The organism is Streptomonospora wellingtoniae, assembly GCF_031845375.1.
Lineage (GTDB): Bacteria > Actinomycetota > Actinomycetes > Streptosporangiales > Streptosporangiaceae > Streptomonospora > Streptomonospora wellingtoniae.
On the sequence record NZ_JAVREK010000007.1, the window covers coordinates 115,344 to 170,852 of the forward strand.

A 55,509-nucleotide genomic window follows, 5' to 3' on the forward strand; every position below is an offset into this window, starting at 1 on the left:
CGGTGCGCTCGGGCTCCAGTTCGTCGGCGGCGGCCAGGACATGGCCGAGCATGCTGCGGCCGCAGATCTCGTGCAGGACCTTGGGAAGCCTGGACTTCATACGGGTGCCCTCGCCCGCCGCAAGGACGATGACGGCAGCCGGACGGCTCACGCTCACTGGCGGAGACTCCTCATGTCGCTGGCGGATGCGGATGGTCCCCGCGCCGGCGCGGGCGGGGTGTCGCGGACGCGGCGCGACGCGGCTCCCCGCGGCGAGCGCGGGGCCGACACGACGTATCCGTTCGGTTGACGGCGCTCGACGGGGTGCCTGGCAGGCGAATCACGGACAGGCCAGACCGCGGCGGGGCCGACATGGGCAGGATACATGTGGCCTTTGGACGGCGCGGTTGCGGCCGCCGGGCCCGCCGCGCGTGCATCGGGGACTGCGGCGGCGCTGAAACGCGGGGCCGGAGCGGCCATCCGGGGGAAACGGCGGGGAATCAGCGGGCAGCGCCTGTGAAATTCGCGACGCGCCGCGGCCGCGGCCGCGGGCGACGCGGACGCAAGCGGCGAGACGGGCCGCGGGCGCCCATCGCACCGGCGCGCGCCGCTGCACCGGCGGAGTCCGCGCCCGCTCGGCTCCCGGGGAAGGATTCGAACCCTCACCTCAAGGCACCAAAAGCCTGTGTCCTGCCATTAGACCACCCGGGAAGGGGGATTCCGCCGCCCGCCGGGCGGCGCGATCCGCATGCCAACGATAGCGGCTCCGCCCGGACGTCGGCACATCCGTGGTCCCCGCTCCGCCTCCCCCGCTTCCCGCGGTGCGCCCACCGCCGCACTGTCGGCGGCCGGCCCGCCGCCAACAGTGCGGAGAGCGGGGCGGACGAAGCGCGTCCCGCCGTGGATCACACGCGCGGCGCTGCGACTTTCACCGCCGCCCTTTCGAACCTACGAGGGCGTAGGTTACGGTTACGTAGGTATAGGTTCCGGCGGCCGGCGCGATCGGCGACCGGAGCAGGAAGACTCCGCGCCGACTTCAGCAGTCAGGCCCGCGAACGAGGTGGACACATGACCGCAGCACCCGAGCTCTCGCCCGACCAGGCGACCCGGCGGACGCCCGAACCCGAACTCGACCCCGAGGGCCGGGGCAGGGTGGAGCGCTACACCGTCTTCGCCTTCGTCTTCGTCCCGCTCCTGGCTCTGGTGGCCGCGGTGCCCTTCGCCTGGGGCTGGGGCCTCACGCTGACCGACATCGTCATCGGCGCGGTCTTCTACGTCGTCAGCGGGCTGGGGATCACGGTGGGCTTCCACCGGCACTTCACCCACGGCTCGTTCAAGGCCAACCGCCCACTGCGCATCGCGCTGGCAGTGGCCGGCAGCGTGGCCATCCAGGGCTCCGTGATCAAGTGGGTGGCCGACCACCGGCGCCACCACAAGTACGCCGACGCCGAGGGCGACCCGCACTCGCCGTGGCGCTTCGGCGACGACTGGCGCTCGGTAGCCAAGGGCCTGTACTACGCGCACATGGCCTGGCTCTACCTGGACGAGGAGAAGACCTCGCCCAAGCGCTTCGCCCCCGACCTGCTCAAGGACGACGACATCCGCCGCGTCGACCGCCTGTTCGGCCCGATCGTGCTGTTCTCGCTGCTGGGCCCGGCGCTGATCGGCGGCCTGGCCACGATGTCCTTGTGGGGCGCGGTGACCGCGTTCTTCTGGGCCGGCCTCGTGCGCGTCGCACTGCTGCACCACGTGACCTGGTCGATCAACTCCATCTGCCACACCATCGGCGAGGAGAACTTCGAGGTCCGCGACCGCTCGCGCAACGTCTGGTGGCTGGCCATCCCCTCCTTCGGGGAGTCCTGGCACAACCTGCACCACGCCGACCCCACGTGCGCCCGCCACGGGGTGCTCAAGGGCCAGATCGACATTTCCGCCCGCGTCATCTGGATGTTTGAGAAACTCGGATGGGCGAGCAAGGTCCGGTGGCCCAACACCCAGCGCCTTGCCGCCAAGCGCGTCGGCGCCGAGAGCTGAAGTGAGTCCACCATGGCAGCGGTCAGCGGGAGCGAGAAAGGCACACGGTCGCGCCGCAAGCGCATGACCGGCAGGCAGCGCCGGGAGCAACTCCTGGACATCGGGCGCGAGCTCTTCGCTGAACGGGGCTTCGACGCCACCTCGGTCGAGGAGATCGCGGCGCGGGCTGGAGTGTCCAAGCCGGTCGTCTACGAGCACTTCGGCGGCAAGGAGGGCGTCTACGCGGTCGTCGTCGACCGCGAGATGCAGATCCTGCTGGGCATGGTCGGCGACTCGCTGAACGCCGACACCCCCCGGGGCAAGATCGAGAACGCGGCGCTGGCGCTGCTGCGCTACGTCGAGGAGTGCAGTCAGGGCTTCCGCATCCTGGCCCGCGACTCCCACGCCGCCTCGGGCACCGGCAGCTTCGCCAGCCTGATCAGCGACATCGCCACGCAGGTCGAGCACATCCTGGCCGAGGAGTTCAGCAGCCGGGGCTACGACCCCAAGCTCGCCCCGATGTACGCGCAGTCGCTGGTGGGCATGGTGGCCCTGACGGGCCAGTGGTGGCTGGAGGTCCGCAAGCCCAAGCGCGAGGTCGTGGCGGCCCACCTGGTGAACCTGGCCTGGAACGGGCTGTCGAACCTGGAACCCAAGCCGCGGCTGGACCACATCCAGCACAAGCGAGGCGACGCCTAGCGTCGGCGCCGCGCGTGCGGGGCCGCCGGACCGCGTACCGCGGCGACTATCTTGATATCAAGAGATATGCTGACCGCATGCGTGATGAGGTCGACGGTCTGATCGAGGCGTGGCGCGCCGAGCGCCCCGATCTCGACATCGAGCCCCTCCAGGTGCTGAGCCGGGTGTCCCGGCTGGCCAGGCACCTGGACCGTGCGCGGCGCGCGGTATTCACCGAGCACGATCTGGAGCCCTGGGAGTTCGACGTCCTGGCCGAGCTGCGCCGCTCCGGGCCGCCCTACGAGCTCAGCCCCGGCAGGCTGCTGCGGGCCACGCTGGTCACCTCCGGCACCATGACCAACCGCATCGACCGGCTCGCCGACGCCGGCCTGGTGCGGCGCGGCCCCGACCCGGCCGACAAGCGCGGCGTGCTGGTGCGGCTCACCCCCGAGGGGCGCGAACGCGTCGACGGCGCGCTGGCCGCGCTGCTCAGCTACGAGGAGTCCCTGCTGGCCGGGGTCTCGCGCAGGGACCGCCAGAGCCTCGCCGCACTGCTGAGGTCGGTGCTGTCCCCTCTCGACGAGTAGCCGCCGCGTCGGCCACTCTTATGACCCGGCGGCGTCCGTCCCCGCTCGCATCGGGACGCCGCACCGGCGCGCCACCGGTCCCGCGTGCAAGAGACGGAGTCGACGACATGGACAACCGCTGGTGTTCCGCCGCCGCAGCGGCGGCGGCCCTGGTGCTGGCCGGATCGCTGGCGGCCTGCTCGGCCGAGGGCGGGCAGGAGGCGCCGCGCAAGAGCTACTACCTCTCGCTCGGCGACTCGCTGGCCGTGGGCGTGCAGCCGCAGCCCGACGGGACGCGCGAGGAGACCTCCCAGGGGTACGCCGACGCGCTCTACCGCACCCTCTACGACCGCGACTCCACGCTCGAACACGAGCGCATGGGGTGCGGCGGCGAGGACAGCACCACCTTCGTCGACGGCGGCCTTCAGAACTGCGCCCAGCGCTACGAGGAGGGTTCGCAGCTGGCTCAGGCCGAGCGGTTCCTCAAGGAGCACCGCGACCGCACTGCGCTGGTGACGGTGGGCATCGGGGCCAACAACTTCACCGGCTGCGTTATGGAGGCCGCTCAGGGGTCGCAGGCGGAGGAGCCGGGCGAGTCGGGAGCCGCCGGCTCGGGGACGGGCTCAGGCGGGGCCGACGGCGGCGGGAGCGGATCGGGGCTGTCCGGGCTGGGGAGCATCGACCGCGGATGCGTGGACGACGGCCTGGAGCGCCTCCGCGAGGAACTGCCGCTCATCGCGTCCCGCCTGCGCGACGCCGCGGGCCCCGACACGCGGATCGTCGGCATGACCTACTACAACCCCTTCCTGGCCGCCCTGCTCCTGGAAGGCGGTGACGCGGGGGCCCGGGACGGCGAGAGCGGCGGAGAGCCCCGCAATGGGACCGTGGAGTACGCCATCGGCGTCTTCGAGGAGATGAACACGGTCATCACCGAGTCCTACGAAGACGCCGGGATCGGGGTCGCCGACGTGGCCGGGGCCTTCCACTCCTCCGACTTCGACGTGCCCGCCGGCAGCGAGACCGGCATGCCCGCCAACGTGCAGCGCGTCTGCGACTACACCTGGATGTGCAACACGGCCCGCGGCCCCGACATCCACACCAACCGGGCCGGGGCCGCAGCGATCGCCCGGGCCTTCGCCTCGCGCATCGAGATGTAGCCGGAACCGCCCGGCCGGCGGTCGGCGGCCGCTCCGGCGGAACGGCCCCACCGACCGTGAAGCCGGAACCGTACGCGCGGCGGCGCAGGGGTCCGACCGGCGCCGGGGTCGCGTCGGGAACTGTTCCTGCTGCTCAGCACGGCGAAGCACGTCACTCGCCCAGCTTCTCGGCCTCCACGAGCCACTGTTCCTCCAGTTCGTCCTTCTCGGCCTGGAGCGTCTTCAGCTCGGAGTCGAGTTCGGCCAGCCGCGCGTAGTCGTCGGCCGCCTGGGCCATCTGCTCGTGGAGCTCGGACTCGCGGGTGCCGATGCGGTCGAGGCGGCGCTCGATGCGCTGGGCGTCCTTCTGCACGGTGCGGCGTTCGGCGGCCGAGAGCGCCGGAGCGGACCCGGGTTCAGCCGCGGTGCCGGGCTCGGCACGGCGGCCGGGGACCGCAGCGCCGGCGTCGGTCTGGCGCGCGCGACGCTGGAGGTACTCCTCGATGCCGCCCGGCAGGAACAGCAGGTCACCGTCGCCCAGCAGCGCCAGGACGCGGTCGGACACCCGCTCCAGGAAGTAGCGGTCGTGGCTGACCACCACCAGCGAGCCCGGCCACCCGTCGAGCAGGTCCTCCAGCTCGGTGAGGGTCTCGATGTCGAGGTCGTTGGTGGGCTCGTCCATCAGCAGCACATTGGGCTCGTTCATCAGCAGCCGCAGCAGCTGAAGGCGCCGCCGCTCGCCGCCCGAAAGGTCGCCGATGGGGGTCCACTGCCGCTCGCCGCGGAAACCGAACCGCTCCAGCATCTGGCTGGCGGTGAACTCCCGCCCGCCGATGGCGATGTTCCGGCGGATCTCCTCGACCGCCTGCAGCGGACGCAGGTCGGGCGCCAGCTCGACGAGGCTCTGCGAGAGATGGGCCAGGTTGACGGTCTTGCCGTGGCGGACGCGCCCGCCGTCGGGGTCGCGCTCGCCGGCCAGTGCGCGCAGCAGCGTGGTCTTGCCCGAGCCGTTCACGCCGACCAGGCCGATGCGGTCGCCCGGCCCGAGCTGCCAGGTCAGGCGGTCCAGCAGGGCGGTGTCGTCGGCGGTGAGGGTGAGGTCCTCGGTGTCGATGACCGACTTGCCCAGCCGGGTGCTGGCGAAGCGCACGAGCTCGACGGTGTTGCGCGGCGGCGGTTCGCCCGCGATCAGCTCGTTGGCGGCGTCGATGCGGAACTTCGGCTTGGAGGTGCGGGCGGGCGGACCGCGGCGCAGCCAGGCCAGCTCCTTGCGCATCAGGTTCTGCCGCCGCTCCTCAGCGGCGGCCGCCAGCCGCTCGCGCTCGGCCTTGGCCAGCACGTAGGCGGCGTAGCCGCCCTCGTACCGTTCGACGCGCCCGTCGACGACCTCCCAGGTGCGGTTGGTGACGGCGTCGAGGAACCACCGGTCGTGGGTGACGACGGTGAGCGCCTCGCGGCGGCCTCGCAGGTGCTCGGCCAGCCACGCGATGGCCTCGATGTCGAGGTGGTTGGTGGGCTCGTCGAGCACGACGAGGTCGTGGCTGTCGATCAGCAGCCGCGCCAGGGTGGCGCGGCGACGCTCGCCGCCGGAGAGCGTGGCCATCGGCGCGTCGAGGTCCCACCCGGACAGCAGGCCGCGCAGCACGTCGCGCACACGGGCGTCGCCGGCCCACTCGTGTTCGGCGAGGTCGCCCAGGACGAAACCGCCGACCGTGGCCTCGGGAAAGGTGTCGCGCTGCTGCAGGAACCCGATGCGCAGGCCGCGGGTGTGCACGACGCGGCCGGTGTCGGGCGGGGTTCGGCCGGACAGCACGGAGACCAGGGTGGACTTGCCGCCGCCGTTGCGCCCGACCACGCCGATGCGGTCTCCCTCGTCGATACCGAGGGAGACGTCGTCGAGCAGTACGAGCGGCCCGTAGGCCAGGGACACGTCTTGCAGGTTCACGAGATTCGTCATCGTGCTTTCCATTGTGGTGGCCTGCGCGGGCGCCTGCGACCACGGTCCACAGGCGCCGCCGCGCCGCCTGCCCCTGCCCCTGCCCCTGCCCCTGCCCCTGCCCCTGCCCCTGCCCCTGCCCCTGCCCCTGCCCCTGCATGATCCGACACCCCGGCCTGCAGCACAGCCGGGCGGTCAGAGGCAGAGGCAGAGGGCAGGCCGTCAGGGCAGGAAGAACGCGCGGGCCCGCTCGGCGATCCCCGCGGTGTCCAGCCCGTGCGCCCTGTCGTGGTCGGCCGGGGTGCCGTAACCGCGGACCTCGCCGTCCCTGCGCACACCCAGCGAGCGCTGCCGGTGGCGACGGTCCTCCAGCGCCGCGGCGACCTCGTGCGCAGAGGTGCCCTCCAGGTACGGCTCGACCACGAGCACGTCGGCCTGCCCGGCCCGCGCCGCCAGCCCGTTCAGCCCTTCGCGGTCGAAGGGGCGCACGGTGGCGGCGTAGGCGACCGTGACGTCGAGGCCCTCGGTGGCGGCCAGGACGCGGTCCAGCATCGGGCCGACCGCGACGACCACGCCGCCGGAGCGCCCCGAACCGGCGCGCACGGTCTGCAGTCCCGGCCCGATCGGGCGGGCGGCGGCGTTGCCGCGCTCGCTCAGCCGCACGTAGACGTTGCCGTCCTGGCGCAGCGCCTCCTCCAGCAGCGGGGCGACCTCGGCCGCGTGGCCGGGAACGTGCACGGTCCAGCCCGGCAGCGAGTCCAGTAGGGCGACGTCGCCGGGCGCCATGTGGGTGCGGCCGTAGTGCGCGCCGTCGTAGGAGGCGCCGGAGCTGACCAGCACCGCGCCCGCCCCTTGATGGACCAGATCCAGTTTGACCTGCTCGAAGGGTCGCTCGACGAGGAAAGGCGCGAACGTGTGGGCGACGGGCCGCATTCCGGTCAGCGCCAGACCGCCGGCCACGCCGATCATCAGCTGCTCGCGGATGCCCAGGTTGAGGACGCGGTCGGGGTGGCGCCGCGCGGCCTCGGTGAAGCGGTCGGCGGAGATGTCGGCGAGCACGACGGCCAGCCGCGGGTCGGTCTCCAGCGCGGCGGTGACGGTGTCGGTGAAGGCGTCGCGCATCGGCTGCGCGACGACGGCCGCGGCCTCGGGCGGTGCGGTGGTCATGGACCTCATCCCTTCGGTCGGACGCGGGCGACCACGGCGAGCGGCCGACCGCTGTGCGGTGCGGTGAGTGCGTCGTACAGGGCCGACTGGTCCCGGCCGGGCGCCGAGCGCGCCTGCCAGCCCTCGCCGGCGAAGCGCGTCTCGATCCCGCCGGGCCAGCCGTGGGTGGCAGAGGCGTTGTCGACGACGACGGCCGTGAGGTTGTCCAGCCCGAGGCGACCCGCGGCGGCGATCGCCTCGTGGTTGCTTCCCTCGTCCAGCTCGCCGTCGCCCATGAGCACGAACACGCGCGGCCGGGTGCGCCCTTGGGCGCGCAGCCCCAGCGCCGTGCCCACGCCCAGGCCGAGGCCGTGGCCGAGCGAGCCGCTGCTGATCTCGGCTCCGGGGACCAGGACGCGGTCGGGGTGGTGGCCCAGGGGCGAGTCGAAGCCGGCCCAGCGGCGCAGTGTGGCCAGGTCCAGGAAGCCCTTGGCGGCGAGCACCGCGTAGTAGGGCATGGGGCCGTGCCCCTTCGACAGCAGGAACCGATCGCGGTCGGGGTCGCCGGCGGTTTCGGGTGAGACGTCGAGCACGCGGTCGTAGAGCACCCACAGCACTTCGCGGGTGGACTCGGCCGCGATCTGGTGCTTCTCGTCGCCGGTCATGAGCCCGATCAAGGCGGGCAGATCGGCGTATCTGGTGAGCGGCGGTGCGGTTGTCATGGCGCCAGTCTCAGACTTCAATCAAGCTTGAGGTCAAGACCGGCGGGGGCGCCCGCACAATACTCGTGTTGTGATGCGGGACACATTCCCCGCACGGGTAGCGGGGGTGGCGGGCGATGCCCTCCCGCACGGGCGGGGATCACCTTGACGTGCGGGTCCAGAGCGGACCTTGCCCCACCACCTCCCGGCCCCGTCCCTCGACCGCTCAGACCACGCTCGCCCCCGGCACGTCCCCATACGAGGTGACGGCGTGCGCGCAGTCGGGTGCGGCGCGGACCGCCTCGGCGACCGCGTCGGCGTGGGCGGCGGACTCGGCCAGGAACGCGCACGTCGGACCGGAACCGGAAACGAACGCCCCCAGCGCCCCCGCCGCCCTGCCGGCCTGCAGCGTCTCGGCCAGCGCGGGACGGAGCGCGAGCGCGGCAGGCTGCAGGTCGTTGCCCAGCGCGGCGCCGACCGCCCGGGCGTCGCCCTCTGCCAGCGCCGCCATCAGCACCGGGTCGCCCTGGGGCGCCGGAGCGCCGGGGCGCAGGCGGTCGTAGGCGCCGAACACCTCGGGGGTGGACAGCCCGCCCTCCGACAGCGCGAAGACCCAGTGCAGGCGTCCGGCGCAGCGCGCAGGCGTGAGGACCTCGCCGCGCCCGGTCCCCACGGCGGTGCCGCCGACGAGCGGGAACGCGACGTCGCTGCCCAGCCGGGCCGCCAGGTCACGCAGCCGGTCGCGGTCCAGGCCGGTCCCCCAGAAGGCGTTGCAGGCCACGAGCGCGGCCGCGGCGTCGGCGCTGCCGCCCGCCATCCCGCCGGCGACCGGGATGGCCTTGCGCAGGTGCAGGTGCACCGGCTTCCGCGCTCGACTTCCGGGTGCTTCGCGCGTTTCGCTCGCGAGCAGCTCGGCGGCGCGCCAGGCGAGGTTCGACGCATCCAGCGGAACGCGGTCGATGTGGGAGGCCGGACCGGGGCCGGCGTCCTCCGCCGAGATCCCCGCAGGGCCCCCGGTTGCGCGCGTTCGCGCACCGGTGACGGTAACCTCGTCGAACAGCGCTACTGCGTGGAAGACATTGACCAGATCGTGGTATCCATCTTCGCGCGCCGGCCCCACCGCCAACTGAAGGTTCACCTTCGCGGGGACCCGAACGGTTACGGCGGTCGTAGTGGTCACGAGTCCTAGATCGTAAAGGAACACCCACCCCCGTGAATCCCCCTTCCGCGAACCCGGGCGCCCGCGCGCGCCCTGCGGTCGGCTGACGGCGGTGGGCGGCCCTTCGGCGGTCACATGCCCGCCCCGGGGTCACGGCTGTCCGGATGCGGGCGCCGTGGCCTGCCCGGGTGGGTATCCGGACACGATCACCGCTACCTTGGGGCCAGGCGGAGTTTGGACACCGTCGGGGAGGGTCGCTTGCCGTCGGATGGGCTCCCGAAGAACCTGGAACCGTTGGCTGCCGGAGATCCGGCGACCATCGGTCCCTATGTGCTGGCCGGTCGCCTGGGCAGCGGAGGAATGGGGACGGTCTACCTCGGCCGTACCCCCGAGAAGGGCGCCCAAGTCGCGATCAAGGTGATCCGGCCAGAGCTCGCCTTCGACGAGGCCACACGCGCGCGCTTCCGCGACGAGATGGAGAACGCCCGCAGGGTCGCCTCGTTCTGCACGGCCAAGGTCCTCGACCACGGCACCTTCGAGGGCCGCCCCTACATGGTGACCGAGTACATCGCGGGCACCGCTCTGGCCGAGCACATCGCCGAACACGGCGCTCTGGACTCCAGCACCCTGCACGGCTTCGCGCTGGGCGTGGCGGCCGCGCTGGCGGCCATCCACCGCACCGGGCTGGTGCACCGCGACCTCAAGCCGGCCAACGTGCTGCTGTCGCTGTCGGGGCCGCGCGTGATCGACTTCGGCATCGCGCGGGCGATGAACACGGCCACCAACCACACCCAGACCGGCATCGTCATGGGCAGCCCCGGGTGGATGGCGCCCGAGCAGCTGCTGGAGGAGAAGGTCACCACCTCCGCCGACATCTTCGCGTGGGGCTGTTTGGTCGCCTTCGCCGGCAGCGGCGTGCACCCCTTCGGCAACGGCGACGCCATGACGCTGGGCAAGCGCGTGCTGTTCGCCGAGCCGCAGATCGGCGACCTCGACAGCCCGCTGGACCGGCTGGTCGCCCAGGCGCTGGCCAAGGAGCCCGAGCGCCGCCCCAAGGCACAGGACCTGCTGCTCGAACTGACCGGCGGGGAGGGCGAGTCCTCCAGCGGCGGCGGGGACGCCAACGAGATGGTCAGCCATGCGCTGCACAACTCGTGGCGGCCCAACCTGCCGCCCATGGCGCCGATGCCGCAGCCCGGCCCGCCGCCCAACCCGCACCACACCGCCACCGGCATGCCGCATCCGCCGCCGGCCCCTCACGGCCCGCCCCCGGGCGCTCCCCCCGGTCAGCACTACCCGGGTCCGCCGATGCCCGCGCAGCCGGCCCACCACAGCCAGCCCATGCCGCGCCCGGCCGGCATGGGGCCCCAGGGCGCCCAGGCGCAGGCGGCCCCCGGCGCTCCGGCGCCGCAGGCGCCCCCGGGCCCGCCGCAGGGGCCCGGCGGCCCGCAGCCTCCGGGCCAGGGGGGCGGCCCGCAGGGGCCCGGCCCCCAAGGCCCGCAGGGCCGACAGACCGGTCAGTTCTCCGCGGTGTCGCCGAACCAGACCGGCCCGATCCCGCAGGTGCCGCCGGCGCCCGACCCGGGCCAGGGCTCCCGCCCGCACGCCCAGCCCTACGTCCCGCCCGCGTCTCTGCCGCCGCACCGGCCCATGCAGCCGGGCAGCCGCAAGCGGTGGGTGGCCATCACCGCGATCGCCGCAGCGATCCTCGTGCTGCTGCTGTTCACCACGCTCACCCTGCTGGGCATGCAGAACCTGATCTGGCCGGGTTCGGCCGAGGGTTCCGAGGAAGGCAACCAGTCCAACAGCGGCGGCTCCGACGGCGAAGGCGACGCCGATGCGGCTCCCGGCGGCGCCGAGGGCCAGCAGTCCGACGAGACAGCGGCGGCCAACACCGCCAGCGACAGCCGCATGGTCTTCGAGGTGCGCGAATACGAGTGCTCGCCGCGCATCGAGGGCCGGTCCACCGTCCACCGCGGCACCTACTGCGTCTTCGCGCTGAACGTGCAGAACACCAGTTCCGAGCGCATCACGCTGGAGCACGACCAGCAGCGGCTGGCAGTGGGCGAGCAGGAGTTCCAGTCGGCGTCGGAGCCCTCGATCAGCGAGAGCCAGGCCCCGCTGTGGCGGTCCATCCCCGCGGGCGCCGACGCCGAGGGCAAGCTGGTGTTCCTCGTGCTGGAGGAGTCGGAGGTCGACTCCGGCGCGCTGCACCTCAGCAGCGGCGACGGCGGCTCCCCCGCCGTCGTCGACGTCACCGCCGTCACCAAGGCGGGCTGAGGGCGGAGCCACCACCACCGTTGATCTTGTAGCTATCGTGATGGCAATCGATTTCCATTTGCGATAGCTACAAGATCAACGGGCTTCGGCCCCAGGCTCCGCCGCATGGCCGGCGCAGGCGGCGATCCTGGTGAACGCGGAGATGTCGAGCGACTCGCCGCGGGCGCGCGGGTCCACCCCGGCGGCCCGCAGCACCCGCTCCGCGGCCGGCGCCGACCCCGCCCACCCGGCCAGGGCGGCGCGCAGGGTCTTGCGCCGCTGGGCGAACGCGGCGTCGACGACGGCGAACACCGCGCGGCGGTCCGGGGCCGCGTCCTCACCACCCGCGGCGCCGTCGCCGGCCCCGGGAGGCGCGCTCCTACGGGTCAGCGCCACGAGCCCGGAGTCGACGTTGGGGACCGGCCAGAACACGCCGCGGCCGACGGACCCGGCCCGGCGCACCTCGGCGTACCAGGCGGCCTTGGCGGAGGGCGACCCGTAGGTCCGGCCGCCCGGTCCCGCGGCGAGCCGGTCGGCAACCTCGGCCTGCACCATGACCAGCGCACGGCGCAGGCTCGGCAGCAGTTCCAGCAGGTGCAGCAGCACCGGGACGGCGACGTTGTAGGGAAGGTTGGCCACCAGCGCCGTCGGGGCCGGGCCGGGGATCTCGGCGACGCGCATCGCGTCGGCGGTGAGCACCCGCAGCCGGTCGGCGTAAGCGGGGGCGAACTCGGCCGCGGTCCGCGGCAGCACCTCGGCCAGGCGGGGGTCGATCTCGACGGCGGTCACCGAGCGGACGTGCGGCAGCAGCGCCAGCGTCAGCGACCCGAGTCCGGGACCGACCTCCAGCACCGTGTCCTCGGCTCCGACCCCGGCGGTGCGCACGATCCGCCGCACGGTTCCGGCGTCGATCACGAAGTTCTGCCCGAGTGTCTTGGTCGGCCGGACGCCCGTGCGCTCGGCCAGGCGCCGTACGTCGGCCGGCGTGAGAAGCCGCGCGCCGCCGGTGGAGTCGGATTCGTTCACCGCAACATTGTGGCAGCACACGCAGTCGTCGGCGGGCGGGAGGCGGGAGCCGGGCGCCCGGCGGGGCGGCGCGCGCCGCCCCGCCGGGTAGCCTCACCCTCGGGAGGATCCCTGGATGACGAACACGGCCAAGCGGGCGGGATCGCAGGCGGGTGCGACATCCCCTGCCGCACAGTCCACCGCGGGACCAACGTATCGGGCCCGTCGGCTGACCGTTCTCGACGCGCCATCGAGTCTCGGCTTGCGTCCGAACGCTCACGGCGGAGTCCCGGGAACCTACAAGGCGCCGGGCATTCTTCGCGGCACCGGACTCGTCCGGGATCTCCGCGCCGAGGACGCGGGAGCCGTGGTTCCCGCCCCCTACAACGCCGCTCGGACTTTCGGCACAGTACGCAACGAGGCGGCGATCGCCGACTTCTCGCTGCGTCTCGCCGACCGGCTCGGAGGGATTGCCGACCGCCGGGGCACGGCCGTCGTGCTCGGAGGCGACTGCAGCATCCTCGTGGGTGTGGGTGTGGCGTTGCGCCGCCGAGGCCGATTCGGGCTCGTGTCATTCGACGGCTTGGATTATCGGCATCCGGGAAACAGTGATGCCGTGGGATCCGCCGGCGGTGAGAGCCTGGCTCTTGTGACCGGGCTAGGCGGATCGCTCGCGGACCTGGATGGCCTGCGTTCCTATGTCCGATCCGGAGACGTCGTGTCGATCGGCCCCCGCCCGGACGACGAATTCGCGACCGAGGCCGCCCGCAACGGCATACGCGTCATCGACAGTCGCGTTGCCGCGCGCGCCCCGGCAGAAGCGGCGCAGGAAGCGCTGGACACGGTCACTCGTCCCGAGCTCGACGGGTTCTGGGTACACCTGGACGCCGACGTCATCGACCCCGGCGAGATGCCTGCCGTCGACAGTCCCGAGCCCGAAGGGCTCTCGTTCGATCATCTCACCGCTGCGCTTGCACCGTTGCTGGCCGACCCCCGGCTGGCCGGACTCGATGCGACGATCTACGATCCCGACCTCGACCCGCATCTGCGCTGCGGCCGCAGGCTGTCGGATCTGCTCGTATCCGCATTCGCCCAGGGTCCCGAAACACCGCTTTCCGCGTAGCACGGCCCCGGAGGCGCATCCAGGCGACCCGCGTCGGTCGACTTCGACCGTCCGGCGGCGCCTTCCGGATCCGCAGTCATCCGATCCGGGCCGCCGCCGGGCGCGTGCGCGGTGGGGGGCCGCTGCGGGCGGAGGCGGGCCTACAGCGCCTCGGGCCGACCCGTGTGCCGCGGCAGCGCCCCGCCGTCCCAGCGGGCCCGGGACATGTCGACGCGGTCGCCGCCGGAACGCATGGGGGTGGCCTCCGCCGCGTAGTGGGACAGGGCCTCGACCTCGTGTCCCTGTGGAGGGGAGCCGTCGGCGCGGATGACCCGCCACCAGCAGACACCGCCTCCCCACGCCGACATCACGGCGCCCACCTGGCGGGGACCTCCCTCGCCCAGGTATTCGGCGATGTCGCCGTAGCTCATCACGCTGCCGGGCGGTATCGCCTCGACGACGTCGAGTACCCGGTCCACGTACTCGGTGGGGCGGCTGAAGGCGTGCGACATGGGCCGATCGTAGTAGCGGCGCGGCGCCGGGACCGAGCCGCGGCCCCTCGGGGGCTCGGGCGCCAGAGGACGGGGCAGCTCAGCTCGTCAGGCGCCGGCTCGACGGCTGCGGCGGGACGATGCGGCGGTACAGGGCCATGGCGTCGGGCAGGTTGGCCGCTCCGACGACGACGGCGATCGTGCCGCATATCCAGGCCGTCCAGGACGCGGGCGCGTTGCCGGTGAAGGAGAGCAGCCACGGCGTGGCGATCAGGAGCAGCCCGGTCACGGCCAACGCGATCTCGGTGACGAACAGCTCGGGGTGGATGATCGACAGGCAGGCCAGGAACACCGTGAGGATGCCGACCAGGAACAGCGCGGCCATGCCAACGCCCAGCATCCCGTGCCAGGCGTAGCTGACGACCACGGCACAGCCCGCGATCAGGGCCGTCCAGTCCGCCAACCTTCTGGTGCCGCGCATGTGGACCCACCTCCGAGCGTCGGGTTCCGCCGCCGGGGTGATTCCTACCCACAGGTCCGGCGTTCCAACGGTCCCCCACGTGCGGCACCGCGGGCGGCACCGGAGGCGTTGAGCCGCCGCGGCGCAGTGCCGCGGCGGCCCGGATGGGCGGGGACGGGCTCCTCGGGCGCGGTACGCGTGCCCGCCTTCCGCCTAGTAGGTGGGCAGGCTGGGGTCGACCTGGTGGATCCAGGACAGCACCCCGCCGCCGACGTGGACGGCGTCGCCGAAGCCGGCGCCCTTCAGCGCGGCCAGCGCCTCGGCCGAGCGCCCGCCCGACTTGCAGTGCAGCACGACGCGCTTGTCCTGCGGCAGCTTGCCGAACGCCTCGCCGTTGAGGAACTCCCCCTTGGGGATGAGCACGGCGCCGGGGATGCTGACGATCTCGTACTCGTTCTTCTCGCGGACGTCGACGAGGTAGAAGTCCTCGCCGTTGTCCATCATGTCCTTGAGCTCGCCCGCGGTGATGGTCGCGCCCTGGGCGGCCTCCTCGGCCTCACCGGACACGGCCCCGCAGAACGCCTCGTAGTCGATGAGCTCGGTGATCGGCTCGCCCTCGGGGTCCTTGCGGACCTTGACCGTCTTCCAGGTCATCTCCAGGGCGTCGTAGATCATCAGGCGGCCGACCAGCGGGTCGCCGATTCCGGTGATCACCTTGATGGCCTCGTTGACCATGATCGAGCCGATCGAGGCGCACAGGACGCCGAGCACGCCGCCTTCGGCGCAGGAGGGCACCATGCCTGCCGGAGGAGGCTCGGGGTAGAGGTCGCGGTACTGGGGACCGTACTCGTTCCAGAAGACGCTGACCTGGCCGTCGAAGCGGAAGATCGAGCCCCACACGTAGGGCATGTCCAGCAGCACGCAGGCGTCGTTGACCAGGTACCGGGTGGCGAAGTTGTCGGTACCGTCCAGGACGAGGTCGTAGCCCCGGAAGATCTCCAGCGCGTTGTCGGAGTCGAGGTGCTCCTTGTGGAGGTTGACCGTGACGTAGGGGTTGATCTCCTCGATGCTTTCACGGGCGGACTCGGCCTTGGGCTTGCCGATGTCGCTCTGTCCGTGGATGACCTGGCGCTGGAGGTTGGACTCGTCGACCTCGTCGAAGTCGACGATGCCCAGCGTGCCGACGCCGGCGGCGGCCAGGTACAGCAGCGCGGGCGAGCCGAGCCCTCCGGCGCCCACCACCAGCACCTTGGCGTTCTTCAGGCGCTTCTGGCCGTCCATGCCCACATCGGGGATGATCAGGTGGCGGGAGTAGCGGCGAACCTCGTCGACGGTGAGCTCGTCGGCCGGTTCGACCAGCGGCGGCAGCGACACAGCAGCTCCTCAGCATTCCTCATCGGTGTCACGTCCCCGGGGCGTCGACGGTGGACGCGGGGGCGTACGGGCACGTGACGAGCTTGCATTAGTAGCCAACCTACGGGGTGGGGTTTCGCATTCCCGCCGCGACCCGAGCGTTGGAGCCGAGTGCGTCACGCCTCGTCGGAGCGTTCCTCCCAAGCGCCCGGGAAACCGCGCGCTCCGGCCCGCGCGGGCCCCGGGCGCCTTGCGGAACCGCCGTCGACGGCGCGCAGGAACGAGCGCACCTCGCGCCCCACCCGTTCGGGGCACTCCATCATCGGCACGTGGCCGGTCTCGGGCATCAGCACCAGCCGGCTGCGGCGGAAGGCGTGTGCTGCGCGAGCGGCCATGCGCGGGTCCACGAACCGGTCGCCGGTGGCGTAGACGAGGAGCACGGGGCAGCGCACGCGCGCGGCCTGCGCCCACAGCGAGCGGTGCCCGCGCCGCACGTACTCTGCGACCATGCCGCGCAGCGACCGCAGCACCGCCGTCGAGGCGTGCTCCTGCGCGTCGCGTTCGCGCTCGGCCTCAAGCGCTTCGAGGACCCGCCGCGTGGGCGCGGAGGACGGGTCGAAGTAGGTGGTGGCGAGCATGTCCTGCACGCGGACCTCGGGCGGGCGGCGCTGCATCATCGCATAGCCGGCCGGACCCAGCACCGGAACCAGGGAGGCGGCCATCTGGTAGGGGATCAGCCGCGGGCGCAGGTCGGGCAGTGCCGGGGAGACGAGAGTGAGCGAACCCACCAGGTCGGGACGCTCGGCGGCCAGGCGCACCGCCACGGCGCCGCCCATGGAGTTGCCGATCAGGTGGACCGGTCGCCGGCCGGCGGCGATCAGGCGGGCCACGGCGCCGGCGTGGGCGTCGATGCTGTAGTCGCCGTCGGGCGGCGGCGGGGACCCGCCGAAGCCGGGCAGGTCGGGCGCTTCGCCGGCCCATTCGGAGCACAGCACCCCCATCAGGTCGGTCCAGTTGCTGGAGGAGCCGCCGAGCCCGTGGACGTAGACGGCGCGGCCGCGCTCGCCGCCGTGCGCAGCGGTGTCGGCGCGGACGAAGACCTCGCGGCCGTCGCCGATTCCCACGGGCCCGCCCGGCCAGGGGTCGATGGGCTCTGCCATGTGCGTCCTCCCCGAGGCCGGCTGCGGTGGCGCTGGTGCGCGTGCGCGCCGAAGCGCGGCAGGATACCGGCCGCAACGGCGCATCCCCCATGCTCCACAAGGCGCGCTTAGACGCGCAAGAGCGGGTAGCGGTCCTGTGGACGGCGGCCGCTCCGGGGGGATTCCCCATTCGGAGCGGCCGCGACCGGAGACCGAGTAGCGTGGGGCCCGACCCGACCACGTAGGGGGATGCAGTGGCTCAGCCTCAAGACGACGACACCGAGCGCCCGGTCGAGAGCGGCGACGCCGACGTCGACGAGCAGCGCGCCGAACTGGCTCCCGAAGGGGGCGACTGGACGCGCCGCGGGCGGCTGGACGCCGAAAGCGAGGTGTCCGAGGGCGACGCCGTCGAGCAGCTGCGCGAGATCGACCTCGACGAGGACGAGTACCGCTAGCTCCCCGACCGCCGCCGCGACCGCGAGTCCGGGGCGCCGGGCGCCGGGGCTCCCGGCCGCTGGCGGCGGCCAAGCTACGTGCGAGTAAGATAGGGGCGGTACGCCGGGTCGAGGACGTGCAACCGGATCCGATGGTGCGTTCCAGTGCAAGGTCGTCGAGCGCGGCAGGCTGCAGGCCGCGAGGAGTTCGGAGGGTGTCGCCGTGACAGCTCCTTCAGACGCCCGCCCGCGGGGGACCCGCCTGCCCCGGATGGCCCGCCGCCGCCAGCTGCTGGCCGCAGCCCAGGAGGTCTTCGTCGCCCACGGCTACCACGCCGCGGCCATGGACGAGATCGCCGAGCGCGCCGGGGTCAGCAAGCCCGTCCTCTACCAGCACTTCCCCGGCAAGCTGGAGCTCTATCTGGCGCTGCTGGAGCAGCACTCCGAGGCACTGGTCGAGAAGCAGCGCGAGGCGCTGGAGAGCACCGACGACAACCGCCAGCGGGTGACCGCCAGCTTCCAGGCCTACTTCGACTTCGTCGCCGGCGAAGGCGAGGCGTTCCGGCTGGTCTTCGAGTCCGACCTGCGCAACGTGGCCGCGGTGCGTGAGAAGACCGAGCAGACCCTGCAGCGCTGCGCCGAGCTGATCAGCGGCGTCATCCGCCAGGACACCAGCATCTCCGACGAGGAGGCGCACCTGCTCAGCATCGGCTTGGTGGGTATGGCCGAAACCAGCGCCCGGTACTGGCTGAGCAACTACGGCGGTATCCCGCAGGAGGCGGCCGAGCAGCTCATCGCACGCCTGGCGTGGCGCGGCATCAGCGGCTGGGACCTCACCCGCGGCTGAGCGGGCCCCGGCGGCTCCCTCTTTCGACGCATGCGTACCGCGGGTTGTTCAACTCCGTGCAAACGACCGACAAACAATCACTTTGCGTGTTCGATCGTCACCCTCTGGTGATTCGGTGTATCCGTTATCGGGTAGTCGCGGTGGTGAGAAACAGTCGTCTCGGTTTCGCCGGGCGGACGCGGGGCGCGACCCGGGTACCGGCGGGGCGCCATGGGGGTGAAATCGCATGAACATCGAGCGGGGGTTAACGGACGCCTGGAGCGCCGTCGCCTCCTTCGTTCCACTGCTGGCCGCATTCCTGGTGATCCTGATCATCGGCTGGATCATCTCGAAGATCGCGGGCCGGCTCGTGGGCAAAGGACTCGGCAAAGCCGGCCTCGACCGCGGCCTCGAACGCAGCGGTGTAGGTGAGTACTTCCAGCGCAGCCGCTACAGCGCGAGCGAACTCTGCGGCAGGATCGTCTACTACGTCCTGCTCCTGATCACGCTGCAGTTCGCCTTCAGCGTCTTCGGACCCAACAACCCGATCACGCAGCTGCTGAACGAGGTGGTCGCCTGGATTCCGCGCGCGATCGTCGCACTGGTCATCGTCGTGGTGGCCGGCATGATCGCCAAGGCCGCGCGCGACATCATCTCCAGCGCTCTGGCCGGACTGAGCTACGGGCGCCTGCTGGCCAACCTCGCCGGGCTCTTCATTCTGGGCCTCGGTGTGATCGCCGCGCTGAACCAGATCGGCGTGGCGACCACCGTCACCCAACCGGTGCTGATCGCCGTGCTCGCCACTGTCGGCGGAATCCTGGTCGTGGGCATCGGCGGCGGCCTGATCCGGCCGATGCAGGCGCGCTGGGCCAACTGGCTCGACGCCGCCGAGCGGGAGACCGGGCGGCTGCGCGACGACTCCTACCGGGCCGGACGCTCCGACGCGATGCAGCCGGGTCCCGCTCAGGGCGCCCCGGAGGAGCCGACGAGGGAGCGCAGCGCTCCCGGCTCGGCGACCATGGGCGGCCCCGCCCCGAGCGGCCGCCGCGGCGGCGACCCGCCGCCCCCGCCCGAGCAGTGAGCCCAGGCCGGCGCCGGGGGCGCCGGCCCATCTGATCCCGTGACGCACATCCGGTGCATGCGAAGGGGGCGGAGCCGATCGATCGGCTCCGCCCCCTTTGCGCGTTTCCGCGGCCTGCCGCCCGCGCCGCGCCTGCGGCCCGGCGGTCTCAGAGCAGCTCGTCGTTGCCGAGCTCCTCGCGCGCGAGCCTGTTGATGCGGCGGACGATGAGCACCCCGGCGACCAGGACCGGAATCACGGCGATCCAGAAGGCGATGCTCGCCCAGCCGATGCCGATAAGCACCATGACCGCCAATGCGATCACGATGATCGAGGTGAACAGCGAGAAGTCGACGCGGTCCTGCTGAATCAGGACGCCGATCGGCGGTCGCGCCGCACCATGCCGGCCGCTCCCCATGCGCTCTTCCTTTCTTGCGGTGCGGGCACCGCGCGTACTCGTCCCGGAGTGCGGGTCCTCGCGGGCGGCTGCGGCCCCGCGTCCCGGCACCCGTCCCCGGGACGCCGACGCGCCGATGCGCCCGGGCCGCGAGCTGCACGGCCACCCCGGATCGGGCCAAGCCTACGCTCAGTCACCACGTTCACGAGGGGACTTCACGGATCGGCGCTGCGGCGCCGTCCGAGCCCCGTTTCAGGTGAGAGTCAGAACAAACTTAGCGGACGAATCCGTGTTCCTTGGCCAGTCTGCAGACCGCCAGCACGCGCAGTGTCTCCCAGTCGTAACCGTCGCAGGAGGAGTGCCAACCCCGTTCGCGGCATCCGTCCATGAAGCCGTCGAGGTATCGGGAGAGGCTGATGCGGGTCAGCGGCCCGCTGTCGGCGGCGATCGAGTCGCGCACCGCGGCGGCGTGCTGGTCCAGCTCAGCGGTCATCCAGGGCTCCATCGTGTCGCCAAGAGGACCGAGCAGCCCGAACTCTCGGGAGAGCCGGGCCAGCGGGCCTTCGGCATAGAACCCAGGACGCATGGATGGCTACCTCAGTACGGGGGACGGGGCGGGAACGCGACCGACTATATACGAAACGAAGAGCAAATCGTGACGCTCTATTGCAGAGCCCACAAGATGGACGCCCTGGACACAGCCCCGCGGCCCAGCCGCGGGCGGGGCCGTCCGCCCCGCCGCACCGTCAGGTGCTCAGGCCCATCGCCTCCAGCCGAGCGGTGTGGGCCTCGGTGAGGTCGGCGAACATCCGGCTCACCACGGCCAGGTCGGCGGCCTCGGCCGCCTCAGCACGGTCCCCGCCGTCCGCGGCCGCCGGGTCGGCGCCGGAGTCCTCGCCCTGCGCGGCCGTGCGCATGCCCGAGGCCAGCAGCGCCGCCAACTCCGGCCTGCGCGCGGCCACGCTCTGCGCCTGGCTGAGCGCCTCGCCCACCAGCCGGCGCGCCCACAGCGACAGCCGGCCGGCCAGTCGCGGGTCCTCGGCGATGGCGGCGCGCACCTGTGCGGCGACGAACTCGGCCCGGCCGGACTCCACGAGGGTGTCGCGGACGATCGCGCGGGTGTTCGGGTCGCACAGCTCGGCGACCTTGCTGTAGAAGTCGCCGGCGATGCCGTCGCCGACGTAGGCCTTGACCAGGCTCTCCAACCAGCTCTGCGGCTCGGTGCGCGCGTGCCATCCGTCCAGTGGGACGACGAAGGGCTCCATCGCCGCCTCCGGGTCGGCGCCCAGTTCGGCCAGGCGGTCGTGCAGGCGGCGGTAGTTGGCGTGCTCGGCGGCCGCCAGGTCGGCCAGCGCGCCCTTGCTCGCCAGGGTCGGTGCCAGTTCGGCGTCGCCCGCCAGGCGGAAGAACGCGACGAGTCGCGCGTAGGCCAGCAGGCCGAGCAGGTCGCCGGCACCCTCGGCGGCCGCCGGGTCGCCCTCTGCCGCACCGGACGGGGTCGGGTTCCGCTCGCTCACCGCGCGCCGCCCGCCGAGGACCGGAACGGCCGCTGCACTGCACTTCGAGCACGCTTGGTCATGGCGCACAGGGTATCGCCCCGGCACCGCACAGCGTCCCGGCACCGCACGAAAGCGCGCGCCACCGCACGTGTCCGCGCGGTCCCGGGCGAAGGGAGCGGGACTTTTCCGCGGCGGCGGCGCGTTGATGCTGCGGAGACGGCTGCGGAGACGGCTGCGGAGACGACCGCTCGCGAGAGTGACGCCGCTCTCCCGCTGCGTACGGAAACGCGGCATATCCAGCAGCGGAGCGGCGGGTTAGAATCGTTCGCAGTGGCCGCCGGGAGTCGGCCATCGCGCGGCGCCCTCGCTGCAGCCGTACCGCACCCCAGCGGATGCGGACGCGTTGCTGCAAGGCCGCGCGCGGCGGTCTCCACGCGGTCGCCCGCGACGCCGCGCGGTGTGCTCCGCGGCGAACCATGACAACAACCGTCACCGGCGCCCCGAACGCGAAGGTGAACGGGCGAGCGTCAGCGTCGACCGCCCGCAAGTGCCGGGACCGCCGGGACAACGCGGCGGGATAAGGAGCGTGAACGTGCGGCGGACATGCCCTCACACGCCCACCCGCCCGCACCCGGCGGCCGCTGACGTCCGACGACAGAAGGCGGACGGCCCTGCGACGGTACCGAACCGCGCCGCCGGGCCGCGCCGGGGACCCGAACCGGTCCCCGAGCCGCGCCGGCCGAGCCCCCAGCGGGCACGTGCGCGAGGAGCGCCCTGCCCGCCCCGGGCCACCGTCCGCCACACGCCACGGCCACGAACGCAGAAGCGGCCCGCCCAAAGGAGGCATGAGCCCTGACAAGCGCAGACACGAACGAAGAACGCCAGACGTTCCGCGGACTCGGAGTCGAACCCGAGATCGCGGACGCACTCGAAGCGGAAGGCATCGTCGAGCCCTTCCCCATCCAGACCCTCGCCCTCCCGCTCGCTCTCGCGAGCTCCGACATCATCGGCCAGGCCCGAACGGGCACGGGCAAGACCTTCGCCTTCGGACTCCCGCTGTTGCAGCGCGTCAAAGAGAAGCCGGGATCGTCCAAGAAGCCGCGCGCCCTGGTGGTGGTGCCGACCCGCGAGCTGGCCATACAGGTCGCGGCCGACCTCGGCACCGCCGGCAAGCGCACCGGCGGGCGGATTCTGACCGTCTACGGCGGCCGTGCCTACGAGCCGCAGATCGACGGCCTCAAGGACGGCGTCGACATCGTGGTGGGCACTCCGGGCCGACTACTGGACCTGGAGAACCAGAAGCACCTCAGCCTGCGGGACGTCTCGGCCGTCGTGCTGGACGAGGCCGACAAGATGCTCGACCTCGGGTTCCTGCCCGACATCAAGAAGATCCTCAGCAAGATTCCCGACGAGCGCCAGGTGATGCTGTTCTCGGCCACCATGCCGAGCGAGATCGTCTCCCTGTCGCGCAACTACCTGCGGCGTCCCACCCACGTGCGGGCCGGCGACGACGACGAGCCGGGCCAGGCGCGCATCCTGGACATCTCCCAGCACGTCTTCCGCACCCACCCGATGGACAAGCCCGAGATGCTCGGGCGGCTGCTCCAGGCCGAGGGCCGCGGGCTGACGATGGTCTTCTGCCAGACCAAGCGGGCCTGCGACAAGGTCGCCGCAGACCTGAAGGACCGCGGGTTCGCGGCCGCCGCCGTCCACGGCGACCTCGGCCAGAGCCAGCGCGAACGCGCGCTGCGGGCCTTCCGCGCCGGAAAGATCGACGTGCTGGTGGCCACCGACGTCGCCGCACGCGGCCTGGACGTCGACGACGTCACCCACGTGGTCAACTACGAGTGCCCCGAGGACGAGAAGACCTACACCCACCGGATCGGCCGCACCGGCCGCGCCGGGCGGTCGGGCACCGCCGTGACCTTCATCAGCTGGCAGGAGGTCGCGCGCTGGAAGCTGATCAACACGGCCCTCGACCTGCCGCACACCGACCCGCTCGAAACCTACTCCACCTCGCAGCACTTCTTCGAGGAGATGGGCATACCGGAGGGCACGAAGGGCCGCCTGGCCGCCGAACGGCGTGAGCGCGCCGGCCTGGAGGCCGAGAAGGTCGAGGACATCGGCGACACCGGGCGGCACCGCACCGAGCGCGGCGGCAAGGACGGGCGCGAGGAGCGCGGCGGCAAGGGCGGCGAGCGGCGCGGCCGCTCCCGCAACCGGCGGCGCACCCGCAGCTCGGGCGGAGCATCCGCGAGCGCATCGGGCGACACCGGCAAGACCGCCGAAGGCGGCGCCGGCGCCAAGCCCGAGTCCGACGGCGCTTCGGGCGGCGAGTCCCCGGCTCCCCGCAGGCGGCGGCGTCGGCGCACCCGCAGCGGCGTGGAGCAGCCCGGCAACGACCAGGCACAGTAGCCGCCGCACCCGCGTTCCGCGCGGCAGACGAGACCGGAGCCGCCGACCGGGCGGCATCCGGCGAACCACGACACCGGTCGCGGGCGCAAGGCCGCGACCGGGCGCGAGGGAGCGGACCGCCGACGGGGCCCGCGCAGAATGCAGCGCGCACCGGCCCCGTCTCCGGCACCCGGAACCGCTCCGCGCTGGTGGACCGCGCCCGTTGCGCGACGCACCGCGTCCCCGGCCCTGCGGCGGCGCCCGCAATCGGTGGCCGCGTCCCCGAGCGGCGCCGACCCGGGCGACGCGCCCCGCTCCCGCTCCCGGTCCCTCCCCCGACCCGCCGCCACCCCCGCGGCGGTTGTCCCGTTATGCGCGAGCGCCGGGCCCGGTCCGTCCGCGTCTGCGGTCACACCGTGGCGCATATAGTGAGCCGACGTGAGTACTCCTCGTTTCCTGGGCCTCCCGCCCGGCGTCCGGAACACCACCGTCCGCACCCCCATGGGCGATGTCGCGGCCTTGCAGGCAACGCCGTCGGCAGGCGGTTGCGAACGGCAGCCGGCGCTGCTCGTCCCCGGCTACACCGGTAGCAAAGAGGACTTCATCGCCCTGCTGCAGACCCTGGCGGCCGCGGGGCGCTCGGTGACGGCGGTCGACCTGCCCGGGCAGTACGAGTCCCCCGGCTTCGTCGACCCCGAGGAGTACACCCGCGTCGGCCTGGGCAGGATCGTGGGCGAGATCGCGCTGACCCTGGACGAGGGCCCCGTCCACCTGCTCGGCCATTCCTTCGGCGGGCTGGTGGCCCGCGAGACCGTCATCGCCGCCGCGGTTCCGCTGCTGTCCTTCACGCTGATGAGCTCGGGCCCCTCCGCGATCGGCGGGGGCCGCGCCGCCGACGCCCGGCGGCTCGTGGACGCCATCGGCCGCGCTCGCACGCGCGAGCGCCTGGAGGAGATCTGGGCCGAGCACCTGGACGCCCCGACCCGAGCGAGCGGCGTCTCCCCCGAGATCCACGCCTTCCTGCGCGAGCGCATGGTCGCCAACCACCCGGACGCCTTGGTGCACATGGCCGAGGAGCTGCTCAACGCGACCGACCGCACCCCCGAGCTCGCCCGGTCGGCGCTGCCCATGCTGGTGCTCTACGGCGAGAACGACGACGCCTGGCCGCCCGAGGCGCAGTCGGCGATGGCGGGGCACCTGGGCGCCGAGCGGATGGTCATCCCCGGCGCCGCCCACTCGCCCAACGTCGAGGCGCCCGAGACCACGGCGGAGGCCCTGACGGCGTTCTGGAACCAGGTTGAGTCCAAGGACCGCGGCGGCGCCTCGTAGCCTGCGCGCAGCCCGCGCAGCCCGCCGCACGGGGGCGCCATTCGCGCCGCCGCGCGTCCGGGACCGGGGGCCGCCGGGAGCGGGGCGCGGGCGGCTTTTGCTCACGGCCCCGCGCGCCCCGGCCGCGCACAGGACTGCCGACGGCGGGGCCGCGCGCGGCGCCGGCGGGAGCCCTGCGAAGCGCCCCCGGGCGGGAGTCAGCGGGTGGAGACCCAGGTGTCGAAGTTGTCCGACTCCTCGCCCACGGACGTCTCCGCGCCGCTGTCGGGCAGAACGCGGGTGTCGGGCGGCAGCGTCAGGATCATCTCGCCGATGGAGTGCAGCTGCTGGGTGTAGTCGATGTAGCCGCCCGCGACGGTGCCGACCTCGCCCTTGCGCAGGGAGTCGCCGGTGAAGACGACGCCCTTCTCGGCGATGTAGTAGGCCACGCTCCCGACGGAGGTGCCCGGGATCGGCAGGATGTCGACCTCGATGTCGCCGGCCTTCAGCGAGCCGCCGCCCTCGACCTCCAGGTCGGGGCGGTGCTCGGCGCCGTGCACGCGCCGCCAGGCGCGCAGCTCGCGCCGGTGCAGAGCGATGGGCGCCTCGTCGCGCTCGGCGACCTCGATGGCCGCCGCGAGGTGGGTGTTGTAGCCGTTGGTGCAGGCCACCAGGTAGACCTCGCGGTCCCCCACGGCCTCCATGATCGCCTCGGCGTCGTGCGCCGGGTCGATCACCACGACGCCCTCGTCGTCGGCGTCGACGATCCAGGTGTTGCTGACGACGTCGAGCTCCTGGTCCTCGGCCTTGAGCACACCGATGGTGCGGACGCGCTGCACGCCCTCCTCGTCGGTCTCGGATACGCCGGCGGTCTCGGGCTCGTCCTCGTCGGCGAACAGCGGCTTCACGCTCGCGACCACCGGGGCGGTGTCGTCGGACTCGTCGCGTTCGCCGTCCTCGTCGGCGGCGTCCTCCTCCTCGCCCTCTTCGGAGTCGCCGTCAACGGACGCGCCGGACCGCTCTGCCTCGTCCGCCTTCCGAGCCTTCGCGCCCGCGTCGCCCCTCCCCGGCTTTCCGGCCTTTCCGGACTCCGCGGCGGGAGTGTCCTCGGCGGTTTCGTCCGCAGCCTCCTCCCCCTCGGAGCCAACGGAGTCCGCGGCCTCGCCGTCCGGCTTCGCTGCGCCGTCCTTCTCCGCCCCGCCGGGCTTTTCGGCCGCGCCCGCCTTCCCGGCCTCGCCGCCCTCGGCCTCCGCCGTCGCCGGCTCCGCGCTCTCGGAGGCGGCGTCGTCGGCGGTCTTATCGGTGTCGGCGCCCTTGGTGGCCACCGCCGCCGCACCGGAGTCCCCGGCCTCCTCGCCGTCCTGCTTCTTGCCCTTCCGCTTCCAGAACACGGTGCCGACCCTTCGCTGTCCGTCGTGAACACTTGGCTGACGGGACCATTGTCACCGCCACACGGGCCACATCGGTACCCGTACCAGACGGCCGCCGATTATCCCATCCGGCGGCTAAACCGCCTATAAGACCTGGGAGCGCGGCCCCGCGCTGCGCTGACCGCCTCATCCGGCGGTGATGGGAACCGCTCCGGTCGCCGGTCGAACGAGGCGAGCGTACTCCTCAGGGGCGGTTCCACGGCAACCGAGCCGGTGGCCCGTCAGCTCGCCGTGGTCGTCGCTGGAACCGGTGACCGCCAGTTCCAGCCGCTTGGCCACGCCGCGCCAGAACCCGGCCTCCTCCTCGTCGTGCGCCGGGTGGTCGGCCTCGATGCCGCCGAGCCCCGCCTCGGCCATCTCCTCGACGAGCGCCAAGGGAACCGCACCGTCGGGCGTCGCCTCACCGCGGGCCGGGTGGGCGACGGCGCACACCCCGCCCGCGGCGCGCACCAGCTCGACCGCCCTGAGCGCGTCGAGCGCGTAGCGGGCCACGTAGCCGGGGCGGCCGAACCCGATCCAGGTGTCGAAGGCCTCGGGAACATCGGCGGCGGCACCGGCCTCCACGATCGCCCGGGCGATGTGCGGGCGCCCGATGACGCTCTCGGCGGAGGCGCCCGCGGACCCGCCTCCCTCGGCGGCCACGCCCGCCAGTTCGCACACACGCTCCCAGCCGACCGCCACACCCGCGTTCTGCAGCCGCTCGACCATGGATCGGGCCCGGATGGCGCGGTCGTCGCGGATGCGCCGCAGCTCGGCCGCCAGCTCGGGGTGGGCGGAGTCGAAGAGGTAGGCGAGCAGGTGCACTCCGGCACCCTCGTGCAGGCAGGACAGCTCCATGCCCGGGACCAGGGTGAACCCCGCAGGCAGGGCGGCGGCGGCCGCGGCGATGCCGGAGACGGTGTCGTGGTCGGTCAGGGCCAGGACGTCCAGACCCGCCTCCGCGGCGCGCCGGACGACCTCGGCGGGCGGCTCGGTGCCGTCCGAGACCGAGCTGTGGGCGTGCAAGTCGATGCGCATCCGCCGATCATTCCACGCTTGCGCGCGCTTCCGGCCTCCTGGCACGACCGCCTAGGCGACGGGCTTCAGCGCCGCGGCGAGGAAGGGGGAGGGTGCGCCGAAAGGGGGTTCCAACGCGGCGCCGCCGTCGTGGCGGTCCCGCAGGTCGCGCAGGTCGGTCAGCTCGGCGATGAGCACGGCGGCGTCGGCCGGGCTGAAGACGACCCACAGCCAGTCGGCCATGGCCTCGCCCGCGTAGGCCGCGCGCCCGCCACCGGTGTCGACGCTCCACAGCGCGATGTCGTGGCCGTCGTAGCGGACCTTGGCGTCGGGCGGCCCGGAGCCGAACCCGGTGCCGGGATCGGGTCCGTCGAGGCCTGCCAGGCGGGCACCGACGCCGATCCCCGGGTCTTCGGCCACCAGTGCCAGTTCGCCGACGCCGCCCAGCGGAGCGGGTCCGGAGAGCGCGACCGCGGCCCCGAGCGCGCCGCTGCGCTCGTCGCCGGCATCGGCGAAACCGGTGACGACCCATCCCGCGGGCAGCGGCCACGGCAGCCAGACCGGCACCTGGGTGAAGTCGAGCAGAACCTCCAGGGAGCCGCTGCCGGGCGTCCGCACGGGGTTCAGGGGGGCGACGGGTCCGTGGGCGTCACACTGCCACGCACTCGACCACAGTCCCGGCGGGTGGACGGCGCGTCCGCAACGGGGGCACGACGGATCCGACTTCATGACTGCCGGGAGGATACCCGTGACCACAGTGGGGAAACGCGGTCCGGGGGACGCGGCGGCACCAGCGTTGCCCGTGTCCCTCCTGGTGGAGGCGCGACGCCTGTCGCACCGCGGCGTCGGCTGTGCGGGTATCCGCCGCGCCGGGAGACTGCGGCGGAGTCCGCCTATGCGCCGGAGCCCGGCGCCGTCCACGGGGATCGGCCGCCCGGGCCGTCCGGGCCGTCCTGGGGCCCCTGGGCATACCCCGACCGCCACTGCGACGGGCCCGGAACCCGGTCGGCCCGGGGCTCCCAGTCCGGATGCGCGGACTGCTCCAGCTGCCACTGCGCTGCGGGGGCCCCAGCGCCCCATTCGGGAAGCGCGGCCGGAACACCCGTGGCGTTCGGCTCGCCGGCGTCGTCGGGGACGGTCCGGCGCACGCCCAGCCGCCGGGCCAGGTACACCACCGCTGCGCAGTAGACGGCGACCTCGACCGAGGTGCTGACGACCCCCTGCCAGGAGCCGCCGCCACTGGCCACCCGGTCGAGGGTGCCTTCGTATGCGCTGATGGAGAACGCGGTCAGGTTGTGCAGCACGTGCAGCCCCAAGGCGGCTTCGAGGCCGCCGGTGAACCAGGTAAGCCAGGCCATGGCGACGCCGAACACGGCGACGTCGAGCAGTCCCCAGCCGGAGTAGTCGTGCAGCAGGGTGAAGACGGTGCCGCTGACCAGGATCGCCAGCAGCGGCGTCCGCAGGAGCCAGGAGACGCGGCTCCCGCCGCGCCGCTCTCCGGCTCCGGCGCCGATCGAGCCCACCGCCTGCATCAGGAAGCCGCGCAGGGCGATCTCCTCGGCCGAGGCCTGGAAGGGCACGAGCAGCACGATCAGCACCAGGGCAGAGACGAAGCCGGAGCCTCCGGCGTACTCGCCGATGAACGCCGCGTCCGGGGAGGCGAGCCGCTGGAGGCCGAACAGCACGGCGAAGGAGACCACCAGCGCGGGCACGGCCGGCGCCAGGCAGCACAGCAGCCACCGCCACCGCATCCGCCCGGCGACGGAGAACAGGGTGCCGACCGGCCTCCGCTGGACCGTCCAGGCGGCGGCGAAGACGATGGGCGCCATCGTGGCGACGACGACCAGCTGCAGCACCAGGTTGGCCAGCGGCGAGCGGAAGACGTCGTCGCCCGTGCCCTGGATGCCGGCGACCACGGCGACCACCACCGCGGCGGTGGCCATGATCAGCTGCACGACCACGATCGCCACTACCGCGGCGACGACTGCCAGCGGCGGCATCCACCAGCGGTGGCGGCGGGTGCGTGCGAGTCGGTGGTAGGGAGCCCCGGCGGGCGGCGGGACGGTCCCCGAGGGGCCGCGGCGCGGCTGAACGGGCGGCGGCCACGCCCAGGCGGAGGAGGAGGCGTGCACCTCGCCCCGGCTCGCCGCCGGCGGCCACGCCCAGACCTGGTCATGGTGGTGCGCCGACCCGTCCGGGCTGATGGGCCCCTGCGGTTCAGACGACCAGGACGAGCCGGGTGGCGGCGGCGAGTTTCTCATCGTTTGCCGAGATTACCGTCCGAGGTTGTATTGGCCGTGTTAAGAACGCACAGACACCACGCGACTACCGCATCCGACCTGCAAAGACTTCGGCCGCGGCGCTCCGCGCGCCGCGGCCGCGCGTCCGCGGACCACGGGTCGGACCCCGCCCGCCGCCGGGCGCACGCCGCCGAGCAGAGCGGGACCGCTGGCGGCGCCGCGGTACGAGTGCGGTTACCGGACGGTATTCCAGCCCCGGTCAGGGTGAGTTACCTCACTTTCACCGCGGGCGCCACGCGGCGCACCCCTCCGCACGGGCGCGATCCTTCCCGGAACGCGGCGGCGGCCGCCCCTCCGGGTGCGGCCGCGGGAATCGGTCTGCGCAGGGAGTCGGGTTCTCCGGACCTCCTTGCATACCATGGGGACATGTCCTCCACACCCACCACCGAGCAGGTGAACGCGGCTCTGGCGACCGTCCAGGACCCCGAGATCCACCGCCCCATCACCGATCTCGACATGGTCAAGAGCGTCGAGATCGCCGACGGCGGTGTCGTGCACGTCGGCATCTACCTCACGGTGGCCGGTTGTCCCATGAAGGGGCGGATCGAGAACGACGTCACCAACGCCGTATCCGAGGTCGAGGGCGTCACCCGGGTGACCGTCGAGCTCGACGTCATGAGCGACGAACAGCGCAAGGCCCTGCAGACCAAGCTGCGGGGCGGGCAGGCCGAGAAGGAGATCCCCTTCGCCAAGCCCAACTCGCTGACGAAGGTCTACGCGGTCGCCTCGGGCAAGGGCGGCGTGGGCAAGTCGTCGGTGACCGTGAACCTCGCGGCGGCGATGGCCGACCTCGGGCACAAGGTCGGCGTGGTCGACGCCGACATCTACGGCCATTCGGTGCCGCGGATGCTCGGTGTCTCCGACCACCCCACCAAGGTCGAGGACATGATCATGCCGCCGACCGCCCACAGCATCAAGGTCATCTCGGTCGGCATGTTCACCCAGGGCAACCAGCCCGTGGTGTGGCGGGGCCCGATGCTGCACCGCGCGCTGCAGCAGTTCCTCTCCGACGTCTTCTGGGGCGACCTCGACATCCTGCTGATGGACCTGCCCCCGGGCACCGGCGACATCGCCATCTCCGTCGCCCAACTGCTGCCCGGGGCCGAGATCCTCGTGGTCACCACGCCGCAGCAGGCCGCGGCCGAGGTCGCGGAGCGGGCCGGGGCCATCTCCGCCCAGACCCACCAGCGCGTCGCGGGCGTCATCGAGAACATGTCCTACTTCATCGCGCCCGGCACCGAGGAGCGCACCCGCCTGTTCGGCGAGGGCGGCGGCCGGACCGTGGCCGAGGGCCTGACCAAGGCCCTCGGCGCCGAGGTGCCGCTACTGGGCGAGGTGCCCCTGGACATGCGGCTGCGCGAGGGCGGCGACGCCGGCCAGCCGCTCGTACTCAGCGAGCCGACCACCGAGGCGTCGCAGATCCTGCGGGGGATCGCCGACGACCTCGTCGGCAAGCCGCGCGGGCTGTCCGGAATGCAGCTCGGCGTCACTCCCATCGGAGGCGGCCGGTAGCTCCGGGGACCGCCCTTCCGACCCCGCCGGGGGCCGCCGTCGCCGACGGCGGCCCCCGGCTTCGGCCTCTTCGGCTCCCGCGCCGGGGCGCCGGTAGCATCGAAGCCCGCCGCCTCCCTCGCGACCCGGCGGGCCGCAGCGCCGCCACCACACACCGGAGGACCCGTTGCCCGAGTCCGAAGACGCCGACCGCTTCCGGCAGTGGCTCGCTATCGCCGCCGAGGAGGCGCGCGCCGGGCTCGACGAGGGCGGCGTCCCCATCGGCGCCGCGCTGATCGGCCGGGACGGCGGGGTGCTGGGCCGCGGCCGCAACCGCCGGGTGCAGGACGGCGACCCGTCGGCCCACGCCGAGACCGCGGCGTTCCGCGCCGCCGGGCGCCAGCGCGGCTACTCCGGCACGACCATGGTCACCACGCTCTCGCCCTGCTGGTTCTGCAGCGGCCTGGTGCGCCAGTTCGGGATCTCGCGCGTGGTCGTCGGCGAGTCGCGCACGTTCACCGGCGGACACGACTGGCTGGCCGAGCACGGCGTCGCCGTCACGGTGCTCGACGACCCCGACTGCGCGTCCATGATGGCGGAGTTCATCCGCGACCGCCCCGACCTGTGGAACGAGGATATCGGCGAGGACGCCGGCGGCGGCCCGTAGGGCGGCGCGTCCGCGTTGCCAAGCTCCCGGAACATCACAGGAAAGGCGCAGCATCGCCGATCTTGTGCCCATCGTGAAGGAAAGCGATTTCCACCTCCGATGGCCACAAGATCGACGGGGGTCGGATCGTCAGCGCTCTAGCGGAGGCCGCCGCTGATCACCCACAGGTGTCCGAAGGGGTCCCGGACCCTGCCCTGGCGCTTGCCGTAGGGGCGGTTCTCCACCGGGACGACCGATTCGGCACCCAGCCGCACCATGCGGTCCGCAGTCGAGTCCGGATCGGGCACCTCGGCCATGATGAGGACGGGCGAGCCGCCTGTCGAGCGGGGGTCGTGCCACCCCCACTCCGCGACGCTCTGCGCCACCGCGAAGGCGGCCGACCCGACGGTGATCTCGGCGTGGTTCACCACGCCGTGCTCATCGGCCGCACGGAAAGCCAGTACGGCGTCCAGCGCTTCGGTGTAGAAGCCGATCGCCGCATCGGCGTCGGATACGAGCAGTTTGGGACGGATCTCTGTGGTCATGCTCCGATGATCACGGCGAAGGGCGGGGCCAGCCTTGTAGATTTCGGCCTTCCTCAGCCAGCCATGCGGTCGGTGTCGTATGCAGGAGGTCCCGGAAGTCGCGAACGAGGTGGCTCTGGTCGTGGTAGCCGCTGTCAGCCGCCACCTCGGCCCAGGATCCGGCTCCGTCGCCGGCGCGGTCGACCGCGGCCGAGAGGCGCGCTACGCGCGACGCGAGCTTCGGACCGATGCCGAGCGCAGTGTGCATCACGTGCCGCAGGCGGCGCGGGCTCAGGTGCGCGCGCCGAGCCAGATCCTCAACGGGCACCCGCCCGGCACTCGCCCCGATGATCCGCAGTGGTTCGAGGGCGTCTCGAGCGACGGCGCCCCGGTCGGCCCGCTCCAGCCGCTCCAGGAGCCGGACCCGCATGAGCCGCTCCCGCTGCTCGGCCGTGCGGCCCGCCAGCTCCTCGCTCAGCCGCGGCAGCCACGGCAGGAGGGCGTCGGCGCCGACGCCGCCGGCGTCCACCTCGCCGAGCGGTACACCGGTCAGGCGGTGCATGGCCAGAGGTGTCAGCTCCACGTACACCGTCGGCTGGTGCGTTCGCAGGACGAGGGAGGGGGTCGCCTTCCCGGGCCGCATCAGACCCGCGACGACCGCCTGCATGCTGCGGGTGTGTCCGCCGTAGCGGACCTCGACGGGGGCGCCGAGGCTGAGGACGAGTCGGGTGGACAGCGCAGGCAGGGCTCTGTGCAGGCGCGGAGGGCCGGTGTGCTCGCCGGCCGAGACCACACCGATGCCGGCTTCGCGGCACGCGCGACGCAGGTCCACCCCTGCATTATCGCACCGCCCCGCCGGCCGGGGCCCGGCCGGTTGCCGCCGCGCGTTCGTCAGTCCGTGGTCGAGCCCAGGGTGATGTCGGTGGTGCGGCGCTCGCCGTTGCGCTCGTAGACGACCTCCACCCGGTCGCCGGCCTCGTACTCGCCGATGAGGCGGACCAGCGTGTCCGCGTCGGAGATGTCCCGCCCGTCGAACTGGATGACGACGTCGCCCGCCCGCAGGCCGGCCTCGTCGGCCGGACCGCCGGGCTCGACCGCCGAGACGTCGCTCTGCTCGTCGGGGACGGCGATGCGCGCGCCCTGGTCGTAGCCCTCGTCGAGCAGCACGCCCATCTCGGCGTCGCCCTGCGAGCCCGAGCCGCCCTCGCCCGCACCGCTGACGATGTCGTCGACGACGCCCTCGGCCTCCGCTGAGGGGATCGCGAAGCCCAGTCCGATGCTGCCGCTCTGGCCTCCCTGCGCTCCGCCGCCGCCGAGGGTGGCGATCGCGGTGTTGACGCCGATCACCCGGCCCTGGGCGTCGACCAGCGGCCCGCCGGAGTTGCCCGGGTTGATGGCGGCGTCGGTCTGCAGCGCACTGATGGCGGCCCCGCCGCTGGAGGAGTCCTCACCGAGGTTCACAGGGCGGTCGACGGCGCTGATGATGCCGGAGGTGACCGTGCCCGCCAGCCCCAGCGGCGCCCCGATGGCGATGACCTCGTCTCCGACCGTCACCTTGGCGGAGTCGCCGAACTCCAGCGGCTGGACGTCCATGGGGTCTTCCAGCTCCAGCACCGCAAGGTCGGACTCGGGCCGGGTGCCGACGACGCTCGCGCCGCTGGTCTGGCCGTCGCTGTAGACGACCTCCATGTCGGCGCCCTGCAGCGCCGAGGCCACGTGGTTGTTGGTGACGACGTGGTCGTTCTCGATGACGAAGCCCGAGCCGTTCCCGCTCAGCGACGTGCCGCCGTCCTGGATCGAGACCACACTGGGGCTGACGCGCTGTGCGACGCCCGCGACGGTGTCGGGAGCCCGGCTGGGGGCGTCGGAGGGCAGGTCGGTGTTGAGCTTGGGCGAGGACTCGCCTCCCGACGGGGCCGCGCTCTGCACACCCAGCGAACCGCCGAGTGCGCCGCCGACGCCGGCCGATCCGACCGCCACTACCGCGACGACGATCAGTACCGCCCACAGCGGCATCCCGCGCCGTTGCCTCTGCGGCCGGGGCGGCGGGAAGCCCGCTGCGGGGAAGTGCCCGGCGCCCGGCGCTCCTGGCCCTCCAGGGCCGCCGGGCGGCGCGACCGGTCCGCCCATTCCGGGACCGCCCTGCTGCGCGTAGTGGGGCACGCCCGGCGCCTGGCCGCCCGCACCCTGGATCGGCCACTGGCCGGTTCCGGCCACCGGACCGCCCGGCGGCGGAGGAGGCGGAGCCGCCCACGCGCCCGCCTGCGGCGGGCCCTGGGGAGGCTGCCACTGCTGCGCGTAGGCGGAGTCGGGTGCCGCGCCCGCCTCGGGCTGGGGCGGCGCGGCCGGTCCGCCGTTGCGGGCCTCGGCCGGCTGCTGCGGCGCGGGCCGCTCGGCCTGCTGCTCACCGGTCCAGGCGTCGGCCGGCTGCTGCGGCTCAGGCGGTTCGGACCGCTGGTCACCGGGGGGCGTGTCCGCAGGGGGGCGCGCGGCCTCCGATCGCCCCTCCTCCGAGGACTGAGGGTGCGACCAGGGCTGGTCGGCCCCGTCGTCGGGGGAACGGGGTCCGGTTTCGTCGGTCATCCAACTCTCCGTCTGTCGCCGCCGCCCCAATAGTGGAGCAGTCCGCATAAACCGGCTGTCAGGTCCACTGCCGGGCATCGCCACCGGCGGACCTTATGCCCCCCGGAGGGCGTTTCGCAGCGATTGGCAGCGTGAGTCCGCCCATGACGGACCTGTCTGGACCCTACTGGCCGAGCTTCACTCGGTCACAGTCGCGGAAATGTGGTCGAACCCCCGCAGGACCCGCGCCCAGAACAGGAGCGGATCCGCGTCGGGGAAGCCGTCGGCCGCGGCGTCGAGCAGACCGCTCGGCACCCGGCCCATGGCCGTGTAGACGAAGCCGTCGGCGTCCCACATCCGCTGCTGCCCGGTGCCGGTCCCGCCGGCGCCGTCCCTCTCTACGACCTTCCCGGCACCCTCGCCGGTTCCTTCGGATCCGCCGGGCAGGCGCCCCCGCTGGGCGAACACCGAGACGACCGAGAGTCCGTCGGAGTAGGCCAGGTGGACCACGCGGCCGCCTTCGGCCGGCTTGGTCCAGGCCCGCACGAGCCGCAGGTTCCAGGACGGGCGCTCGGGAATGTGCCAGCCGCGCTCGCGCAGGTCCGCCAACTCGCCGTCGGAGAGGTCCTCGGACCACGGGCGCGCCCGCTCCGCCTGCGCGGCCAGCGGTTCGGGATCGCCGTCCACGCGCACCTCGACGAACTCGGCCGCGTGCACGAGAGCGCCCGAGCGGTCGCGGGTCTCGCGGCGCAGCGGCAGTCCGGTGGACCGGTCGATCCACATCCGGCCGGCAACTGTGCCGTCGGCCCGGCGCGCCTCCAGCACGGTCGCCGAGCGCCCGCACATCCGGCCCGCGCCGGCACGGGTCACCCGATAGTTGGCGGCCAACTGGTCCAGCAGAACGCCGTCGGCCTTCCTCAGTGGCGGGGTCTCGCCGACCACCACCGCGCGATCGGGGCGCGTGCCGCCGATGTAGCGGTACCCGGTGGCCTCGCCTGCCCGATGCACGACGTCCACCAGCCGGGCGTCGGCTCCCGTGTTCACGAGCTGCACGCCCTCGAATGAGACCGAGCGGGCCGAGTCGGCCGCCCGGCGCAGCAGCGCCATGCCGTCGTCCTCACCGGGGGCGGGCACGTCGTCCGCCCGGGCGGTGGCCGATCCCGGTAGCAGCACGATGAAGACCAGCGACAGGGACAGCAGGACGAGCGGGACCCTGGCAGGCAGGCCGGATCGCTGGGCCGCTCTCGGGGGCGACGGCAGGGAGGGCACGCCGCCGTTCGACGGACCCGCGCCGCTCACCGGGGTTCGGGCGCGGGCGCGGAGGCCTTCGCCACCGCACCGGTCTCCGGGGCGCTGCTTTCGGGGTCGGGCACGGTGGCCTGCCGCGAGGTCACCGCGTGCTCGATGGCGTAGTCGTCGACGTTCGGAACGACGACCGGGGCGTCCTCGGAGTCGCCCCCGAAAACGAAGGCCGTCCCGAGCGCGACCGCCAGCACCGAGACGCCGGCGACCGCGTAGCGCGTGCGCTCCCAGCGCGGACGCAGCACCGACAGCGGGCGCTGCGGGCGTGAGCGGCGGGGCCGCGCCGGAGCGGGGTCCGGCGCCTCCTCGGCCACGGCGAGCGCGGTGTCGCCGCCGAAGGCGCGGGGCAGGCCACCGCCGATCGGCCGGCTGGAGCCCAGGGGCGGCATGGAGCCGAACCCGCCGGCGCCGCCCACGGGCGGCTGCGGGCCCTGTGCCGGCGGCTGCGCGGGCGGGCCGCTCATCGCCGAAAGGCGCCCCAGGAAGTCGGTGGAGGGCTCAGGGGAGTCCAGGCCGTACAGGCGGCGCTTGAGGCCCCGCAGCATCTCGGCCTCGAACCGGCAGTTCTCGCAGGAGGCCAGGTGCCGCAGGACGCGGTCGCGCTCGGCGTGTCCGAGCTCGCCGTCGACCAGAGCGGACAGGCGCTCTTCCATGTGGCCCATGTTCACTCCACCTCCCCGATGCTCGAATCGGCACCCGGAGCGCCGAGCGGGGACTCCTGGGCGGCCAGCCGCCGCCGGTGCTCCAGCGCCTTGCGCAGCTGGGCGCGCCCGCGATGGATCCGACTGCGGACGGTGCCGAGCTTGACGCCCAGAGTGGCGGCGATCTCCTCATAGGACAGGCCCTCGATGTCGCACAGCACGACCGGCGCGCGGAACTCCGCGGGAAGGTCGTCCAGCGCGGCCTGGATGTCGGCGTCGAAGTGCCGGTCGTCGAACGACTGGTCGGGCGAGGGCTCGCGGCCCTGGAGGCGATCGTCGGCGTTGTCGGAGAACCCCTCGAACCTGATGCGCTGCTTGCGGCGCGCGGTGTCGAGGAAGAGGTTGGTGGTGATCCGGTGCAGCCAGCCCTCGAACGTGCCGGGGGTGTAGCTGGACAGCGACCGGAAGACGCGGATGAACACCTCTTGGGTGAGGTCTTCGGCGTCGTGCTTGTTGCCGGTGAGGCGGTAGGCCAGCCGGTAGACCCGTGCCGAATGGTTGCGCACGACCTCGTCCCAGCTCGGCGGCTCCCACGGCTCGAAGTCCACGGCAGCGTCGGAGTCTGCCACCGCCACTCCCTTCGGTTCGCGTGCGCTCGCAGCGGCGGGCGGACCCGCCCCTGCGACGTCGACCGGTCGTGCTGGGGTCACCACCGGGCAGTCGGATAGTCGAAACGTCCCTACCCAGTTTGCAACACCGTCAAGGGGCGAATAAGTTCCCGGGGCCGCGAACACGCCGCGCACGCCCCCGGCAGGCTAGTCTGTGGCCTGGACCCGGTGGCGGGTGAGCACGTCGGCACACTCAGTGAGTCCCGACGCGCCCTCGCGTTCCGCGGTCCGCGCAAGCCGGCGCACGCCGCGTCCGCCATCCGGCCGCACCAGGTCCCGCGACGGGGCCGCCCGGCCCAGGCACCCATGTCAGTCACACGCGGGGAGGCCGCCATCGCCAGCCGAGACGACACACTGGCCCACACTCTGGCCCACATCGAGCAGTACGCCGTCGAGGACTCCACGCTGTCCTCGGCGCGCGAGGCCGGGCAGCGGGCCGAGTCATCGCCCATCAGCGCCTCCGGCGGGGCGGCGCTGCGCTTCCTGGCCGCATCGATCGGCGCCCGGGCCGTGGTCGAGGTGGGGACCGGGTGCGGCAGCTCCGGAATCTGGCTGCTTCGGGGCATGCGCGGGGAATCGGTGCTGACCAGCGTCGACATCGAGCCCGAGTACCAGGAGCTCGCGCGTGCGGCCTACCGCCGGGCCGGCTTCCCGGCCAACCGGGTGCGGCTGATCCTGGGGCGCGGCCTGCACGTGCTGCCACGGCTGACCGACGGGGCCTACGACATGGTCTTCGTCGATGCCGAGGCCGCCTCCTACCCGGCGTACCTCGCCGAAGCGCTGCGGCTGCTGCGCGTCGGCGGGATCGTGGTTTTCAACAACGCTCTGGAGGCCGCGACCAGCACCGACGGACCGCTGAGCGCACCCGACGCGGGCACGGCGGCGGTGCGCGAGGTCGCCCGCCTGGTCCGCGACGACGACCAGCTCATCCCGCTGCTGCTGCCGATCGGCGAAGGCCTCCTCGCGGCGATCCGCGAGGAGGCCCCTGCCGATGGCTGAGTCGGGCCCGGGAGGACGGCCGCGCTAGCCCGCCGCTCGGCCGGGGACGACGGGCGCCTTCTCGCCCGACAGCCAGCGCAGCAGCAGCCGGGTGGAGAACCCGGTCCCGCCCTTGCTCAGCACGCCCTCGTCGCTCGTGGAGCGCCCGGGGCCGGCGATGTCCAAGTGCGCCCACGGCAGGCCGCCGGTGAACTCGCGCAGGAACAGCGCCGCCTCGGCTGCGCCTGGCCGCCCGTAGTCGCCGTTGCCGATGTTGGCCAGGTCGGCCACCCGGGAGTCCAGGCAGTCGCGGTAGTCCTCGGTCAGCGGCAACCGCCACACGGGCTCGCCGGAGCGCTCCGCCGCCCCGCTCAGCGCGGCGGCGAGATCGTCGTCGCCGCTGAACAGGGCTCCCATGCCGGTGCCGAGCGCCAGTTTCGCCGCACCGGTGAGGGTGGCGACGTCGACGATGGCGTCCGGCGCCAGCTCGGCCACCGCGTATCCCAGGGCGTCGGCCATGACCAGCCGGCCCTCGGCGTCGGTGTTGAGCACCTCGACTGTGTGCCCGTCGTAGGTCGTGATCACGTCGCCGGGCCGCTGCGCCGAGCCCGAGAAGGAGTTCTCGGCAACGGCGAGCAGACCGGTGACGGCCACCTCGGAGCCCAGTTCCGCCAGCGCCGACATGACGCCGAGAACCACCGCGGCGCCGCTCATGTCGGTCTTCATCAGCTTCATGTTGTCGTTGGGCTTGAGGGAGAGCCCGCCGGTGTCGAAGGTGACGCCCTTGCCGACCAGGACGACGTGGCCGCCGGGGTTCTCGGGCCGGTAGTCCAGCCGCACCAGCCTCGGCGGCCGGTCCGAGCCGGCCCCCACGGCCAGGATCGAGCCGAAACCGTCGCGGACGAGCGCGCGCTCGTCCCAGATCTCGGTCGTCAGGCCGGACTCCGCGGCCACCGCTCCGGCACGCGCGGCCAGCCACGCCGGATCCTTCTCGGCCGACGGCGTATTGATCAGGTCCCGGGCCGTGCCGGTTGCCCGGGCCAAGGCCTTGCCGCGCTCGACCGCCGCGGCGGCGGCGCCGGAGTCGGCGCCCACCAGTTCGAGGGCCTCCACAGCCGCCGCGCCCGTGGCCGAGGAAGCCATGGAGAAGCGGTAGGAGGCCAGCATGACGCCTTCGACGAAGGCCTCCACCCCCGCAGCGCCGTTCTCGGCGGCCCCGTCCAGCAGCGCCACGGTGGTCGCCGCCGTTGCGCGCCCCCTGGCTGCGCGGGCCAGAGCGGCACCGGCGGCGCGCAGGTCGGCCGGGGCCGCATCGCCCACGCCCAGCAGCACGACCCGCACCAGTCCGTCACCGAAGTCGGCGGGGAACTGCGTGGTCTCACCCGGTTTCCCGGTCAGCTCGTAGTGCGCCACCAGGTCCGCGAGGGATGCGGGCAGCCGCGCGACCAGATCAGCGGGGTCGGGGCCCGCGCCGACGGTGACGGCGGCCGGCGCCTCGCCGCGGACGACGGGGATGGCCACCAGATCGGCGGCCGAGTCGATGAGGGTGCCCGCAACAGGGCGGATCTCTGTAGCGATCGGCACGGATGCTCGCAATCGTGGGGTGGGGTCTCGGTGGAGCCGCGGCCGCGTCGCGGTGCCGGCGGCACGCCCGTGGCGGCGGTGGGAGTCGCCGCCGGGCAGGGCGGAGGATCAGCCGACCACGCCGTCCAGGGCCTCCTTGAGCTCGGCGGCCTCGTCCGGCGTGAGCTCGACGACGAGCCGCCCGCCGCCTTCGAGCGGGACCCGCATGATGATGCCGCGACCCTCCTTGGTGACCTCCATCGGACCATCACCGGTCCTCGGCTTCATCGCCGCCATGCCGTATCCCCTTTCGTAGGAAACTCTCGCGGGGTGAATGGGCCGCTCCGGCGGAGATACCCCCTGCATCGGGGCGCCGGTCCGGGTCGCGCCGCATCCGCGTGACTCAGGGAACGAATCACTGTTCTGCCATTATCTCGGTTTTGGGAACCGATTGGGAACGATCGGACAGTGCCGGGACCATCGGCCCCGAGGAATCCGAACAGTAAGGTTATAGCCGCAGCGCACTTTCGCGGTCGCGGGGACCGCGCCACCAGCCGAACAGACCGGGAGATTGGCTTGTCCGAGTCAGACACCGCAGGCACCGCCGGCAGCACGTCCGAAGCGGGCGACGGGAGAGCCGGTGCGGACACCGGCGACTCCGCTGTCGGCTACGAGCTCGCCGACGGCGTCGCCACGATCCGGCTGAACCGGCCGAAGGCGATGAACTCGCTGACCGCGCAGACCAAGCAGGCCCTGCTGTCGGCGATCGAACGCGCCAAGAACGACACCGGGGCCCGCGCGGTGCTGCTCACCGGCAGCGGCAAGGCGTTCTGCGCCGGACAGGACCTGCGGGAACATGCGGAGAACCTCAACGAGGGCCGCGGACTCAACGGTACCGTCCGCGACCACTACAACCCCATCGTCCTGGGCCTGGCTCGCATGCCCAAGCCGGTCGTCGCGGCGGTCAACGGCACGGCCGCGGGGGCGGGCGCCTCGCTGGCCTTCGCCTGCGACCTGCGCATCGCGGCCGAGAGCGCGTCGTTCCTGATGGCCTTCGCCAAGGTGGGGCTGGGCTCGGACTCGGGCGCCTCGTGGACGCTGCCGCGCCTGGTCGGCCACGCCCGCGCGATGGAGATGCTGATGCTCGCCGAGCCTGTCCCCGCCGCGCGTGCCCTGGACGTCGGCCTGGTCAGCAAGGTGGTGCCGGACGACGAGCTGGAGTCCGCCGCACGGGAGCTCGCGGTGCGCCTGGCCGAGGGGCCCACGGTCGCCTACGCCACCATCAAGGCCGAGCTGACGTTCGGCTCCGGGCTGGACCTGGCCAACGCACTGGAGATGGAGGCCAGCCTGCAGGACCAGTGCGCCGAGACACGCGACCACCTCACCGCCACCGTGGCCTTCCTGAAGAAGGAGAAGCCGGAGTTCGAGGGGCACTAGCCCGCGCCGGCCGCCGCCGGCGCGCCCGCCGCCGCGGTCCCCCTCCTCACGAGAGGATCACGGCGATGACGACTCCCACCAGGACCACGACCAGGAGCGACGCACCCGCGACGACTCCGATGATGGCACCGGCCCCGCTGCCGCCTGCGGGCTTGGCCGGCGCGGGGCCCGCAGGGCCGTAGGGCTGCTGGGCGCCGGTCTGCGGAGCCGCGCCCCCCGGCCCGTACGGCGCGGGCGCCTGAGGCCCCGACCCCGGACCGCCGGGTCCCGGCGCGTAGGGCACCTGAGGCCCCGACGGAGCGGGCGGCGGCGCGGCGCCGCCGGGACCGTAGGGTGCCTGCGGGCCGGACCCGGGTCCCGGCGGCCGCTGGGGACCCGGGCCCTGGGGAGCCTGGCCGCCGGCCGGTCCCGCAGCGGCTCCCGGGCCGTAGGGCGAGGGAGGCGGCGTCGCGGGTCCCGGGCCGTAGGGCTGCTGCTGACCCGGCGGCGGGCCGGGCGGCCCGCCGGGGCCGGGAGCGGGCGGCGGCTGCGGGCCCGACGCGGGCGCGGAGTGGCCGGGACCGGGGCCGAAGGGGTGCTGGCCGCCGGTCGGCGGCGTCGGAGCAGGCCCGCCCGGGTAGGGGCGCTGCGGCCCGGAGGACGCGCCGTGCGGCGGCTGCGACACGGCTCCCGAACCGGGGGCCGCCCAGTCTCCGCCGGGACCGACGGGAGCTCCGGCGGGCGGTGGCGGCGTCTGCGGACCGCTCGGCGCCGCGGTCGCGGCCTGCACCCCCGGGCGGTACTGCGGTCCCGTCCCCGGCGGGGGCGCGGTGGGCGGGAACGAGCGGAAGACGCCCTCGTCGCCGCCCGGCTCCTCCGCGCCCGGTGGCAGGTTGTCACGCAGCTCGGCGGCGGTACGCTCGCGCGCCTCGGGAGCGGCCGCCGCGACCGCCCCGGCAGCCAGGGTGTGGATGGGCAGCGCCCCGGGTTCGCCCGCGGGGGCCGCGGGCTCCTCCGGTGCCGCCGGTGCCGCCGCGGCGGGGTCGGCCATTGCCACACCGAGGACACCCATCAGCGTCTCGGCCGCCGTGGGCCGCTCGGCGGGGTCCTTGGCCAGGCAGCGCGCGGCGATCTCGCGGAGCCGCCCGTCGAGCGCGCCCAAGTTCGGCGGCTCGGCGGTGACGTTGTGCAGCACCTCGTGCAGGGAGTCCTGGCCGAACGGGCTCCACCCGTTGGCCGCGTAGGCGATGGTCGAGCCCCAGGAGAACAGGTCGACCGCCGGCCCCAGCGCCTCGCCGGCGATCTGCTCGGGCGCCATGTATGCGGGCGTCCCGGCGATCTGGCTGGTGAGGATGGCGGTGCCCTCTAGGGCGCGGGCGATACCGAAGTCGATCACACGCGGCCCGTCGGGGCCCATGAGGACGTTGCCCGGCTTGAAGTCGCGGTGCACGATCCCCGCCTGGTGGATGGCCGCCAGCGCCGTCAGCGTGCCCACCGCCAGCCGCTCCAGGGAGGCGCCGCGCACGGGACCGTCACGCCGGACCACCTCGCGCAGGGTGGGCCCCTCGATGTACTCGCTGACGACGTACGGGGGGTCGGAGTCGATGTCGGCGGCCAGCACCTGGGCGGTGCAGAAGCGCGCGACCCGGCGGGCGGTCTCGATCTCCTCGCCGAGCTGCCTCCGCAGCCCGGCAGCGTCGATTCCGTCGGAGTGCAGAGTCTTGACCGCAACGGACGCGCCGTCGGAGTCGTCGCGGCCGAGGTAGACGACGCCCTGGCCGCCTTGCCCCAGGCGCGCGGTCAGCGAGTACCCGCCGATGCGTCCGGGATCGTCGTCGGTCAGGGGCTGGGTAGCGGTCATCTTCCCTCCACGGGCCGTGTTCCGCGCGCAGCGGGCGCGCGGACCTCAGCGGCGCCCACCCTAACGGAGAGTCCCGGTGGAGGTCATCGGAGTACCGTCATGCGAGACGGCGGTCCAGTGGGCCTTGAGCGTCCCTGCGGAATCCCCGCTCTCCACGACGAGCTCGGACTCGTCCACGCAGTTCTCCCCCGGGTCGTAGGTCTCGACGTAGTCGAAGGAGAGGCGGTCACCCGTGCGTCCGATCAGGTCGAGGCTGCCGCGGCAGTCCAGGGTGTACCACTCCGAGACGCCGCGCTCCTCGCCCTGCTCCAGCTTGACCTCGGCGCCCCAGTCGACGACGTGGTCCCCTTCCTCGTCGACCTGGCTCATCTCACCGCGCCAGGTACCCGCGTAGGACTCGGGCACGGACGATCCGTCGGCCGTCGCCGCGTCGTCGCGCTGCATCGCCCACACGGCGGCGGTACCGATGCCCGTTCCGAGCAGGACCACCGCCAGAACACCGACGATGAGGCTTCTGCGGCGCTTGGCGCTGTGCCGGGTGGAGCGCGGCGGCGGCCACAGCGACATCTGCCGAATCGGCGAGCCGCCGCTTCGCGGATCGGCGCCGTCCTCGTGGGAGGAGGAGCCGGAACGGCCGCTCACCGCGGGCTCCGAGGCACGGCCCGCACACGGGCTTCTGCTGTGATCATGGCGTTGACCTCCAAGGCGAACAGGCGCAGGGTGTCCGCTCACGGCTACAGCGACAGAGAATAAGCGACGCGTTCGGCCACCGTCGCCGACAAATGGCGATGAGGTGCACACAGAACGAAATCCACCCCCAAATCACCCATATCCGGCATGGGAACGAGGGGCGTCGAAAGGCTGCGGGAGCTGGATCGAACGGTGCGAGGAGCCAGCGGGAGGGCGGGACCGAACGGAGGGGACGCGCCCGCATCGCCCGCCGACCGCCCGTGTACGGGGGCGGCGCCGGTTTCCCGTGTGCAGACAGGAGCCTACAACGCGTCGAGCCGCCGCGCGCTCGCCGAGCGCGTCCGCCGGATCAGGCCGGACAAGCGCCCCGGGACCGGCGGAAGCATCCGCCGAGATGGTCGTCGACGACCCCCGCCGCCTGCATGGTCGCGTAGGCGGTCGTGGGGCCGACGAACGTGAACCCCCGCCGCTTGAGCGCCTTGGCCAGCGCGGCGCTCTCGGGAGTGGAGGCCGGGACGTCGGTGACGCGGTCGGGCACCCGGTGGTCCGTGGGCGCGTGCTCCCACACGAGCGAGGCCAGTCCTGCGGGAAGCTCCAGCGCGGCCCGCGCGTTGCGGATCACGGCCTCGATCTTGGCGCGGCTGCGAATGAGCCGCGCGTCGCCCAGCAGGCGCTCGACGTCGGTCTCGCCGTAGCGGGCCACGGTTTCGGGGACGAACCCGCAGAAGGCCTCGCGCAGGGCGGGGCGCTTGCGCAGGACCGTCAGCCACGAAAGGCCGGCCTGGAAGCCCTCAAGGCAGATCCGCTCGAACATGGCGTCGTCGCCGGTGATCGCCACGCCCCACTCGGTGTCGTGGTAGTTCCGCAAGTCCTCGCCCGCGAGCGCCCAGTGGCAGCGTCGGAGGCCGTCGGGGCCGGGCCGCGCGGTCGCGTCGTCGGCCGTCATCGCGCGCTCTGGCGCTGTCCCGCGGTCGCTCCCGACCCGCGGTCGGAGGCGCGCTCGCCGGAGCCGTCCGCGGCGGTCGAGCCGCCCTCGGAACCCTCGCGGCCGCCGTCGGGTCCGGAGTCCCCGCCGTCGTTCCCTGCGCCGTCCCGCTCTGCGCCGTCGGACCCGCCCGGCCCGACCGAGCCCGACCGGTCGCCGGCGTCCGCGGCGCCGCTCGGCGATCCGGCGCCGCGGGCGTGGGCGCCCGTGCGGACGGCCGTGGCGCCACCGCTGCCGCCAGGGGCGCGGTCGGGAGCCTCGGGCTCACGCGGTGCGTCCCAGACCGAGCCGGAGCGGGGGCCGGAGTCGGCCCCGGTCCCGGAGTCGGCCCCGGTCCCGGTGGCGGAGCCGGGGTCGGTGGCGGGGCCGGGGTCGGTCGGGGCCGGTGCGGGCCGCCCGGTCTCCTGCAGGCGCCGCTCCAGGTCCGCGATCCGGGCGTCGCGCTCCGAAAGCGCGCCCACCACGCGGCGCAGCACGTCGTCGACCGCGCGCACGTGATAGCCCCACAGCGCCAGCGGCAGCAGCACCCGGCTCACGTCGGAACCGGTCAGAGGGCGGTCGGCGGGGAGGTCCAACGGCGGATGGTCGGCCTCGAAGCGCGCCAGCTCACCGCCCTTCCCCATGACCACGAACGCCACGCCGGAAAGTACCGCCACAGTGGCGAGGGCGATCAGGACGATGATGATCGGAGACATTAGCCTCAATGGTGCCACAACCCCGGGGACTCGGTGCCGTCGCCGCCGCGGCGACGCGCAGGGTACGGACACACCGCGGCCTTGTCCGCGCACTCCGGCGACCGCGGGTGTGAGGCGGCCGGACCAGCGCGGACCGAAGGGGGGACCGGCCATGGAGGCGGCGGCGGACGAAGGGGGCGGCGTCCGGGTGGTGGCGCCCGGCGCGTTCGTCGAGGACGCCGATGACCTCGGCTACCGGCCCGCTCCCGAGGACGTGCGGCGCCTCGCAGAGCGCGGGCGCACGGTGCTGGTGCGCTGCACACCCCAGCGGGGGTCCGGCGCCGGAGCCGCACCGGAGGACGGCGCGGCCGCCGAGGAGGTGGCGCTGGCGTCGGTCTACGCGTGGCTGGGAGCCCGGGTCTTCGCCACCGGGCGGCCCGATGCGGTCCGCCAGGCGCTGGACCTGGTGGCGTCGGTTCAGGGCCGCCGCCCGCCCGCGGTCGCCCGCCGCGGGCTGGCCTAGATGTGAGGCCCCGGGGCCTCGAACCCCGTTGATCTTGTAGCCATCGTGAAGGAAAACGATTTCCAGTGACGATGGCTACAAGATCGACGGTAATGGGCCCGCGCGCCGGCCCGGCTCACACGTCCCGGGAGGACTCCGACGCCTGTTGCGCGGTCTGCATGTCCGCGGCCTCGTCGGCCACGCGCGCGGCCTCGAACTCGCGGCGGGCGAGGTCGACCTGGGACTTGCGGACGATCTCGACGACCTCGTCGGGGTCGTCGGTCAGGTGTATCAGGTCCGGGTCGCCCGGCGAGATCGTGCCCTCCTCCAGGAGCGTGCTGCGGATCCAGTCGCGCAGCCCCGACCAGAACCCGGTGCCGACCAGCACCACCGGGAACCGGGTGACCTTCCCCGTCTGCACCAGGGTGATCGACTCGAACAGCTCGTCCAGCGTTCCGAACCCGCCGGGCAGCACGACGAACGCCTGCGAGTACTTCACGAACATGGTCTTGCGCACGAAGAAGTACCGGAAGGTGACGCCGATGTCGATGAAGTCGTTGAGGCTCTGCTCGAACGGCAGCTCGATGCCGAGGCCGATCGAGGTGCCGCCGACCTCCTGTGCTCCCCGGTTCGCGGCCTCCATCACGCCGGGCCCGCCGCCGGTGATGACGGCGTAGCCGGAGGAGGCCAGCTTCGTACCGATCTCCTGGCCGAGGCCGTAGTAGGGGGTACCGGGCTTCGTGCGGGCCGATCCGAAGACGCTGACCGCGTGGCCGACCTCGGAGAGCAGCCCGAAGCCTTCGACGAACTCGGACTGGATGCGCAGGACGCGCCACGGGTCGGTGTGCACCCAGTCGGCCGGACCGCGGCGGTCCAGCAGCCGCTGGTCGGTCGTCGTCTCCGGTATTGCGTCTCCGCGATAGGTAAGGGGCCCCGCGCTGCGGGTTTTCCGAGATTCCGTCATGCGGCAACGCTATCCGGACTCGCCGAGCGCCATGCTGAATCCCAGACCACATCCGGGCGGCCGCAATCGGACGGGGGCGTGTCGGCGCGCGGGCCCGCCGGGCGTGCGCCGCAGGGGCTGTGCGGCCCCTCAGCCCGTCCCGGACAGCCAGGAGGCCATCCGCACCTCCGCTTCGGCGACCGCGTCGAGCGAGACCCACTCCTCGCGTGTATGCGCCAGAGCCGGGTCGCCGGGCCCGTAGTTGACGGCCGGCACTCCCAGCTCCGCCATCCGCGCGACGTCGGTCCAGCCGAGCTTGGCGCGAACCTCGCCGCCGCCCACGGCCGAGACGAAGTCGGCCGCCGCGGGATCGTCCAGTCCGGGCCGGGCCGGCGGTGCGGAATCGGTCACCCGGACGTCGAAGCCCTCGAACAGCTCGCGCAGGTGCTGCTCGGCGTCGAGGGAGGTGATGTCGGGCGCGAACCGGTAGTTCACGGTGACGGTGCACTCGTCGGGGATGACGTTGCCGGCCACGCCGCCGGAGACGAAAACCGCGTTGAGCCCTTCGTGGTACTCCAGGCCGTCGACCACCGGCTGCCGCGGGGTGTAGGAGCGCAGCACGTCCAGGACCGGACCGGCGCCGTGGATGGCATTGGTGCCCATCCACGACCGGGCGCTGTGCGCGCGCTCGCCGCGGGAGATGACCTCGACCCGCATCGTTCCCTGGCAGCCGCCCTCGATGACTCCGCCGGTCGGCTCCAGCAGCACCGCGAAGTCGCCCCACAACCGGTCGGGCCGGGTGCGCGACAGGCGCCGGAGGCCGTTGCGCTCGGCGTCGACCTCCTCGCAGTCGTAGAAGACGAAGGTCACGTCGTGCGCGGGCGCGGGCACCGTTGCGGCGAGCCGGAGCTGGACGGCCACGCCGCTCTTCATGTCCGAGGCGCCGCAGCCGTACAGCCGCCCGTCCACCGTGCGGGAGGGGACGTTGCCGACGATGGGCACGGTGTCGATGTGCCCGGCGAGCACCACCCTGCGGCTCCGCCCCAGCTCGGTGCGGGCGACGACCGCATCCCCGTCGCGCTCGACCGCCAGGTGCGGCAACCGGTTCAGGGCGGTCTCGATGGCGTCGGCGAGCGGGCGCTCGCCGCCGCTGACGGATTCGGTGTCGACGAGCTCGGCCGTGAGCGTGCGGACGTCGGCGGTCAGATCCAGCATGTCGGCTGCCTCAGGTTCGTCTCGGGTCTGCGGGAGGCGCGGCGCGCCCGCGGGTGCGCGCGGGCGCCCCGCGCCGGTCCCCCGTAGGCGCCCGGGCGCCCGTGGTCCGGTGCCGCACGCGTACGGGGGGCGCGGGAGGGCTCAGGCGTTGACGCCGTGCTCCCGCAGCAGCTCGTTCAACGCGAGCTTGTCGTGTTCCTGACCGGCCTCCAGGCGCTTGAGCACCAGCAGGCACGGCATGCCGAAGTCGCCGCCGGGGAAGCTCTTGACCCGGTTGGCTGTGACGCAGACCGACCAGGCGGGCGCCTCGCCGCGGGGGAGCTCGTCGCCGGACTCGGCGTCGAAGACCCGGGTGGACGAGGTCAGGATCGTCGCCGCCCCGAGCTTGGCGCCGCGGCGCACGCGCGCACCCTCCACGACCATGCTGCGCGAGCCGAGGAACGCGTCGTCCTCGACGACGACCGGCGACGCCTGCGGCGGCTCCAGCACGCCGCCGATCCCGACCCCGCCGGAGAGGTGCACGTTCTCGCCGACCTGCGCGCAGGAGCCGACGGTGGCCCAGGTGTCGACCATCGTTCCCGAGCCGACCCAGGCGCCGAAGTTGGTGAAGGAGGGCATGAGCACCACGCCGGGAGCCAGGTATGAGCCCCAGCGGGCGATGGCGCCGGGCACGACGCGGACGCCTTCCAGGCGTGTCTTGAGCGGGATGCGGTCGTGGTAGTGGAACTCGCCGACCGCGGCCTCCTGCATCCCGAGGACGCGGAAGCTCAGTAGGATTGCGCGCTTGGCGCGCTCGTCGACGACGACCCGGTCGGTGGCTTCGTCGACGAAGGCGACCCGGGCCTTGCCCGTGTCCAGCTCGTCGACCGCGCCGACGATCACGTCGCGGGCGTCGGTGTGGTCGGGGGTCAGTTCGGATCGGCGCTCCCAGAGGGCGTCGAGCTCCTCGGGAAGCGGACTGGTGAACGCGGTGGTCATGGCCACGGAGCCTACCGGTGGCCGACCCGCTCCCCAACCCGCCGCACGCGGCAGCGCCGCCGTCGCCGCGGCGGATCCGGTGCGCCGGTGCGCCGGTGCGCCGTGCAGGGCCGGATACGCTCCGTCACGCGCGGGCACGATTCACCCCAACGCCTTACTATGCGTGAAGACCCCGGACGCGAGAAGCGCGGCGGCCGATGCCGTGCCCAGGACCGCGCGGGGGTCGATCCTGCCAGCTGAGGCGCGCGGCCTCCCCGCCCGCGCCCCCAACCACTACGGTCTGCCTGTGCCTCGAAAGCTCAGAAGGGTCTCCGCCTTCTTCAAGATCCTCATCGCGCTCACGCTGGTCTGCGGAGCGCTGGTCGCCGGCGGGTACTACGTGATCTCCTCGGTGCGGCCGCTGGAGGTCGCCGACGAACCCGGGCCCGTCGAGAAGTGCACGTTCACGGCCGACGGCGACACCGACTCGCTCGAACCCGCGCAGGCCGCCAACGCGGCGACGATCGCCGGGGTCGCGCTCCGGCGGGACCTGCCCCGGCAGGCCGTGGTCATCGCCTATGCCACGGTCTGGCAGGAGTCGAAGTTCTACAACGTCGAGTACGGCGACCGGGACTCGCTCGGGCTGTTCCAGCAGCGGCCCTCCCAGGAGTGGGGGGACCCCGAACAGCTGATGGATCCCGTCTACGCGAGCGGGGCCTTCTACGACAAGCTCACCGAGATCGACGGCTACGCCGACATGCCGGTCTACGAGGCGGCACAGGCCGTGCAGCGCAGCGCCGACGGCTTCGCCTACGACCAGCACGAGCCCGTGTCGCGGCAGATGGCCGAAGCGTTCACCGGCGCGTCGGGGCCCGAGGTCGCGTGCGTGCTCCCCGACGGGGCGGGCGAGGCGGACCTGGACGCCGCGCGCGAGGAGATGGTGCGCGTCTTCGGCGAGGACCCCGCTGCGATCCCGCCCGGCGGTTCCTACGAGACCGGCGACCTGGGCTGGACGATGGCGCAGTGGGCGGTGGCCAGTGCCCAGGAGTACGGCATCAGCTCGGTGACCTACCAGGACCAGCGCTGGCGCGCCGCCGCGGGCGAGAAGGGCTGGCAGACGGTCCCAGACGGCGCACCGCGCGGCGAGATCGCGCTCTCCTAGGCCGCCCCGGGTCAGGCCAGGGCGCGCAGGCGCTTGGCCGCCGCTTCGACGCGCTCGTCGGTGGCGGTGAAGGCCACGCGCACGTGACCGGCGCCCGCCGGGCCGTAGAAGTCGCCGGGCGCCACGAGGACGCCGTGCTCGGCGAGCAGCGCCACCGATCCCCAGGCGTCGTGCTCGGGGTGGGCCGCCCACAGGTAAAGCCCGGCCTCGGAGTGGGTGATCCGCCAGCCCGCGGCCTGAAGGGCGCCGCGCAGCGCCCCGCGGCGGGCGGCGTAGCGCTCCTTCTGCTCGCGGGCGTGGTCGTCGTCGTCGAGCGCGGCGCGCATGGCCGCCTGGACCGGACCGGGCATGATCATTCCGGCGTGCTTGCGCACCGCCAGCAGCTCGTCGATCAGCGCCTGGTCGCCGACGGCGAACGCCGCGCGGTAGCCGGCGAGGTTGGAGCGCTTGGACAGCGAGTGCAGCGCGATCAGCCCTTCGTGGGAGCCGCCGCACACGTCGGGGTGCAGTACCGAGACGGGGTGGCCGCCCTCCCAGCCCAGGCCGATGTAGCACTCGTCGGAGGCGACCACGGCGCCGCGCTCGCGCGCCCAGGCGACGACCTTGCGCAAGTGCTCGACACCCAGCACGCGGCCGGTCGGGTTGGCCGGGGAGTTGATCCAGACCAGCCGCACGGGTGCGGGCCCGAGCGAGGTGAGGCCGTCGGAGGCCGCGGGGTCGGCTCCGGCCATGCGGATGCCGACGTCGTAGGTGGGGTAGGCGAGTTCGGGGTGGACCACGGTGTCGCCTTCGCCCAGACCCAGCAGCGTGGGCAGCCAGGCGACGAACTCCTTGGAGCCCAGCGAGGGCAGGACGGCCGCGGGGTCCGCGCTCACCCCGTGGCAGCGCGCCAGCCAGTCGGCCGCCGCCGCGCGCAGCTGCGGCGTCCCGTAGGTGGCCGGGTAGCCCGGGGAGTCGGAGGCCGCGGCCAGCGCCTCGCGCACGCGCTCGGGCACCGGGTCGACCGGGGTGCCGACCGACAGGTCCACCGCCCCGTCGGGGTGGGCGCCGGCCGTCTCCTTGTGCGGGGCCAGGCGGTCCCACGGGAAGGTCGGCAGCCGGTCGGCCACGCGCCTGCGCTCGGCCATGGTCTCCATTCCTCGATTCTCGCCGCTGCGGGTGCGGTACCGGTCATGCGACGTGCCGCCGCCGCGGCGCGGCGGCTCCGCACGTCCGGCGGGCGGGCCAGGCCGCTACCGGCGGCCCGCCCGGTCGAGGGGCGGACCGCCGTGCGCGGCCTAACGGAGCGCCGCGCCCTACTCCTCTGCCTGCGGGGGCAGCTTGGCGACCACGGAGTGGTCGGTGTCGAGCTGGCCGACCTTGGAAGCGCCGCCGGGAGAGCCGATCTCGTCGAAGAACTCGACGTTGGCCTTGTAGTACTCCGACCACTGCTCCGGAAGGTCGTCCTCGTAGTAGATGGCCTCCACAGGGCACACCGGCTCGCACGCGCCGCAGTCGACGCACTCGTCCGGGTGGATGTAGAGCATGCGCTTGCCCTCGTAGATGCAGTCGACGGGGCACTCCTCGATGCACGCCTTGTCGAGCACATCGACGCAGGGCTGCGCGATGACGTAGGTCACGTCGTACTCCTCTTCGGTCTTCGCCACGTTGACCGCGCGTAAGTGTCTTCGCTGTCACATAGCCTGGGCGATGCCGGGAGTCCGGAGCGGGACCGCCGGGCATCTGACACACGATTCGCAGTCTCCAGTATTGCGCCCACCGGGCTTTTCCGCGTAATTGGGGGTCGATCCCATGGGTCCTGGCCCGCGCCTGCGGCAGGAGCTGACCCCCGACGACATCGGTCGGCGCGCCACTGTGCGCCTCCGGCTGCCCGGCGGGGGGTTCCGGGATATCGTCGGGGTACTGGAGTCCTGGCAGGACGGCGTTCTGCGACTTCGCCGGCGCGACGGAAATGTGACAGAGGTCACTGCCGAGGACGTCGCGGGAAGCCGTATCGTGCCGCAACGACCGCCCATACGCAGGCGGGGGGCCGAGAGGCCGACGACGGACGGCTAGCGCCCCGCCGCGCGCGAGCCGCACCGCGGGCGCGCCCCGCGGTGCTTCGCCGCCGTCGATGTTGAAGGGGGAGGTGGCGAGTTCACGCCATGCAGGAGACCGTCGCTTCCGCCCTCGCCCAACTCGCCCGCTCCGACGGCCGGGCCGCCCAGGTCGCCGAGACGGCGCTGTCCACGCTCACCGACGGCCGCAACCTGGAGGCGCTGACCCAGCACACGGTCCAGGAGTTCTGCTGGTACGTGCTGCCGGTGCGCTTCTCCGCCGACTCCGCCGAGCGGGCGTTCGCGGCCCGTTCGCTGGGCCGCCTGTTCTCCCTGCTCGGCCTGGACCGCTACGCGGCCATCTGCACGTCGGGCACCACCCGCGAGATCCTGGAGAACCACCGGGTCAGCCACGACTCCGGCCACCAGGCCTACCGCCGGGCGATGCGCGCCTCCGGAGTCGAGCCGCCCGACCTTCCCGAGCTGACCTGGGGCAGCACGCTCGGCTCGGCCGAGATCGCGGCCTACCAGGCAACCTCGGCCTCCCTGGAGCTCGCCGTCGCACTGGAGGAACTGCGGCCGGGCACGCCCGCCTGGCGCAACACCCAGCAGCAGCGCACACGGGCGTTCCTGACCCAGCCCGACCCGCAGGGCCGCAGCAGACTCGACCGCGTGCGCGAGGAGCGGGTGCGCGCCTGGCTGTCCTCACCTTCGCACCCCCACCGCCAGCGGCTGTGGCCGCTGCTGGGACAGCTCATCAGCGGGGCCGAGACCCCGCCCGACGCCGCGGCCGCGCTGGCGCCGGTGGTGCGGCTGCTGGACTACGCCGACGACGGCATCGGGCTCACCCAGATCGGCTACATCTCGCCCAGCGTGGTCCGCGAGCTCTGCGCCGAGTTCGACTGGGGCACCTCTCCCTCGCCGCCGCGCAGCGAGACCGACTCCACCCAGCTCATCGCGCTGCACAAGCTGCTTCGCACCATGCGGGCGGTGCGCAAGTCGGGCCGTCGCCTGGTGCTCACCCGGCGCGGGAGGATGCTGCACGACGACACCGAGGCGCTGTGGCGTGCAGTGGCCGAGAGCGTACTGGACACCGACGGGTTCGCCCAGGCCGCCACCGAGACCCTGCTCGGGCTTCTGCTGTCCTTCTCGTCGCGCTCGACCGGCAGCCACGCCCGCGACACCTGCGGCGACATCGCCGAGGAGGCCCGCCTGGTGCTCGCCGACTCCGGCTGGGGCAACGAAGCCTCCAGCCGCCTTCCCGACACCCAGCAGGTGGGCTCGGTGCTGATCACGGTCACCTGGCTGCTGGAGACGCTCGGCTTCGTCGTGGGCGGCGACCTGCTGGGCGAGGGCGGCAGCCACCAGCTCACCAAGGCCGGGCACGCCTTCTCGCTGACCGCCATGCACATCTCGGCGACCACTCCTCCGACCTCGCTCTAGCCAGCCGCCGCCGACGGGACGGCGCCCGCCGCACAGCGGGCGGCACGCTCGGCGACCCGGTGCGCAGGGCCGGGGATGTGCGCCTAGCCTGGATGGCGGCGCGCCGCCGCCGATCCCCCGCGCACCGCGCCACCCGGCGCCGCGCGACTCGCCGAGCGCGACTCGCGCGGCCCGTCGCCGGCCTGCCGACATCCGCTATCCGACGAGCTGGAGCACCATGCCCGCGCCTGAGCCCACCGACCGGGAAGAAGACGCCGCACCGCGGCCGGACGCCGCGGCCACCGCCGAGGACCCCGGGGCGCCCGAGGAGGCGGCCGAGGGCCGGGACGGCGGCGAGGCCGGCGCAGAGCGTGCGGACGCCGACTCCCCCGATGCGGACGCACCCGCCGGCCGATCGGCGGCCGACCTGCTGCCCAGCCCGGTCTTCGTGCTGCTGCTGGGCGTGGTCGGCCTGGCCGGCTGGTTCTCCTGGACGCGAGCCGAGGTCGACTGGACCGGCGACGGCGCGCGGGTCTACCTGCCCTTCGTCTTCATCCTGACCGGGTGGATCGCCTCACTGGTCCTGCACGAGTACGGGCACGCCGCGCTCGCCTACCGCTTCGGCGACCGCTCCCTGCGCGGCGGCGGCTACCTGCGGCTCAACCCCCTCCGCTTCCGCGAACTGTTCTCCAGCCTGCTGATGCCGGTGGCGTTCCTGCTGCTGGGCGGGATCGGCCTGCCGGGCCCGGCGACCTATCTGGACGACTCCGCCGTGCCGAGCCGGGCCCGGCGCAGCCTGGTCGCCGCCGCGGGGATCGCCGTCAACCTTCTGCTCGCCGCCGCGGCTGCCGCCGCCGTTGCCGTTCTGGTGCCCTCCGGCATGTTCACCGACAACTGGATGCTCGGCGGGCTGATGTACCTGTGCTACCTCAACCTCACCGCGGCGGTGCTCAACCTCCTGCCGATACCGGGCATGGACGGCTTCGGCGTCGTCGCGCCGTACCTGCCCGGCGCAATCGCCGAGCGGGTGCGCCCGTGGGGGCTGTTCGGGGTCATCGCGGTGTTCGCGGTGCTGTGGGTGCCGCAGGTCAACGTCGAGGTGCCGCGGCTGATGACGCAGGTGTTCGCGGGCCTGGGGATGCCGCAGGTGGACGTCGGGTTCGGCGAGGTGCTGCTGCGGTTCTGGGTGTCCTGACGCCGGGAGCGCCACGGTGCTCGGTGCCGCCTCAGGGGCCGGGCTCGGTCGTCACGGCGGCGATGCCGACGGCGGTGAGGCCGCCGAAGAGGTAGCAGTAGTCGATCACGGTCGAGGTCAGCACGATGTCGCCGCCGGAGGTCACCGCGATCAGCGAGAACACGGCGGCCGCCCAGCCCAGCGCCGGGAGCACGGCGCCCAACCGCGAGCCCATCCCCCAGCCCGCCCCTCGGCAGGCGGCGAAGAGCGCGGCCAGCGCCGCCAGGAGCGCCACGGCGGCCGCCGCCTGCCCCGCCGGTCCCGCCAGCC

The 55,509-nt window shown here is 73.3% G+C and carries 55 protein-coding genes and 1 tRNA gene (2 of these 56 running past the window's edge); 20 read left to right on the top strand and 36 right to left on the bottom strand.

Going from position 1 to position 55,509, the window contains the following annotated elements; translation table 11 throughout:
• Both glmU and RM446_RS09155 read right to left on the bottom strand, forming a co-directional pair.
• Positions 1–157, bottom strand: partial view of a bifunctional UDP-N-acetylglucosamine diphosphorylase/glucosamine-1-phosphate N-acetyltransferase GlmU gene (glmU, locus tag RM446_RS09150; protein WP_311544755.1) — the start only. The gene continues 1,316 nt to the left of window position 1, outside the view; only the first 157 of its 1,473 coding nucleotides appear in the window; it begins with the start codon at positions 155–157; the stop codon falls past the left edge of the window.
• A gap of 461 nt (positions 158–618) precedes the next feature.
• Positions 619–690 (bottom strand) — tRNA-Gln (locus RM446_RS09155).
• A 357-nt stretch (positions 691–1,047) separates the two neighbouring features.
• Between RM446_RS09155 and RM446_RS09160 the strand changes: the two genes are divergently transcribed.
• The 4 genes from RM446_RS09160 to RM446_RS09175 all read left to right on the top strand — a co-directional run bounded on the left by RM446_RS09160 (position 1,048) and on the right by RM446_RS09175 (position 4,393).
• Positions 1,048–2,013: an acyl-CoA desaturase gene (locus RM446_RS09160; protein ID WP_311544756.1), complete on the top strand. Its 966-nt coding sequence runs from the start codon at positions 1,048–1,050 to the stop codon at positions 2,011–2,013.
• A 12-nt stretch (positions 2,014–2,025) separates the two neighbouring features.
• Positions 2,026–2,691: a TetR/AcrR family transcriptional regulator gene (locus RM446_RS09165; RefSeq protein WP_311544757.1), complete on the top strand. Its 666-nt coding sequence runs from the start codon at positions 2,026–2,028 to the stop codon at positions 2,689–2,691.
• Between the two features lie 77 nt (positions 2,692–2,768).
• Positions 2,769–3,257 carry a MarR family winged helix-turn-helix transcriptional regulator gene (locus RM446_RS09170; RefSeq protein WP_311544758.1) on the top strand — a complete coding sequence of 163 codons (489 nt, stop codon included), beginning with the start codon at positions 2,769–2,771 and terminating at the stop codon, positions 3,255–3,257.
• Between the two features lie 107 nt (positions 3,258–3,364).
• A complete protein-coding gene (locus tag RM446_RS09175; RefSeq protein WP_311544759.1) occupies positions 3,365–4,393 on the top strand; it encodes a GDSL-type esterase/lipase family protein in 1,029 nt (342 codons plus the stop codon).
• A gap of 151 nt (positions 4,394–4,544) precedes the next feature.
• Here the strand turns inward: RM446_RS09175 and RM446_RS09180 are convergent, their stop codons facing one another.
• From RM446_RS09180 to RM446_RS09195, 4 genes are all read right to left on the bottom strand, one after another.
• Positions 4,545–6,329, bottom strand: a complete 1,785-nt coding sequence (locus RM446_RS09180) for an ABC-F family ATP-binding cassette domain-containing protein (RefSeq protein ID WP_311544760.1) — start codon at positions 6,327–6,329, stop codon at positions 4,545–4,547.
• Positions 6,330–6,530: 201 nt separating this feature from the next.
• Positions 6,531–7,430 carry a transketolase family protein gene (locus RM446_RS09185; protein WP_311544836.1) on the bottom strand — a complete coding sequence of 300 codons (900 nt, stop codon included), beginning with the start codon at positions 7,428–7,430 and terminating at the stop codon, positions 6,531–6,533.
• Positions 7,431–7,480: 50 nt separating this feature from the next.
• Complete coding sequence (locus tag RM446_RS09190; RefSeq protein ID WP_311544761.1) at positions 7,481–8,176, bottom strand: thiamine pyrophosphate-dependent enzyme; 696 nt, start codon at positions 8,174–8,176, stop codon at positions 7,481–7,483.
• A 205-nt stretch (positions 8,177–8,381) separates the two neighbouring features.
• Complete coding sequence (locus tag RM446_RS09195) at positions 8,382–9,335, bottom strand: 4-(cytidine 5'-diphospho)-2-C-methyl-D-erythritol kinase (RefSeq protein WP_311544762.1); 954 nt, start codon at positions 9,333–9,335, stop codon at positions 8,382–8,384.
• A gap of 237 nt (positions 9,336–9,572) precedes the next feature.
• On the opposite strand from RM446_RS09195, the gene RM446_RS09200 reads away from it, so the two are divergent.
• Positions 9,573–11,594 carry a serine/threonine-protein kinase gene (locus RM446_RS09200; RefSeq protein WP_311544763.1) on the top strand — a complete coding sequence of 674 codons (2,022 nt, stop codon included), beginning with the start codon at positions 9,573–9,575 and terminating at the stop codon, positions 11,592–11,594.
• A gap of 75 nt (positions 11,595–11,669) precedes the next feature.
• Here RM446_RS09200 and rsmA read toward each other — a convergent pair whose 3' ends face one another.
• The gene (gene rsmA / locus RM446_RS09205; protein ID WP_311544764.1) at positions 11,670–12,599 is read right to left on the bottom strand and encodes a 16S rRNA (adenine(1518)-N(6)/adenine(1519)-N(6))-dimethyltransferase RsmA; all 930 of its coding nucleotides are present in this window, start codon (positions 12,597–12,599) and stop codon (positions 11,670–11,672) included.
• 115 nt (positions 12,600–12,714) lie between these two features.
• Between rsmA and RM446_RS09210 the strand changes: the two genes are divergently transcribed.
• Positions 12,715–13,701 carry an arginase family protein gene (locus RM446_RS09210; RefSeq protein ID WP_311544765.1) on the top strand — a complete coding sequence of 329 codons (987 nt, stop codon included), beginning with the start codon at positions 12,715–12,717 and terminating at the stop codon, positions 13,699–13,701.
• Between the two features lie 140 nt (positions 13,702–13,841).
• Here the strand turns inward: RM446_RS09210 and RM446_RS09215 are convergent, their stop codons facing one another.
• From RM446_RS09215 to RM446_RS09230, 4 genes are all read right to left on the bottom strand, one after another.
• The gene (locus RM446_RS09215) at positions 13,842–14,192 is read right to left on the bottom strand and encodes an MGMT family protein (RefSeq protein ID WP_311544766.1); all 351 of its coding nucleotides are present in this window, start codon (positions 14,190–14,192) and stop codon (positions 13,842–13,844) included.
• Positions 14,193–14,271: 79 nt separating this feature from the next.
• A complete protein-coding gene (locus RM446_RS09220; RefSeq protein WP_311544767.1) occupies positions 14,272–14,652 on the bottom strand; it encodes an SPW repeat protein in 381 nt (126 codons plus the stop codon).
• Positions 14,653–14,844: 192 nt separating this feature from the next.
• Positions 14,845–16,005 carry an adenylyltransferase/sulfurtransferase MoeZ gene (gene moeZ / locus RM446_RS09225; RefSeq protein ID WP_311544768.1) on the bottom strand — a complete coding sequence of 387 codons (1,161 nt, stop codon included), beginning with the start codon at positions 16,003–16,005 and terminating at the stop codon, positions 14,845–14,847.
• A gap of 155 nt (positions 16,006–16,160) precedes the next feature.
• Positions 16,161–17,144 (bottom strand): alpha/beta fold hydrolase, encoded by a 984-nt coding sequence (locus RM446_RS09230; protein WP_311544769.1) that lies wholly within the window; start codon positions 17,142–17,144, stop codon positions 16,161–16,163.
• Between the two features lie 233 nt (positions 17,145–17,377).
• Here RM446_RS09230 and RM446_RS09235 point away from each other — a divergent pair, with 233 nt between their 5' ends.
• The 3 genes from RM446_RS09235 to RM446_RS09245 all read left to right on the top strand — a co-directional run bounded on the left by RM446_RS09235 (position 17,378) and on the right by RM446_RS09245 (position 19,464).
• On the top strand, positions 17,378–17,578 hold the full coding sequence (locus RM446_RS09235; RefSeq protein ID WP_311544770.1) for a hypothetical protein: 201 nt from the start codon (positions 17,378–17,380) through the stop codon (positions 17,576–17,578).
• Between the two features lie 202 nt (positions 17,579–17,780).
• Positions 17,781–18,404 carry a TetR/AcrR family transcriptional regulator gene (locus RM446_RS09240; protein WP_311544771.1) on the top strand — a complete coding sequence of 208 codons (624 nt, stop codon included), beginning with the start codon at positions 17,781–17,783 and terminating at the stop codon, positions 18,402–18,404.
• A gap of 226 nt (positions 18,405–18,630) precedes the next feature.
• Positions 18,631–19,464 carry a mechanosensitive ion channel family protein gene (locus tag RM446_RS09245; protein WP_311544772.1) on the top strand — a complete coding sequence of 278 codons (834 nt, stop codon included), beginning with the start codon at positions 18,631–18,633 and terminating at the stop codon, positions 19,462–19,464.
• Between the two features lie 148 nt (positions 19,465–19,612).
• Here the strand turns inward: RM446_RS09245 and RM446_RS09250 are convergent, their stop codons facing one another.
• The 3 genes from RM446_RS09250 to RM446_RS09260 form a co-directional block, all read right to left on the bottom strand.
• On the bottom strand, positions 19,613–19,861 hold the full coding sequence (locus RM446_RS09250; RefSeq protein WP_311544773.1) for a hypothetical protein: 249 nt from the start codon (positions 19,859–19,861) through the stop codon (positions 19,613–19,615).
• Between the two features lie 253 nt (positions 19,862–20,114).
• Positions 20,115–20,426 carry a DUF6401 family natural product biosynthesis protein gene (locus RM446_RS09255; protein WP_311544774.1) on the bottom strand — a complete coding sequence of 104 codons (312 nt, stop codon included), beginning with the start codon at positions 20,424–20,426 and terminating at the stop codon, positions 20,115–20,117.
• 160 nt (positions 20,427–20,586) lie between these two features.
• Positions 20,587–21,357 carry a ferritin-like fold-containing protein gene (locus RM446_RS09260; protein ID WP_398694791.1) on the bottom strand — a complete coding sequence of 257 codons (771 nt, stop codon included), beginning with the start codon at positions 21,355–21,357 and terminating at the stop codon, positions 20,587–20,589.
• 924 nt (positions 21,358–22,281) lie between these two features.
• Between RM446_RS09260 and RM446_RS09265 the strand changes: the two genes are divergently transcribed.
• Both RM446_RS09265 and RM446_RS09270 read left to right on the top strand, forming a co-directional pair.
• Complete coding sequence (locus RM446_RS09265; RefSeq protein WP_311544838.1) at positions 22,282–23,754, top strand: DEAD/DEAH box helicase; 1,473 nt, start codon at positions 22,282–22,284, stop codon at positions 23,752–23,754.
• 417 nt (positions 23,755–24,171) lie between these two features.
• Positions 24,172–25,062, top strand: a complete 891-nt coding sequence (locus tag RM446_RS09270) for an alpha/beta fold hydrolase (protein ID WP_311544775.1) — start codon at positions 24,172–24,174, stop codon at positions 25,060–25,062.
• Positions 25,063–25,259: 197 nt separating this feature from the next.
• On the opposite strand, the gene RM446_RS09275 is transcribed toward RM446_RS09270, so the two are convergent.
• The 4 genes from RM446_RS09275 to RM446_RS09290 all read right to left on the bottom strand — a co-directional run bounded on the left by RM446_RS09275 (position 25,260) and on the right by RM446_RS09290 (position 29,728).
• Positions 25,260–26,432, bottom strand: a complete 1,173-nt coding sequence (locus RM446_RS09275; protein WP_311544776.1) for an MBL fold metallo-hydrolase — start codon at positions 26,430–26,432, stop codon at positions 25,260–25,262.
• A 165-nt stretch (positions 26,433–26,597) separates the two neighbouring features.
• Positions 26,598–27,488, bottom strand: a complete 891-nt coding sequence (locus RM446_RS09280; protein ID WP_311544777.1) for a PHP domain-containing protein — start codon at positions 27,486–27,488, stop codon at positions 26,598–26,600.
• Between the two features lie 51 nt (positions 27,489–27,539).
• Entirely contained in the window at positions 27,540–28,196 is a 657-nt protein-coding gene (locus RM446_RS09285; protein WP_311544778.1) for a DUF6758 family protein, read from the bottom strand.
• Between the two features lie 164 nt (positions 28,197–28,360).
• Positions 28,361–29,728, bottom strand: coding sequence for a CPBP family intramembrane glutamic endopeptidase (locus RM446_RS09290; protein WP_311544779.1), 1,368 nt, complete (start codon positions 29,726–29,728; stop codon positions 28,361–28,363).
• A 405-nt stretch (positions 29,729–30,133) separates the two neighbouring features.
• On the opposite strand from RM446_RS09290, the gene RM446_RS09295 reads away from it, so the two are divergent.
• Both RM446_RS09295 and RM446_RS09300 read left to right on the top strand, forming a co-directional pair.
• Complete coding sequence (locus RM446_RS09295; RefSeq protein ID WP_311544780.1) at positions 30,134–31,279, top strand: Mrp/NBP35 family ATP-binding protein; 1,146 nt, start codon at positions 30,134–30,136, stop codon at positions 31,277–31,279.
• A gap of 166 nt (positions 31,280–31,445) precedes the next feature.
• A complete protein-coding gene (locus RM446_RS09300; protein WP_311544781.1) occupies positions 31,446–31,925 on the top strand; it encodes a nucleoside deaminase in 480 nt (159 codons plus the stop codon).
• Positions 31,926–32,062: 137 nt separating this feature from the next.
• Here the strand turns inward: RM446_RS09300 and RM446_RS09305 are convergent, their stop codons facing one another.
• The 6 genes from RM446_RS09305 to sigE all read right to left on the bottom strand — a co-directional run bounded on the left by RM446_RS09305 (position 32,063) and on the right by sigE (position 37,562).
• Positions 32,063–32,449 carry a VOC family protein gene (locus RM446_RS09305; protein WP_311544782.1) on the bottom strand — a complete coding sequence of 129 codons (387 nt, stop codon included), beginning with the start codon at positions 32,447–32,449 and terminating at the stop codon, positions 32,063–32,065.
• Between the two features lie 10 nt (positions 32,450–32,459).
• Positions 32,460–33,260, bottom strand: a complete 801-nt coding sequence (locus tag RM446_RS09310; RefSeq protein WP_311544783.1) for a helix-turn-helix domain-containing protein — start codon at positions 33,258–33,260, stop codon at positions 32,460–32,462.
• A gap of 59 nt (positions 33,261–33,319) precedes the next feature.
• Positions 33,320–35,011 (bottom strand): S1C family serine protease, encoded by a 1,692-nt coding sequence (locus RM446_RS09315; protein ID WP_311544784.1) that lies wholly within the window; start codon positions 35,009–35,011, stop codon positions 33,320–33,322.
• A gap of 177 nt (positions 35,012–35,188) precedes the next feature.
• The gene (locus RM446_RS09320) at positions 35,189–36,259 is read right to left on the bottom strand and encodes a sigma-E factor regulatory protein RseB domain-containing protein (protein ID WP_311544785.1); all 1,071 of its coding nucleotides are present in this window, start codon (positions 36,257–36,259) and stop codon (positions 35,189–35,191) included.
• A 26-nt stretch (positions 36,260–36,285) separates the two neighbouring features.
• Complete coding sequence (locus RM446_RS09325) at positions 36,286–36,954, bottom strand: zf-HC2 domain-containing protein (protein WP_311544786.1); 669 nt, start codon at positions 36,952–36,954, stop codon at positions 36,286–36,288.
• 2 nt (positions 36,955–36,956) lie between these two features.
• Positions 36,957–37,562 (bottom strand): RNA polymerase sigma factor SigE, encoded by a 606-nt coding sequence (sigE, locus tag RM446_RS09330; RefSeq protein WP_311544787.1) that lies wholly within the window; start codon positions 37,560–37,562, stop codon positions 36,957–36,959.
• Between the two features lie 345 nt (positions 37,563–37,907).
• On the opposite strand from sigE, the gene RM446_RS09335 reads away from it, so the two are divergent.
• Positions 37,908–38,600, top strand: coding sequence for an O-methyltransferase (locus tag RM446_RS09335; protein ID WP_311544788.1), 693 nt, complete (start codon positions 37,908–37,910; stop codon positions 38,598–38,600).
• Between the two features lie 24 nt (positions 38,601–38,624).
• On the opposite strand, the gene RM446_RS09340 is transcribed toward RM446_RS09335, so the two are convergent.
• Positions 38,625–40,163, bottom strand: coding sequence for a leucyl aminopeptidase (locus RM446_RS09340; RefSeq protein WP_311544789.1), 1,539 nt, complete (start codon positions 40,161–40,163; stop codon positions 38,625–38,627).
• A 108-nt stretch (positions 40,164–40,271) separates the two neighbouring features.
• A complete protein-coding gene (locus RM446_RS09345) occupies positions 40,272–40,439 on the bottom strand; it encodes a DUF3117 domain-containing protein (RefSeq protein WP_084722758.1) in 168 nt (55 codons plus the stop codon).
• Positions 40,440–40,862: 423 nt separating this feature from the next.
• On the opposite strand from RM446_RS09345, the gene RM446_RS09350 reads away from it, so the two are divergent.
• Positions 40,863–41,579, top strand: coding sequence for an enoyl-CoA hydratase-related protein (locus RM446_RS09350; RefSeq protein ID WP_398694820.1), 717 nt, complete (start codon positions 40,863–40,865; stop codon positions 41,577–41,579).
• Positions 41,580–41,625: 46 nt separating this feature from the next.
• Here RM446_RS09350 and RM446_RS09355 read toward each other — a convergent pair whose 3' ends face one another.
• The 4 genes from RM446_RS09355 to RM446_RS09370 form a co-directional block, all read right to left on the bottom strand.
• Positions 41,626–43,419, bottom strand: coding sequence for a serine/threonine-protein kinase (locus RM446_RS09355; RefSeq protein WP_311544791.1), 1,794 nt, complete (start codon positions 43,417–43,419; stop codon positions 41,626–41,628).
• Positions 43,420–43,479: 60 nt separating this feature from the next.
• A complete protein-coding gene (locus RM446_RS09360) occupies positions 43,480–44,061 on the bottom strand; it encodes a hypothetical protein (RefSeq protein WP_311544792.1) in 582 nt (193 codons plus the stop codon).
• Positions 44,062–44,458: 397 nt separating this feature from the next.
• Positions 44,459–45,055, bottom strand: coding sequence for a DNA-3-methyladenine glycosylase I (locus RM446_RS09365; RefSeq protein WP_311544793.1), 597 nt, complete (start codon positions 45,053–45,055; stop codon positions 44,459–44,461).
• Entirely contained in the window at positions 45,052–45,789 is a 738-nt protein-coding gene (locus tag RM446_RS09370; protein ID WP_311544794.1) for a hypothetical protein, read from the bottom strand. The genes RM446_RS09365 and RM446_RS09370 overlap by 4 nt, the downstream gene beginning before the upstream one ends.
• 151 nt (positions 45,790–45,940) lie before the next feature.
• On the opposite strand from RM446_RS09370, the gene RM446_RS09375 reads away from it, so the two are divergent.
• Positions 45,941–46,291 carry a hypothetical protein gene (locus RM446_RS09375; RefSeq protein WP_311544795.1) on the top strand — a complete coding sequence of 117 codons (351 nt, stop codon included), beginning with the start codon at positions 45,941–45,943 and terminating at the stop codon, positions 46,289–46,291.
• A gap of 115 nt (positions 46,292–46,406) precedes the next feature.
• Here the strand turns inward: RM446_RS09375 and RM446_RS09380 are convergent, their stop codons facing one another.
• The 3 genes from RM446_RS09380 to RM446_RS09390 form a co-directional block, all read right to left on the bottom strand.
• On the bottom strand, positions 46,407–47,234 hold the full coding sequence (locus RM446_RS09380) for an LOG family protein (RefSeq protein ID WP_311544796.1): 828 nt from the start codon (positions 47,232–47,234) through the stop codon (positions 46,407–46,409).
• A 129-nt stretch (positions 47,235–47,363) separates the two neighbouring features.
• Positions 47,364–48,428, bottom strand: a complete 1,065-nt coding sequence (gene dapE / locus RM446_RS09385; RefSeq protein WP_311544797.1) for a succinyl-diaminopimelate desuccinylase — start codon at positions 48,426–48,428, stop codon at positions 47,364–47,366.
• A gap of 141 nt (positions 48,429–48,569) precedes the next feature.
• The gene (locus RM446_RS09390) at positions 48,570–49,406 is read right to left on the bottom strand and encodes a 2,3,4,5-tetrahydropyridine-2,6-dicarboxylate N-succinyltransferase (protein WP_311544798.1); all 837 of its coding nucleotides are present in this window, start codon (positions 49,404–49,406) and stop codon (positions 48,570–48,572) included.
• 286 nt (positions 49,407–49,692) lie between these two features.
• Between RM446_RS09390 and RM446_RS09395 the strand changes: the two genes are divergently transcribed.
• Positions 49,693–50,547 carry a hypothetical protein gene (locus tag RM446_RS09395; RefSeq protein WP_311544799.1) on the top strand — a complete coding sequence of 285 codons (855 nt, stop codon included), beginning with the start codon at positions 49,693–49,695 and terminating at the stop codon, positions 50,545–50,547.
• 11 nt (positions 50,548–50,558) lie between these two features.
• Here the strand turns inward: RM446_RS09395 and dapC are convergent, their stop codons facing one another.
• Entirely contained in the window at positions 50,559–51,674 is a 1,116-nt protein-coding gene (dapC, locus tag RM446_RS09400) for a succinyldiaminopimelate transaminase (protein WP_311544839.1), read from the bottom strand.
• 168 nt (positions 51,675–51,842) lie between these two features.
• Positions 51,843–52,166: a ferredoxin gene (gene fdxA / locus RM446_RS09405; RefSeq protein ID WP_311544840.1), complete on the bottom strand. Its 324-nt coding sequence runs from the start codon at positions 52,164–52,166 to the stop codon at positions 51,843–51,845.
• Between the two features lie 172 nt (positions 52,167–52,338).
• Here fdxA and RM446_RS24900 point away from each other — a divergent pair, with 172 nt between their 5' ends.
• The 3 genes from RM446_RS24900 (at position 52,339) to RM446_RS09420 (ending at position 55,200) form a co-directional block, all read left to right on the top strand.
• The gene (locus RM446_RS24900) at positions 52,339–52,602 is read left to right on the top strand and encodes a putative acetyltransferase (RefSeq protein WP_311544800.1); all 264 of its coding nucleotides are present in this window, start codon (positions 52,339–52,341) and stop codon (positions 52,600–52,602) included.
• Positions 52,603–52,691: 89 nt separating this feature from the next.
• Positions 52,692–54,026, top strand: a complete 1,335-nt coding sequence (locus RM446_RS09415) for a hypothetical protein (protein WP_311544801.1) — start codon at positions 52,692–52,694, stop codon at positions 54,024–54,026.
• Positions 54,027–54,243: 217 nt separating this feature from the next.
• Positions 54,244–55,200 carry a site-2 protease family protein gene (locus RM446_RS09420; protein ID WP_311544802.1) on the top strand — a complete coding sequence of 319 codons (957 nt, stop codon included), beginning with the start codon at positions 54,244–54,246 and terminating at the stop codon, positions 55,198–55,200.
• Between the two features lie 31 nt (positions 55,201–55,231).
• Here the strand turns inward: RM446_RS09420 and RM446_RS09425 are convergent, their stop codons facing one another.
• Positions 55,232–55,509 carry the 3' portion of a hypothetical protein gene (locus RM446_RS09425; protein WP_311544803.1) on the bottom strand. 184 nt of this gene lie beyond the right edge of the window, so 278 of the gene's 462 nt are visible here — the last part of the coding sequence; its start codon lies off the right edge, out of view — the gene reads right to left on this strand; it ends in the stop codon at positions 55,232–55,234.

Coding starts and splice junctions, on each gene's coding strand:
- RM446_RS09160 (WP_311544756.1), top strand. CDS start 1,048: ATGACCGCAGCACCCGAGCTCTCGCCCGACCAGGCGACCCGGCGGACG.
- RM446_RS09165 (WP_311544757.1), top strand. CDS start 2,026: ATGGCAGCGGTCAGCGGGAGCGAGAAAGGCACACGGTCGCGCCGCAAG.
- RM446_RS09170 (WP_311544758.1), top strand. CDS start 2,769: ATGCGTGATGAGGTCGACGGTCTGATCGAGGCGTGGCGCGCCGAGCGC.
- RM446_RS09175 (WP_311544759.1), top strand. CDS start 3,365: ATGGACAACCGCTGGTGTTCCGCCGCCGCAGCGGCGGCGGCCCTGGTG.
- RM446_RS09180 (WP_311544760.1), bottom strand. CDS start 6,329: ATGACGAATCTCGTGAACCTGCAAGACGTGTCCCTGGCCTACGGGCCG.
- RM446_RS09185 (WP_311544836.1), bottom strand. CDS start 7,430: ATGCGCGACGCCTTCACCGACACCGTCACCGCCGCGCTGGAGACCGAC.
- RM446_RS09190 (WP_311544761.1), bottom strand. CDS start 8,176: ATGACAACCGCACCGCCGCTCACCAGATACGCCGATCTGCCCGCCTTG.
- RM446_RS09210 (WP_311544765.1), top strand. CDS start 12,715: ATGACGAACACGGCCAAGCGGGCGGGATCGCAGGCGGGTGCGACATCC.
- RM446_RS09215 (WP_311544766.1), bottom strand. CDS start 14,192: ATGTCGCACGCCTTCAGCCGCCCCACCGAGTACGTGGACCGGGTACTC.
- RM446_RS09220 (WP_311544767.1), bottom strand. CDS start 14,652: ATGCGCGGCACCAGAAGGTTGGCGGACTGGACGGCCCTGATCGCGGGC.
- RM446_RS09230 (WP_311544769.1), bottom strand. CDS start 17,144: ATGGCAGAGCCCATCGACCCCTGGCCGGGCGGGCCCGTGGGAATCGGC.
- RM446_RS09245 (WP_311544772.1), top strand. CDS start 18,631: ATGAACATCGAGCGGGGGTTAACGGACGCCTGGAGCGCCGTCGCCTCC.
- RM446_RS09250 (WP_311544773.1), bottom strand. CDS start 19,861: ATGGGGAGCGGCCGGCATGGTGCGGCGCGACCGCCGATCGGCGTCCTG.
- RM446_RS09255 (WP_311544774.1), bottom strand. CDS start 20,426: ATGCGTCCTGGGTTCTATGCCGAAGGCCCGCTGGCCCGGCTCTCCCGA.
- RM446_RS09280 (WP_311544777.1), bottom strand. CDS start 27,488: ATGCGCATCGACTTGCACGCCCACAGCTCGGTCTCGGACGGCACCGAG.
- RM446_RS09285 (WP_311544778.1), bottom strand. CDS start 28,196: ATGAAGTCGGATCCGTCGTGCCCCCGTTGCGGACGCGCCGTCCACCCG.
- RM446_RS09290 (WP_311544779.1), bottom strand. CDS start 29,728: ATGAGAAACTCGCCGCCGCCACCCGGCTCGTCCTGGTCGTCTGAACCG.
- RM446_RS09295 (WP_311544780.1), top strand. CDS start 30,134: ATGTCCTCCACACCCACCACCGAGCAGGTGAACGCGGCTCTGGCGACC.
- RM446_RS09305 (WP_311544782.1), bottom strand. CDS start 32,449: ATGACCACAGAGATCCGTCCCAAACTGCTCGTATCCGACGCCGATGCG.
- RM446_RS09315 (WP_311544784.1), bottom strand. CDS start 35,011: ATGACCGACGAAACCGGACCCCGTTCCCCCGACGACGGGGCCGACCAG.
- RM446_RS09325 (WP_311544786.1), bottom strand. CDS start 36,954: ATGGGCCACATGGAAGAGCGCCTGTCCGCTCTGGTCGACGGCGAGCTC.
- RM446_RS09335 (WP_311544788.1), top strand. CDS start 37,908: ATGTCAGTCACACGCGGGGAGGCCGCCATCGCCAGCCGAGACGACACA.
- RM446_RS09345 (WP_084722758.1), bottom strand. CDS start 40,439: ATGGCGGCGATGAAGCCGAGGACCGGTGATGGTCCGATGGAGGTCACC.
- RM446_RS09350 (WP_398694820.1), top strand. CDS start 40,863: ATGAACTCGCTGACCGCGCAGACCAAGCAGGCCCTGCTGTCGGCGATC.
- RM446_RS09355 (WP_311544791.1), bottom strand. CDS start 43,419: ATGACCGCTACCCAGCCCCTGACCGACGACGATCCCGGACGCATCGGC.
- RM446_RS09365 (WP_311544793.1), bottom strand. CDS start 45,055: ATGACGGCCGACGACGCGACCGCGCGGCCCGGCCCCGACGGCCTCCGA.
- RM446_RS09370 (WP_311544794.1), bottom strand. CDS start 45,789: ATGTCTCCGATCATCATCGTCCTGATCGCCCTCGCCACTGTGGCGGTA.
- RM446_RS09375 (WP_311544795.1), top strand. CDS start 45,941: ATGGAGGCGGCGGCGGACGAAGGGGGCGGCGTCCGGGTGGTGGCGCCC.
- RM446_RS09380 (WP_311544796.1), bottom strand. CDS start 47,234: ATGACGGAATCTCGGAAAACCCGCAGCGCGGGGCCCCTTACCTATCGC.
- dapE (WP_311544797.1), bottom strand. CDS start 48,428: ATGCTGGATCTGACCGCCGACGTCCGCACGCTCACGGCCGAGCTCGTC.
- RM446_RS09390 (WP_311544798.1), bottom strand. CDS start 49,406: ATGACCACCGCGTTCACCAGTCCGCTTCCCGAGGAGCTCGACGCCCTC.
- dapC (WP_311544839.1), bottom strand. CDS start 51,674: ATGGCCGAGCGCAGGCGCGTGGCCGACCGGCTGCCGACCTTCCCGTGG.
- RM446_RS24900 (WP_311544800.1), top strand. CDS start 52,339: ATGGGTCCTGGCCCGCGCCTGCGGCAGGAGCTGACCCCCGACGACATC.
- RM446_RS09415 (WP_311544801.1), top strand. CDS start 52,692: ATGCAGGAGACCGTCGCTTCCGCCCTCGCCCAACTCGCCCGCTCCGAC.
- RM446_RS09420 (WP_311544802.1), top strand. CDS start 54,244: ATGCCCGCGCCTGAGCCCACCGACCGGGAAGAAGACGCCGCACCGCGG.